27 protein-coding genes and 1 pseudogene (1 of these 28 only partly in view) are annotated in these 47,279 nt (G+C 61.7%); 19 read left to right on the top strand and 9 right to left on the bottom strand.

Annotated elements, in window-relative coordinates; translation table 11 throughout:
• Positions 1 to 1,379: the 3' portion of a trypsin-like peptidase domain-containing protein gene (locus ACYQ2I_RS17695; RefSeq protein ID WP_460168361.1), read on the top strand. Its footprint begins 832 nt before the window's first position; the window shows 1,379 of its 2,211 coding nt (coding positions 833-2,211); its start codon lies off the left edge, out of view; the stop codon is at positions 1,377 to 1,379.
• A 22-nt stretch (positions 1,380 to 1,401) separates the two neighbouring features.
• Here the strand turns inward: ACYQ2I_RS17695 and ACYQ2I_RS17700 are convergent, their stop codons facing one another.
• The gene (locus tag ACYQ2I_RS17700) at positions 1,402 to 2,355 is read right to left on the bottom strand and encodes a YbgA family protein (protein ID WP_460168362.1); all 954 of its coding nucleotides are present in this window, start codon (positions 2,353 to 2,355) and stop codon (positions 1,402 to 1,404) included.
• A 159-nt stretch (positions 2,356 to 2,514) separates the two neighbouring features.
• On the opposite strand from ACYQ2I_RS17700, the gene ACYQ2I_RS17705 reads away from it, so the two are divergent.
• A complete protein-coding gene (locus ACYQ2I_RS17705) occupies positions 2,515 to 3,351 on the top strand; it encodes an SRPBCC family protein (RefSeq protein ID WP_460168363.1) in 837 nt (278 codons plus the stop codon).
• An 89-nt stretch (positions 3,352 to 3,440) separates the two neighbouring features.
• Here ACYQ2I_RS17705 and ACYQ2I_RS17710 read toward each other — a convergent pair whose 3' ends face one another.
• Entirely contained in the window at positions 3,441 to 4,823 is a 1,383-nt protein-coding gene (locus ACYQ2I_RS17710) for a Gfo/Idh/MocA family protein (protein ID WP_460168364.1), read from the bottom strand.
• Between the two features lie 262 nt (positions 4,824 to 5,085).
• Positions 5,086 to 8,061 (bottom strand): glycoside hydrolase family 2 protein, encoded by a 2,976-nt coding sequence (locus tag ACYQ2I_RS17715; protein ID WP_460168365.1) that lies wholly within the window; start codon positions 8,059 to 8,061, stop codon positions 5,086 to 5,088.
• Between the two features lie 615 nt (positions 8,062 to 8,676).
• Here ACYQ2I_RS17715 and ACYQ2I_RS17720 point away from each other — a divergent pair.
• From ACYQ2I_RS17720 to ACYQ2I_RS17745, 6 genes are all read left to right on the top strand, one after another.
• Positions 8,677 to 10,029 carry a hypothetical protein gene (locus tag ACYQ2I_RS17720; RefSeq protein WP_460168366.1) on the top strand — a complete coding sequence of 451 codons (1,353 nt, stop codon included), beginning with the start codon at positions 8,677 to 8,679 and terminating at the stop codon, positions 10,027 to 10,029.
• 484 nt (positions 10,030 to 10,513) lie between these two features.
• Entirely contained in the window at positions 10,514 to 12,574 is a 2,061-nt protein-coding gene (locus ACYQ2I_RS17725) for an efflux RND transporter periplasmic adaptor subunit (RefSeq protein ID WP_460168367.1), read from the top strand.
• A 21-nt stretch (positions 12,575 to 12,595) separates the two neighbouring features.
• Entirely contained in the window at positions 12,596 to 13,564 is a 969-nt protein-coding gene (locus ACYQ2I_RS17730; protein WP_460168368.1) for an efflux RND transporter periplasmic adaptor subunit, read from the top strand.
• A 167-nt stretch (positions 13,565 to 13,731) separates the two neighbouring features.
• Entirely contained in the window at positions 13,732 to 15,978 is a 2,247-nt protein-coding gene (locus ACYQ2I_RS17735) for a biotin/lipoyl-binding protein (protein ID WP_460168369.1), read from the top strand.
• Between the two features lie 693 nt (positions 15,979 to 16,671).
• Complete coding sequence (locus ACYQ2I_RS17740; RefSeq protein ID WP_460168370.1) at positions 16,672 to 18,444, top strand: S41 family peptidase; 1,773 nt, start codon at positions 16,672 to 16,674, stop codon at positions 18,442 to 18,444.
• 284 nt (positions 18,445 to 18,728) lie between these two features.
• A complete protein-coding gene (locus tag ACYQ2I_RS17745) occupies positions 18,729 to 20,879 on the top strand; it encodes a serine/threonine protein kinase (RefSeq protein WP_460168371.1) in 2,151 nt (716 codons plus the stop codon).
• A 50-nt stretch (positions 20,880 to 20,929) separates the two neighbouring features.
• Here the strand turns inward: ACYQ2I_RS17745 and ACYQ2I_RS17750 are convergent, their stop codons facing one another.
• Positions 20,930 to 21,562: a class I SAM-dependent methyltransferase gene (locus tag ACYQ2I_RS17750; protein WP_460168372.1), complete on the bottom strand. Its 633-nt coding sequence runs from the start codon at positions 21,560 to 21,562 to the stop codon at positions 20,930 to 20,932.
• Positions 21,563 to 21,815: 253 nt separating this feature from the next.
• On the opposite strand from ACYQ2I_RS17750, the gene ACYQ2I_RS17755 reads away from it, so the two are divergent.
• Positions 21,816 to 22,481 carry a metallophosphoesterase family protein gene (locus ACYQ2I_RS17755; protein ID WP_460168373.1) on the top strand — a complete coding sequence of 222 codons (666 nt, stop codon included), beginning with the start codon at positions 21,816 to 21,818 and terminating at the stop codon, positions 22,479 to 22,481.
• Positions 22,482 to 22,488: 7 nt separating this feature from the next.
• Here ACYQ2I_RS17755 and ACYQ2I_RS17760 read toward each other — a convergent pair whose 3' ends face one another.
• Entirely contained in the window at positions 22,489 to 23,955 is a 1,467-nt protein-coding gene (locus ACYQ2I_RS17760) for a bifunctional folylpolyglutamate synthase/dihydrofolate synthase (RefSeq protein ID WP_460168374.1), read from the bottom strand.
• A 556-nt stretch (positions 23,956 to 24,511) separates the two neighbouring features.
• Between ACYQ2I_RS17760 and ACYQ2I_RS17765 the strand changes: the two genes are divergently transcribed.
• From ACYQ2I_RS17765 to ACYQ2I_RS17780, 4 genes are all read left to right on the top strand, one after another.
• The gene (locus tag ACYQ2I_RS17765; protein ID WP_460168375.1) at positions 24,512 to 26,452 is read left to right on the top strand and encodes a DUF1592 domain-containing protein; all 1,941 of its coding nucleotides are present in this window, start codon (positions 24,512 to 24,514) and stop codon (positions 26,450 to 26,452) included.
• 65 nt (positions 26,453 to 26,517) lie between these two features.
• Positions 26,518 to 27,840: a DUF1552 domain-containing protein gene (locus ACYQ2I_RS17770; protein WP_460168376.1), complete on the top strand. Its 1,323-nt coding sequence runs from the start codon at positions 26,518 to 26,520 to the stop codon at positions 27,838 to 27,840.
• A gap of 59 nt (positions 27,841 to 27,899) precedes the next feature.
• Positions 27,900 to 31,100 (top strand): PSD1 and planctomycete cytochrome C domain-containing protein, encoded by a 3,201-nt coding sequence (locus tag ACYQ2I_RS17775; RefSeq protein ID WP_460168377.1) that lies wholly within the window; start codon positions 27,900 to 27,902, stop codon positions 31,098 to 31,100.
• Between the two features lie 109 nt (positions 31,101 to 31,209).
• Positions 31,210 to 32,688 (top strand): DUF1501 domain-containing protein, encoded by a 1,479-nt coding sequence (locus tag ACYQ2I_RS17780; RefSeq protein WP_460168378.1) that lies wholly within the window; start codon positions 31,210 to 31,212, stop codon positions 32,686 to 32,688.
• 115 nt (positions 32,689 to 32,803) lie between these two features.
• Here ACYQ2I_RS17780 and ACYQ2I_RS17785 read toward each other — a convergent pair whose 3' ends face one another.
• From ACYQ2I_RS17785 to ACYQ2I_RS17800, 4 genes are all read right to left on the bottom strand, one after another.
• Entirely contained in the window at positions 32,804 to 34,222 is a 1,419-nt protein-coding gene (locus ACYQ2I_RS17785) for a sulfatase family protein (protein WP_460168379.1), read from the bottom strand.
• Positions 34,223 to 34,357: 135 nt separating this feature from the next.
• Positions 34,358 to 35,794, bottom strand: a complete 1,437-nt coding sequence (locus tag ACYQ2I_RS17790) for a DUF1501 domain-containing protein (protein WP_460168380.1) — start codon at positions 35,792 to 35,794, stop codon at positions 34,358 to 34,360.
• 22 nt (positions 35,795 to 35,816) lie between these two features.
• The gene (locus ACYQ2I_RS17795; RefSeq protein WP_460168381.1) at positions 35,817 to 37,697 is read right to left on the bottom strand and encodes a PSD1 and planctomycete cytochrome C domain-containing protein; all 1,881 of its coding nucleotides are present in this window, start codon (positions 37,695 to 37,697) and stop codon (positions 35,817 to 35,819) included.
• Positions 37,698 to 37,935: 238 nt separating this feature from the next.
• Positions 37,936 to 39,822 carry a sulfatase-like hydrolase/transferase gene (locus tag ACYQ2I_RS17800; protein WP_460168382.1) on the bottom strand — a complete coding sequence of 629 codons (1,887 nt, stop codon included), beginning with the start codon at positions 39,820 to 39,822 and terminating at the stop codon, positions 37,936 to 37,938.
• 241 nt (positions 39,823 to 40,063) lie between these two features.
• Between ACYQ2I_RS17800 and ACYQ2I_RS17805 the strand changes: the two genes are divergently transcribed.
• The 6 genes and pseudogenes from ACYQ2I_RS17805 to ACYQ2I_RS17830 all read left to right on the top strand — a co-directional run.
• Complete coding sequence (locus ACYQ2I_RS17805; RefSeq protein WP_460168383.1) at positions 40,064 to 40,972, top strand: hypothetical protein; 909 nt, start codon at positions 40,064 to 40,066, stop codon at positions 40,970 to 40,972.
• Positions 40,973 to 41,157: 185 nt separating this feature from the next.
• On the top strand, positions 41,158 to 42,042 hold the full coding sequence (locus tag ACYQ2I_RS17810) for an MBL fold metallo-hydrolase (protein WP_460168384.1): 885 nt from the start codon (positions 41,158 to 41,160) through the stop codon (positions 42,040 to 42,042).
• Between the two features lie 189 nt (positions 42,043 to 42,231).
• Positions 42,232 to 43,632 (top strand): UTP--glucose-1-phosphate uridylyltransferase, encoded by a 1,401-nt coding sequence (locus ACYQ2I_RS17815; RefSeq protein ID WP_460168385.1) that lies wholly within the window; start codon positions 42,232 to 42,234, stop codon positions 43,630 to 43,632.
• Positions 43,633 to 43,702: 70 nt separating this feature from the next.
• On the top strand, positions 43,703 to 44,797 hold the full coding sequence (locus tag ACYQ2I_RS17820) for a mannose-1-phosphate guanylyltransferase (RefSeq protein ID WP_460168386.1): 1,095 nt from the start codon (positions 43,703 to 43,705) through the stop codon (positions 44,795 to 44,797).
• Between the two features lie 308 nt (positions 44,798 to 45,105).
• Positions 45,106 to 46,923, top strand: a complete 1,818-nt coding sequence (locus ACYQ2I_RS17825) for an arylsulfatase (protein ID WP_460168387.1) — start codon at positions 45,106 to 45,108, stop codon at positions 46,921 to 46,923.
• Between the two features lie 63 nt (positions 46,924 to 46,986).
• A pseudogene (locus ACYQ2I_RS17830) lies at positions 46,987 to 47,279 on the top strand (L-rhamnose/proton symporter RhaT); the annotation flags it as partial.

Below are 47,279 nucleotides of genomic sequence, written 5' to 3' on the forward strand. Positions count from 1 at the left end.
CGCAGAGAGTTCAGCTCGAGTTCGCAAACGGGACGAAAACGGTGGCTTCGCGTTTTCGGGTATCGCTCGGCTGCGATCTTGCGTTACTCAAGCCGGCGCAGATCGACGGGCTTCCCGAAGGTGTGAAACTGGCCGGACGCGAACCGCCTGAGGGTGAAGGATGTTTCATCATCCCCGCCGGCCAAGGCGGATCGCCGATCATCGAATCGGAAATCATGGCCTATCTGCCGATCGAAAACGTGCGCACCTTGTTAGCTCCCTCCGCCGATCAGACCGAGTTGGCGCTTCCGCGCTGGAACGGGAAGACGCGGTGGTTACGGGCGAAGTTGTCGGGCGGTGTGCGCGCGAACGGTGCACCGGTGTTCAACGCCGACGGCGAACTGTTGGGTGTGGTAGTCGATACGACGGGCTTGCTGACCGACAGCGCGTTGGCGATCACGGCCGAAAACATCGAGGAGCAGCTCGAAAACAATCGCCCTTTTACGCCGATGGTGTCGTTTGCGCCGGTGGTTCGGATGGACGTACGGCCCGCCATGGACGCGCAAAACAGCATCGTGCCGGCGTTCATGTCGGTGGATCACGTCCGGTTTCCGACGGTTGCGTTGCCCAACGGGGAACGGATTTCCGCCGATCGCGTCGCACCGCCGGAGAACTGGGCGAGTTCGATCGAGCAAGGATATGAACGGTTGAAGCAATTCTTCGACGCTTTTCGGCAAGGCAGATCCGTGAAGTCGTTTTTCACGGAACGCGGCAAGGCTCCGCCCACATACGTGCGGACCGACCGAGAAGGGACCCGCTATTTCGCCTGCCAGTTTATGCGGACGAGTTTCCACGGAATAGGCGTGCTGTACTACCCCGAGACCAGTCGGCCGATGCTCATCGCCGAGTATCTCGATGGACGGCGGGCGGGCAAGTACCTGGTGTACGACGTGTACGGTCGCCCGGCAATCTATGCCGAATACGGCACCTATCGCGAGCCGATGATCACCGTCTTGTTGGTCGACGGCGTGCCGTGCATGGTCGAAGGTCCGAACCGGTCGTACACGTACTTGATCGACTGGGTGGCCGACGCACCGCGTGTGTATCCGTCGACCGATATCGACGACCCGCGTCTGGAAAAAGAATTGGCGGAATACACCGTTTGGAAGGAAAAATTCTGGAAGGCGGTGCAGACCGATGAAGGCGAGGCCAAACGGGAGTTCGCCTCGTGGTTCCGCGATGTGAACGAGAAGATCTTGCGGCCGGTGATCGCCGCACGCTCGGTTGAGGCGAGAGCCGGCATCATCGACGCGATCAACGCGCGGGGCCATTTCCAGATTTCGGCGCACAACGAGATCCGTGTGCAATACGGTGGTGAGCCCCTCCGTTTGAACCGCTGACACCCGTCGGCGGTAAGCTGCGCTACACGAAACTACGCAGTCCCAGTTCTTTCGGATGCGGCTGGAGGTACACCTGGTCGAGCAGGTAATCGACCTCCAGCCGTTTCGCGTAATGCGCGATCAACGTGACCGGGACGACCAACGGCACGATTCCGGCGCGAAAGTCTTCGACTGCGGCGTGCAACTCGGCACGCACCTCCGGCGGCAAATCCCGCCTGAAATAACCGAGGATGTGTTGCAGCACGTTGACGTTCTTGGCGATCGTCGCCCGGCGCGCCAGGGCAGTCATGAACTCGGCGGTGTACGTATCGCGCAGCGTCGAACGGGGAATGCGTTTGGCCTCGGCAACGAGCTTTCCCAGCGTGCGATAGTGCGACGGCGAATGGGCCATCAACAGAAGTTTGTGCGCGGTGTGGAATCGCACCAAGTCCCCCAACGTCCAACGGCCCCGAAACAGCCGTTGCAATCGGTGATACGCGAATACGCGAGTAATCCAATTGTCGCGAATCCGCGGATCGTGAAGGCGGCCTTCTTCTTCGATCGGCAGGCAAGGGAACGCCTCGCATAGTTCGCGGGCGAAGAATCCCTGCCCTCGCTTGTCGTACTGTGCGCCGTTTTCGCGATACACGCGCACGCGCTCCATGCCGCAACTGGGCGAGTTCTTCTTGAGCACAAACCCCGACAAATCGAGGTCGCGAAGTTCTTTGACCTTTCGCTTGGCATAGCGGATCATGCGGGCGGAAAGGTCGGTGCGGGACTTCGGTTCGACCAAGGCATGAGTGCTTCCCGTCCATTCAATGCGGATGGTCGGCCGCGGCGTGCCCAGGCCCAACTCGACCTCGGGGCAGACGGGAACCCAGGTAAAAAACCGACCGAGCGTTTCGACCAGGTACGGGTCGCGCTTGTGTCCGCCGTCGTAACGCACGGCATTTCCCAATAGGCAGGCCGAGATGCCGACACGAATCGGTTCGTCCATCGAATGACTCCACGATGGGGCGTTCTAACACAGCAATGGACACCGCGGGCGACTTGGCCCCGACTGGTGCCGGTTGGGCCGGATGCCGCATGTCCTGTATGATATACCGGAACGTGGTCGTAAGGGACCGCCGAATCACAAGCTGCAGAGAATCGATTCATGGCCGCTCGACGGAAACGAAAACGAAATCGCCCCCAAGCCGATGCGTTCGCCGAAACCGGCGAGCCGACGGCGGAAAGCGCTTCGTCGTCAGACGGTCCTCCGGAACATGTCCGACCGGAAGACGATGCACGGGAGCCGGAGGAAGACGACGTGGAGGATCCGCACTCGATCGACCGAGAACGGGAAACCTCTCGCGATGCGCCGGACGAGGGGGAAGATGTCTCCGCCGAAGACGCCGACGCCCGCGTACCATCGCACGGCGGAATCCGCATGCGTTCGCTGCGGAGGTTGCTCGCCTGGACCGTGGGGGGCGGACTGGCCGGGATCCTCGTGGTCGGTGCCGTGTTGTGGTGGCTGGGCGGTCGCGAGTATCGCTACACGGTCGCCCGCACGCTCGACGCCGCACCCCAAGACGTCTTCTTTGCCCTTACCGACGATGCAATGCTGTGTCGCTGGATGGAAGGCGTCGTCGCAATCGAGCCGCTGGGCGAGAAGCAGAACGAACCCGGGGCGAAAGCCCGCGTCGTGATCGAAACGGAAGACGGCACGAAATTCATCCTTGAGGACGAGATCCTTCGGTATGAACCGAACGAACTGCTCGAGGTTCGCCTCACCAGTTCGATGTTCACGGTGACGACGTCGTATCGACTCGAACCGCAAGAGGGCGGAAGCACGAAGCTGGAAGAGACGATGACCGCCCGTTATCTCGGCCCTATGCGTTTGTTCGCCCCCTTCGCGGGAAGTTCGATCCGCGCACAACTCGAAGGCGATCTCGAGCGACTGGCGGCGTTGTTGGCGGAAGCATCATCCGAAGACGCCACGGGCGAACCGTGACGGCCGCCCGATACGAAAACGCGGCCCGTTGTCGACTGTCGACAATGGGCCGCGCGAACCATCATGTGACATAGCGGATCATCCGCCGATCAATACTCGCGGTCTTTCTTCAAGCCGGGCATCGGCTTCGGATAGTCGCCCGACTCGTCGGCCTGAAGCGGGGCGGGCGAATCGTAGGTCAGTTTGTCCAACCCCGGCGCCATTTCGTGATCCGAGTTGAGGATCTGATCGTAGGTGACGATTTGGCCCGTGTGCGCCGCCATGCGGCCCATCGACGTGACCAAACTGGCCTGCACGCCGCGCTCGGCTTCGTTGTAAGGCTGATCGGCCAAGATGGCGGCGACCAGGTCATCCCATTCGTTCTGGTACGGATTGCGCTGGTCGGCCGGTATCTCCGATTCCCAGACCTTGCTGTCGTCGCTGGGTTGCTGCGTGGTGTAGATGCTCGAAGGCGGCCCGCAATCGCCGTGCTTCGAGGCAACGGCCGATCCCTTCGCCCCGTGCAGATAGCTCGAGTACAGCGATTCGCAACCGGACATGCACCGGCCGTCGAGGAAGAACTTCGTCCCGTCGCCGAAGGTGTACTCGACGGCGTAAGCGTCGAAGTTCTGGTCGACAAACGGCGTACCGTCGTTGGCCGTCTTGTAATGACGACCGCCCAACGCCTGGGCCTCGATCGGCCAGTCGTTCTTCATCCAGCACAGGTGGTCGATGATGTGAATATAGAAGTCGCTGTAGCAGCCGCCGCTGGCCCAAATGAAGCTGTGGAAACGGCGGATCTGGTACTCCAGCTCGCTCATGCCTTCAGGCTTGGGCGTCGAGGCGAACGAACCGATGGGGCCGCTCATCCGGTAACCGCGCATCGCGATCACCTGGCCGATCTGCCCGTCGTGGACGCGCTTCGCCAGCTCTTGCAGGGCGCGGCTGTGACGCGACATGAGTCCCACGCCCACCTTGAGGTTCTTTTCGACCGATTTCTTCGCCAGGTCGAACATGCGTCGGCTGGTAGGGCCGTCGACGGTCACCGGCTTTTCCATGAACACGTTCAGGTTCTTTTCGATCGCGTAGGTGAAATGCACCCAGCGGAAAGCCGGCGGCGTCGCGAAGATGGCCACATCGCCCGGCCGCAGGCAGTCCATCGCCTTTTTGTACGCGTCGAAGCCGAGGAACTTGCGGTCGTCGGGCACGTCGACTTGCTCGCCGAACCGGTTCTTGAGATTGTTGAAGCTGCTGGTGAGGCGATCTTCAAACACGTCGGCCATCGCCACCAGTTTGACGGGAACCGCCTTGACCGAAAGAGCGTTCGCCGCCGCACCGGTACCGCGTCCGCCGCAACCGACCAGCACCACGCGAAGCGTGTTGTCTTCGGCGGCGTGCACGGCCGGCAAACCGGAAGCCACAGTGGCCATCGCGGCCGCCGCACCCGTCGTTTTCAAAAAGGTGCGCCGTGAAGGGCGAGTCGATTCGTTCATGGGAAAACTCCTCTTGCTGAGAATGCCGGACCTGCCTGCTTGGAACGGGGAAGCCCGCCGCGGATCGTGTAAATGCGCAGCACGTACCGACCGCGGGTGCGGGCTTTGCCGATCCCGCCTATTCTGACCCGTCTCCCCTTGATGTCAACTGAATCGACGCCTTTTCAATTTTTCTCGATTACACGGCGCACACAGGGGGCTCTCTGTTCTGCATGTGCGAAAAGCATGTGCTCCGCAATCGCTTTCGATGCTCAGACCGAATTTACGGGGCCGTTTCGCCGGTGGTCCAACGAATCATGTTGAACAGCAGCCGATCGGCGACCGGATCGCGGCCGAGGTACGGCGTCACGCGCAGGTGCGAGAGAACGCATCGCCCTTTGCCCACCTCGAAAGCTGCGACATCGGCTCCCCACCACGTGTCGCCCGGTCCGTAGTAGTGCCGCTTGCTCAAGTCGTAATCGGGGAACCAATCGAAGGCGACCGTTCCCACGATCGGTTTGCCCGGATGGTCCGGATCCTTGAGCGTGCGATCGGCCCAAACGTGTTCGTAGATCGGCCCCATCATGCACTCGACGGGTAGTCCGTCGAAGATCGGGTGCTTGCGCACGATGTGCGGCATGCAGGTCCACAAACCGATGGACGCCCGCATCTCACCGCGAACGGGGACGTGCGGCGACGACGGCCCTCGCCATGTTCCACCGGAAAGTGCGCCGTCGAGGTACACGACCGTCCCGCCTGCTTCGGCGAAACGTTTCAGTGCATCGAAGACTTCCTTTTGCTGATCGTTGGCTGCGTTACTTTGTGTGACGAACACGGGCACGTCTTTCGGCGTTTGGTCCGAGAACCGCGAGTACGGAACCTCGAGGCGATCCAAGAATCGCGTCACCCGATTCGTGAAGTCGACGACGGCGATCGGTTTGCGCGGCGGCCGCAATCGTGCAGGCGGGAAAACGGCGAATTCGAAGCGGTTTTCGGCGATGAGATCGCCCTTGCGGTCGGTGAGCGATACCGCCAGCACGTAGCGTCCGTCGAGCGACGAGGTGTCGAGTTTTTCTTCCACAAGCGGCGAGATACCGCTTCCCAGTTCGACATCGAGCGTGCGAGTCGAAACGACCGGTCCGGTGTCGTCCTGCGGGTCGCCGTCGAGCAGGTTCGCCTGTTCGTCGATATCGAGAATCGAGATCGTCAATTGCGCCGGAACGGGCGGGCCTTCGTTGACGCCGGTGATCGTCAACGTCGTCCCCTTGGCCTGATAGATGTTCCGTGGATTCAATCGCGCGACGACGATTTGCGGTCGATTGGCCGCCTTTGTTTGTTCGTAGGCCGCCGTTTTCGGGTTGCGGAACAGATCGAGCAACCCGGCCCCGACGATCCAATCGCCGGCGACCAACGCGTGGATGCAGTAACCCCGCACATGCGGATTGCATCGCACCGCCTCGATCATGCGCCGATTGGCCAGCCCGTGCACTTGTTGTTGATCGAGGCAAAAGCGTTCCAGGTCGGGATAGACCTCGTCCAGCCCCGAAGCGGCCAGCGCCTTCTCGTGATCCTCGGCCAACCGCTTCGTATAGCGATACGGCGGCACGATCGGGTTTCCCGACTCGGCGAAGCGGCGATTGTTGTCGACCAAATTCGGCAAGCTGCCGTAGCCGAGTTCCGAGAAGAACGTCATTAAGCCCATGACGACGTTTCGGCCGGGCAGGCGACCGGTAAGCCCCATTGCCCGCATTTCTTCGTGTGTCTTCGTTCCGGTGAGCACCAGCTTGAGGAAGACCTCGTCGTTGATTTGCGGGCCGGGATACTCGTGAATGTCGTTGAATTTGATCGGCTGCGACTGATACGGCAGGTAGATGTTCGCCCCTTGTGCCCATCCGCCCGACTCGTCCAAGATCAACCGCGTAGGATCGAGTTCGCGGGCAAGCAGGGCACTGCGATGCAACAGTTGCTTGAGGACCGGGCGTTTCAGCTCGTTGAACAGCTCCCACTGAACAATGCACGCGCGGTTCCGGTCGCGGAGAATCGTACTGCGAATCTCGTTTTCGACCCAGCCGGGCAGCCGCGCCGTTTCCACCGGGTAGTCCATGCACTCGATCGCCATCGAGCCGACGACCAGCACGCCCATTTCGTCGGCCAGATCGAGCCATTCCGGCGGCGCCGGCTTTCGCCACGGACGGATCATGTTGAAGCCCGCCTGCTTGGCCAACAGGATTTCGCGGCGTGCCATGTCGAGACTGTCGGGCACGGCCAGCTTGTTCGGGTACAGCCCCTCGAAAAAGGTTGCTTTCAAGAAGAACGGTTTGCCGTTGAGATAGAACTGCTTGTCGCGGATCGTGAACTCCCGCATGCCGAAACGGATCGTCCGGCGGTCCGAAACCGTATCGCCGATCTTGAGCGTCAACTCGGCGGTGTACAGGAACGGATCGTCGGGCGACCACGGATGGACGTCGGTCCAACGCAGGCTCTCGTCCAACGTCAATCGCCCGGGAACGACCGTCTGCTGCCGTACGGCCGAGGCAACCGGTTTTGCGTCGGGGGTTTGCGAGGGCCGAATCGCCACGTCGAGCCGCACGGGATGCACGGCTTCCCCTTCGTTCCGCACGACGACATGGAATGCGGCTTCTTTCGCGTCGAGTTTCGGTTCGATGAACACGTCGTCGAGGTAACAATCGCCGGTCGCGATCAACCGAACCGATTGCCAAATACCGCCGGTGATGGCGCCTCGCCATTGGGGCGTCTCCATGGGCCCGTAGCCCTCGATCCGCTGATCGGTCAGCAGGATCGGCCCCATCACGCGAACGATCAGCGTGTTCTCTTCCCCGGGGCGCAACACCGGGTCGACCCGAAGGGAAAACGGTGTGAAACCGCCTTCGTGGCATCCCACAGCCGTGTCGTTCACCCAAACTTCGGCAAGGAAATTGACGGCATCGAACTCCAAGCGAACGATCTTGCCCTTCCACGACTCGGGGACCCGGAACGTCCGCCGATAGAACGCAACGCCCTCGTAATCTTTTTCAATGCGTTCCCAGCACGAAGGCACGTCGATCGTCCGCGCCCGATCGGTCGGAAAGTTCGCATCGTGGAACCAGTCGGCGGCCCGGCCTTCGTTTTCCCGATCGAACACGATCTGCCACGGGCCGTCGAGCGACAGGACCTCGCGTGCCTCGGCCGGCAGCGCGCAAAGCATGGTGAGAAAGCACACAGGTAACACGAAACGCGGTAGAAGCGATCGCAGCGACATGAATCGGGCCCTCGGTTGGAAATGGAAGTACGGAAAGGCGATTCAATCGGTAGCCCGGGGTGGGAAAGGCACGGTTGTCGCATCGCGGTCGATGCGCCACCGGCACGCGGCTGGTAACATAATATTGTATGACTTTTCGATCTTCAAGCATTTTCTCCGGTTCGTAGACCGGACGGCTTTTCACGGGCACGGGCGACGGCAGACGCTAGCGGGTCAAAACGTGACAAAAACTGACAATTGCGCCGGATATGCGGGCAGCGCAAGATTGTCAGGTTGCCGGCGTGGCCGGATCGGCAAGGTGTCGGCCGAACCCTCGAATTTCTTGAAAAAAACCGGGGATTCGCAAGTTGCTTCGGGAAGAGGACTAACGATCCGAATTTCCATTCGTGTGAAACTTTTCCGTTTGCAATTTCGAAAAACGTCCGGCAAATTCAATTAGAGGGTGCGCGTGCCTCGTGCGCGCATGCGCTCGCAATATCGGAGCGAAAAGAGGAACTCGCTTTCGCGGCTGCCGGGATGGAGGCTGCGGGATCGGTTTGGAATCAAGGCGGTTGCTCGGGCGAACGACTTGCCCGGGCACGGATCTCTCGCAGGAAAGCGGAGGAGATCGAAACGATGACGCGCGTGATCGCTGTTGTTGCCGGTATGGCGGTGTGGCTTGCGGCCTGCACCGCGCAGGCCCAGGCGGTGTACGTCGGCTCGGTCGGGCCCGAGTACCGCATCGTCTACCAGACGATCTACGAGCCGTACCAGGTGACGCGCTATAAAGAAGTGTGCGAGACCGCGTACGAAACTCGCAAGGTCGTCACCTACAAGCCCGTCTGGGAAACCTCGTACCAGGAACGCCGGTACAAGGTCGGCCGTTTGGTGGCCGAGACCGCCGAACGCGAGCAGACCTACACCGTCCAAAAACCGGTTTGGGAAACCTCGTATCGGGAAGAGGCCTACAACGTCGTTCGGTACGTGCAAGAGACGACCGAGCGGGAAGAACGCTACACCGTGACCGAACCCGTCTGGGAAACCAGCGAGCGGGAAGAGTGTACGACCGTCCTCAAGCCGGTTGTCCAGACGGTCTACCGCACGCAGTGTCGCACCGTTCAAGAGCCGGTCGTCACGTACAAGACGCAATACGTCGACCAAGGATGTTACGTCGATCAACTGGTGCTCAAGCCGGGGCTGTTTTCCAGCGCGCTCTCGCGCCAAGCCGGACGGCCGATCGTCGATCCGGCGACCGGCATGGTGCAGTGGCAACAGTCGGGCCTGTATTGGGTACCTTCAAACCGAGGACGCTACGAGGTCAAACGCGTGTGGCAGCCGAACCCGGTGCCGGTCCAGGTGCCCGTCACCCAGTACGTCGCGAAAACGATCACCGAGCAGGTTCCCGTCCAGGTGACCACGATGGTGCCCGAAAAGGTGTGCCGGAAGGTGCCCGTGCGAACCTGCCGCTACGTGCAACGGGAAGAAGTCCGCAAGGTACCCGTTACCGTCTGCAAACCGGTCGTCGAGCGGGTGGTCAAGAAAGTGCCGGTTCAAACCTGCCGTCTCGTGACCGAAACGGTGGTCAAGAAGATCCCGGTAACCACGTACAAATGGGTGTATGAAGATCGGGTTGAGCAAATTCCCGTCCGCACGTGCAAAATGGTCGCCGAGGAAAAGGAAATCCAGGTGCCGCGAACCGTTCGCAAATTGGTGCCCGAAACGGTGACATGCTACCGGCCCAAGGTCGTGTGCTATCGTGAGCCGGTCGATCCGTGCGTGGTGCCGATCGATCCCTGTGCGGCACCGACGGTCGACAGCGGGGCATGGAATTCGGTTCCGGCGTCGCCGTCGGCACCGGCTGCCGGAACGAACAGCAGCGATCCTGCCGATCAGCAACCTACGCTGCCGCAGCGACAAGAGACGCAAAAGCCGACGGAACCTCCGCTTCCCGGTCCGGTCTCTGCCGAAGAAGAGGCGAAAACGACTTGATGGGGCCGGGGAAGCGATTGCGAATCGCTCTGCCGACTTCGAAAATTCACACGCCTTTTGGGATGCAGTTGTCCCAAAAGGCGTCGTTTCGTGCGTAGGGCCGGTGCGATTCGGTTTTCTGGAACCACCGGAACGCGTTGCGGTCCTTTTCTGCCGGTAGGCAAAGAATTTCGGTGTCGAGGCGGCACTTGCCGCGTGCTTATCGGCAATGATTACCGGGAGAGTGCGCGCGAGCTGCCGCCGGATGAAAAATCACGCTCGCCGAGGTTTCCTCGCGATCGGACAGACGCGAACAATACGATAGCCCCCCATTCGGCTCCCAAGCTGTAACTCGAAGCCGGCGTTGTACATACGGCCGAAAACCGCTATACCCGCCTAGGGGTGATCGGCGTCGGCGACCTTGGCGCTTGCTTGATGTGGGGCCGGAAAACAACGGTTCGACCGGTAACGGGGCCGACTGGGCTCGGATTGACGACGGAAGAACATGAGCACGGAACAACCACTCGATCCGCATCTGATCGAACAGACCAGGCAGCATATTCGCACGTTGGTCTCCGAGATCGCCCAGCTTGCGCGCTCGGATCTGGCCCCCGAGGAATTCGCAGCCGAGTTCACACCGCGTGTCGTTTCTGCGCTGGCGGCCGTGGGCGGGGCCTTTTGGGTGTTCGAAGGCAACCGCGTTTCGCTCGCCTTCCAGATGAACCTCCACGAGACCGGGCTCGACAATCCCGAGGTACAACAAGCGCACGGACAACTGTTGCAGCACGTCATCCAGGAAGGCGAGAACCGGATCATCGGGCCGAATGCTTCGTTCGGCGATGAACACCGCCAAATCCGCAACCCCGTCAACAGCTTGTTGGTGATGGGGTTGATCCGCACGGAGCTGGAGGTCGTCGGCCTGGTCGAAATCTTTCAGCGGGCCGATGCCGCACCGCAGGCCCAAAAGGGGTACCTGCGGTTCGTCGAACAGATGTGCGAAATCGCCGGCGACTACTTCAAGTCGAAGCAGTTGCGGCATTTCTCCGATCGCCAGGTGATGTGGTCGCGGCTGGAGGAGTTCACTCGCCTGATTCACTCCAGCTTGGATCCGCAGGAAACGGCCTACATCATCGCGAACGAGGCCCGGCGCCTGATCGAATGCGACCGCGTGAGCGTGGCGTTGAAGAAAGGCTGGAATTGTCCGATCGAGGCGATCAGCGGGCAGGACGTCGTCAATAAACGCTCGAATACGGTTCGGATGTTGGGGAATCTGGCCAAGGTCGTCGTGGCCGGAGAAGAAGCCGTATGGTACTGCGGCGATACGACGAACCTGGCACCGCAAGTCGAAGACGCCATCCACGAATACGTCGACGAATCGCATTCGAAGACGGTGATCGTCGTGCCGCTGGTGCCGCCTCCGCCGCCGGTAACCACCGACGAAGAAGAGCAAGACGTCCGCGATGCACCGCCAAAGCCGGTAGGCGCCTTGATCGTCGAGCAGATCGAAGACGACCGCATCACACCGCAGCTTCGCCAGCGGGTCGATACCGTCGTCCGGCACGCCTCGGTGGCCTTGGCGAACGCCGTCGAGCATCACGAGTTGTTCTTGATGCCGTTGTGGCGAGCTTTGGGCAAGTCGAAGGTGATCGTTGCCGCTCGGCATTTGCCCAAGACGTTGTTGGCGGCGGGCGCGGTGATCGCGTTCATCTTGGCGATGATTTTCGTCCCCTGGGATTTCAAGGTGCATTGCAAGGGAACTCTGGAACCGATTCAGCGCCGCGACGTGTTCGCCGGAGTCGAAGGCGTCGTCGACGAGGTTGCCGTTCGCCACGGACAACAGGTTGCCGAAGGGCAACTCTTGGTGCGGTTGCGCAATACCGAATTGAAACAATCGCTCGTCGAAATCGAAGGTCAGATCGCCACGAATCTCAAACAAATCGCCGCCTTGCGCAAAGAGTTGACCGAGTCGCGGATGCTCTCGGCCCAGGAGCGCAATCGCCTGTCGGGGCAATTGGCCGAACTGGAAGCCCGCCAAATCAACCTGACGGCCCAGCGTGAAGTCCTCCGCGAAAAGGAAAAGGAACTCGAAGTCACCAGCCCCATGACCGGCGAGGTCGTCACCTGGGACGTGTACAACCGGCTGATCTACCGCCCCGTGAATCGAGGTCAAGTATTGATGCGGGTGGCCGACACGTCCGACGGTTGGCAACTTGAACTCCAGATGCCCGAATACCGCATCGGCGACGTGACCAAGGCTCGGCAGCGGCTGCGCAACGATGATCCCGACGACGATTTGTCGGTCGAGTTCGTGTTGGCGACCGAACCGGGCAAGACCCACATCGGCAAGATCACCGAAATCCACATGGCCGCCGAGGTGATGGGCGAAGAAGGGAACGTCGTCCTGATCAAGGTGGCCGTCGACGAAGACGAATTCGATCCGAGCGAACTGCGGCCCGGGGCGACCGTGAGTGCGAAAATCCTCTGCGGTAAGAAGCCCCTCGGGTACGTGTGGTTCCACGACGTGATCGCCTTCATCCAAACCCGCATCCTCTTCGGGTTGTGGTGATGAAAACCGAGGAAACACAGGATGTATCGAGACGAAACGGAAACGACGATGCCCTCGAACAAGAGTCAAATCCGGCGGCGAAGCACACACTTGCGTGCGGCGGTTGCGTGGTGCGCAACCGTGGTGCTGTGGACGACCGCGTTGCCCGCCGCAGGCCAATCGCCGCAAGTGCTGCGAGTGTCGAATTGTCTCGTGTCGTTGATCGACGACGTCAACGTTCCGGCGAGGGTCGAAGGGCAATTGATCGAGCTTTCCGTCGAGCCGGGAACGCCGGTGAAGAAGGACGACGTCCTCGGGCGCATCGACGACGCCCAGGTGAACCGGCAGATGGAAATTGCCAAGTACCAGCTCGACGTTGCCAAGGAGCAGGCGGAAAACGACGTCAACGTCCGCTATGCCAAATGGTCCGAGATGGTTGCCAAGGCCGAGTACCAACAGGCCCTCGATGCGAACAAGACGGCCGCCCGCTCGTACACCCAAGCCGAACTGCGCCGCTTGATGCTCGAATGGGGACGCACCCAGTTGGGCATCGAACAGGCCGATCACGATTTGACGATCGCGAAGTTGACGGTCAAAGTCCGCGAGGCCGAACTGGCGGCGGCCACCGAAAACGTGAACATGCACAAGATTCTTGCGCCGTTGGATGGGATCGTGGTCGAGCGATTCCATCAGGCGGGCGAATGGGTCAAGCCGGGTGAACCGGTGTTTCGCGTCGTCCGCATGAACCGCCTGCGGATCGCCACCACGCTCGACGCGACGACCGTGGTGCCCTCGCAGGTCGACGGCAAACCGGTGACGTTCACCGTCATGCTGCCGGACGGCAATCCCCGCTCGTTCCAAGGAAACATCGTGTTCGTCAGTCCGTTGGTCGACGTGGGCATGAAATTCCAAGTGTGGGCGGAGGTCGACAACGTCCTCGACCCCGGCGGCAAGCACTGGTTGTTGCGGCCGGGGCTGTCGGGTGAGTTGGCGATCCAGGTCGGCCCGTGATTTCCGCCTTCTTGCCGGGGGGCCGGGAATGTGCGTCGGCAAAAGTTTCGACGCGTTGCTTTTGAAGAAATGAACTCGGCGGCAAGGCGGTAGGAAAGCGAAAGCATCGACAAGCCGTCGTGCCTCGCACGAGGCGACACGACGAACCCCGGGACGGAAACGATCGTATGGCGACGTTGGCCGACAGCCTGGTTTCCAGTGCCGAGCGGAAACTTCCCATCCGCAAGCGGCCGGACCTCTTTGCGCGCCGCCAACAGTACTTGGGCGAAACGTACTGGGTCGTCAAGGATCCGGTCGGCCTGAACTACTATCGGTTTCAGGAAGAAGAATTCGCGATCCTCAACATGCTCGACGGCAACGTCAGCTTGGAAGAGATCAAGGATCGCTTCGAGGCCGAGTTCCCGCCGCAAAAGATCACCTTGGAAGAACTTCAGCAGTTCTTGGGGATGCTGCATCGCAGCGGATTGGTGATCGCCGCCGTTCCCGACCAGGGCCGCCAACTTCACAAACGCCGCGGCGAGCGAAAGAAACAGGAACTGATTGCGGCAGTCAGCAATATCCTCGCCTTGCGGTTCAAGGGTATCGATCCTGAACGGATCTTGAATGCGCTCTATCCGTGGGTTCGCTGGATGTTTCATCCGGTGGTGCTTTGGGCGGCCGTCATCACATGGATTGCCGCGGCGCTGTTGATCACGGTCGAATTTCAGGTGTTTCGCTCGCGGCTGCCCGAGTTCTACCAGTTCTTCACGCCCACCAACGCCCTGTGGATGGCCGCAGTGCTGGCGGTGACGAAGATCTTGCACGAGTTCGGGCACGGGCTGTCGTGTAAACACTTCGGCGGCGAATGCCATGAGATGGGCGTGATGTTTCTCGTGTTGACGCCCTGCTTGTATTGCAACGTTTCCGATTCGTGGATGTTGCCCAACAAGTGGCATCGGGCGGCGATCGGCGCGGCCGGTATCTTCGTCGAGCTTACGCTCGCCTCGCTGGCCACGTTCGTGTGGTGGTTCAGCGAGCCGGGCGTCGTCAACCACACGGCGCTCAACATCATGTTCGTATGTTCGGTGAGTACCGTGCTGTTCAACGGCAACCCGCTGTTGCGATACGACGGCTACTACGTCCTCGCCGATATTCTCGAGATTCCGAACCTGCGGCAGAAGGCGACGCAAATCCTCAGCCGCACCGCCGGGCAATGGTTTTTGGGCTTGGAACCGCCCGACGATCCGTTCTTGCCGCAGCGGAACAAGGGCCTGTTCATCGCCTACTCGATTGCCGCGGCGATCTACCGTTGGGTGGTCGTGTTGTCGATCTTGTTGTTCTTGTACAAGGTGTTCAAACCCTATCGGTTGCAAATTATCGGCCAGGCGATCGCCCTCGGATCGATCTACGGTTTGGCCGTGCAGCCGCTGTATCAGTTGGGCAAGTTTTTTTACGTGCCCGGGAGGTGGAGCCAGGTGAAGAAACCGCGTCTGTACGCCACCCTGGCCGGCTTGGGATTGTTGGCGGCGTTCATTCTATTCGTGCCGTTGCCCTACCGCGTGATGTGCACCTTGGAGATTCAACCGCAGGACGCCGCGCCGGTGTACGTCGATGTACCCGGCCGGCTGGTCGAGGTGTACGTCCGCCAAGGCGACCGGGTCGAAAAGGGACAGCCGCTGGCCCGCTTGGAAGACGTCGATCTGGATCTCGAATTGGCCAAGCTGCGGGAACTGCGGGACCAGTACGCCGTTCGAGTCGATAGTCTTCAGCGACGGCAGTTCGACGACCCCGAAGCCCGCGATCAACTTCCCGCGGCAATGCAAGCCTTGGAAACCGTCAAAAAACAATTGGCCGAAAAGGAAGAGGACTACAAACGCCTGACCTTGACCGCCCCGTGCGCGGGCGTAGTGTTTCCACCGCCGTGGCGGGAAGAACAGGACGATCCCGAAGGTCCGTTGCCCGGCTGGTCGGCAACCCCCTTGGAATCGCACAACCTCGGTGCGTATCTGCAAGAGAGCGATCTGTTCTGCCTGATCGGCGATCCGACCAAGATGGAAGCCATTCTCATCATCGACCAGGCCGACATCGACTTCGTCGCGCCGGGACAATCGGTCAAGCTGAAGGTCAACGAGCTTCCTTGGTCGACCTATTCCGGTGAGATTGCCGAGATCGCCGAGGTTGAACTCGAGGCGGCTTCTCGCCGTCTGTCGGGGAAGGCCGGCGGCGACTTGCCGACGGTCACCGATCCCCGCACGGGCATCGAACGACCGATCAGCACGTCGTACCAGGCCCGCGTGCCGTTGCCCAACGAAGACGGCCTTTTGCGCAGCGGGCTTCGCGGAAAGGCGAAAATCTACATGGATCGGGCGCACTGGCAGACCATCGGGCAGCGGGTGTGGCGTGCTTTCCGCCGCACATTCAATTTCAAGATTTGACCGTTCTCGGGGCTTACCTCTCAGAAGTCTTTCGCCACAAATTCTCGACCGCGCGGCTGATTCGGCAGTGCCGCAACCTTTTCGGTTGTCGGTAAAGTTTTCCTGTTTGTGCCGTCTGGTGCAACCGCTTCGCGCGGGCATGCGAAGTTTTTGGAAGTCGGCTGCTCGCTACATGTGACGGTGTGCGCAAAAACCATACGACGCCGCCTGCCGGTATAAGGCGACGCTTCCGTTCGGGGTGTACGGGATTCGCGGGAAAAATGGGGGCTGGATTTGCCTTCGATTTTTTGACGCCGCCCGTTTTGTGTTCTATGGTTGTCCGGCTTCTTACGGCAACCAGTATCCCAAGGAGAATCGGGAGGAACACGTACGGAGACGACACGCCCCACGCAATCGGTTACGAGCGCGCAATTGTGGCGATCGTAGCGGATTTGCGGCGGTGTGCCTGGACGGCGGCCGAACACGCATCGCATCGTAGTCGACTCGGTGAAAATGGGAACCGCATGCGATTCGGTACGTAGGGGAAAGACAGGAGACGACCCCCGCCGCCGAAAAGGGACGTTCGGATCGAGCGTCCCGGATGGATCATCGAAGTGAGAAGGGAATCCGCATCGATCACCGGGAACGATCGATCGTCGACGAGCGTGTCGGGGCTTCCGGCCGGATGCCTCCCTCGATGAAGGCACAGCTTCGATGAGACGATCCACGGTGCGGCGAATCGGTCACGTCCTTCTCGGCCAATTTTTGGCGTGGTGCATTGTTTGGTCGCCCTCGCTTACGGCGGCGCAGACGATCCGCATCGTCGAACCGCAAGCGGCCGTAGGGGCTGCACCCGAGCTGTTGCCCGTCGCTCCGAATGCCCCGGCACCGACCGTACTTCCCCATCAGGCAGTCGGTTCCGAGGCCGCCGATCCGGCGATTACCGAGTTGCTCGTACGCGGTGCGGCACTCGAACGGCAAGCCCAGTGGGGCGAAGCCGTCGCGCTTTATGAAGAGGCGTTGCGGGAATATCCCGATCTGCCGATCTTGCAGCAGCGTTTCACCGAAGCCCGCCTGCACTTCGACTTGATTCGTCGTTGCGGCGACCACAGCTACATATCGCTCGTGACGCGAACCGACCGCGACGCCGCGATGGCCTTGTACGACGAAACCTTGGTGAAACTGCAATCGCACTACGTCGATACGCCTCACTGGAGCGAGATCGTCGAACGGGGAACGCACGAGCTGGAAATCGCGCTCGACGAGCCGTTGTTTCGGACAGCCTTCTTGCCGAACGTATCGCTCGACGTGGTCGAAGGGTTCGCCGCGCGATTGCACGAGTACGCCGCTCGGCAGGTGATTCGCACGCGAGCCGATGCCCGCGATACCGTGGCCGTCATTTCGAGACTGGCTTCGCAGCAATTGCGGATTCCCGAGTCGGCGGTCGTGTTCGAGTTCATTTGCGGGGCGGTCAACTCGCTGGATATGTATTCGGCCTTTCTTACGCCCAAACAACTCAACGACATCTATTCGCAAATCGAGGGAAACTTCGTGGGGCTGGGAGTCGAACTGAAGGCTGAGAACGGCGCGCTGACGATCGTCCGCGTGATTCCGGGCAGTCCGGCGGAGGCCGCGGGTATCCGGCCGCAGGATCGTATTGTTTCGGTCGACGGCCGCACGACCGCCGAGGTTTCCACCGACCAAGCCGCCGACATGCTTCAAGGTCCCGAAGGTTCGCGAGTGCAACTGGGCGTCGTCTCGCCGGGTGCCGAACCACGGGTTGTGACTGTGGAACGAAGACGCGTCGAAGTGCCCAGCGTGACCGACGCGAAGATTCTCGATCCGGCGACCGGTACGGCGTACTTGAAAATCACGTCGTTCCAGCGGACGACTGCCCATGACCTGGAAACCGCGTTGTGGGATCTTTATCGGAAGGGGATGCGGTCGTTGATCATCGACCTGCGAGGCAATCCCGGGGGGTTGCTGGTGGCGGGCGTCGAAGCCGCCGACAAATTCATCGAACGCGGTGTCGTCGTGACCACGCAAGGCCGCAACCGGCAGGAGAATTTCACCTATACCGCCAACGAAGCGGGAACGTGGCGCGTGCCGTTGATCGTCATCATCGACCGCGACAGCGCCAGCGCCGCCGAAATCTTCGCCGGGGCGATTCATGACCACGGCCGCGGCACGATCGTGGGAACCCGCAGCTACGGGAAAGGTTCCGTCCAAGGAATCTTTCCGTTGGCCGACGGTAGCAGCGGGCTGCGATTGACGACCGCCAAGTTCTTCTCGCCGAAGGGGCAGCCCTACAGTCACGTAGGCGTAAATCCCGATTTGTTGGTGCGGACGACGGCCCGGCCGATCGATGGATGGCAGCCGGCAGGAAGCACCCCTTCGGAAGCGTCCTCTACTCGCGACGTGATGCTCGAAGCCGCCGTGAACGCGGCGCGGCAATTGACGGCGCAACGCACTACCGACGCCCGCTAGAGACGTTTCGACAAGGCGCCCGGCCACGGCATCCTTACGCCCTCTGTACGCGCACGGCAGCTTGTGTTCGCGGAGGGCATGTCTTCGCGATCTGGTGAAGTGTCCTCGGAATGACCGTGCGCCGAGACGATCCCTCGCACGCCGCGTATCCGACACAGGTAGGGTTTCGGCCCAAAAATGCACCGAATGTTGTCAAAGAACGATACAATGGGATCGGAAAGCCAACACGGCGCACGGGAGCCGAACGGCGGCTCGCGCTTCGAGCGGATCGCAGGACCGACACGATGAAGATCGAACGACTGGGGCCGTATCGACTCGTCCGAAAGCTCGGCCGCGGCGGCATGGGGACGGTGTTCGAGGGCGTCCATGACGAAACCGGCGAGCCGGCCGCGGTGAAGATGCTCTCGTTCAGCCTCGCCGAGGAAGAAGATTTTCGGGTGCGGTTCGAAACCGAGATCGAAACGCTCAAGAAATTGCGGCACCCGAACATCGTTCGCCTGCTCGGGTTCGGCGAGCAGGACGGCATCTTGTTCTATGCCATGGAGCTGGTCGACGGTCCCAGCTTGGAGGACGAGATCCGCCGAGGGCGCGTTTTCCATTGGCGCGAAGTGCTCGACTTCGCGATTCAAATCGGCCAGGCCCTGCGACACGCGCACGATCGCGGTGTGATCCATCGCGACATCAAGCCCGCGAATCTGCTGTTGGCTTCCGACGCGGTGGTCAAGCTGTCGGACTTCGGCATCGCGCGGTTGTTCGGCAACACCCGGCAAACGGCGGCCGGCAGTGTGCTGGGGACGATCGAATACATGTCGCCGGAGCAGGCGGCCGGCGTGCGGGTCGATCCTCGCTCCGATTTGTACAGTCTCGGCGGGGTGATGTATGCGCTGTTGGCGGGCAGACCGCCCTTTCGCTCGAAAGTGTTCGCCGAAATGCTGCGCAAGCATCGAACGGAAACACCCGAGCCCGTTCGCCGCTACGCGCCCGACGTGCCGGCCGAACTCGAGCGCATCATTGCCGAACTTCTGGCCAAGAAACCCGAGGATCGCGTCGCCAACGCCCTGTTGCTGACGCGTCGACTTCAGGCGATGAAGCACGCGCTTTCGCCCGAACGACTGGAAAAGCTGGCCGAAAGCCGACGCGAGGCGATCGAGCACCAGTTGGAAGAAATCGATCCTTCGCAAGGGCCGCTTACCTTCGGCGTACCCGGTGAACGCGATCAGACGAACCCCGGGGCCGAGCCGACCCTCGACGTGCCCGACAAGCCCGAATCGTCGGAAGCGACGCTGGAGACTTCGTTCCTGCGCAAACTGGCCGAAGACGCCGCAGCCGAAGCCGACCGGCCCACCGGCGAGTACACGACCGATGCCGCCGGCGAGTCGCCCGAAGACGCTTCGGCAGCAACGCGCGCCGAGGCGCAACCGGCATCCGACGGCCCATCGACAGACGCGGCCACATCCGCAGTGTCTCCTGGGATATCCGATTCCACGCCGCGCAAGGTTTCCGAGACCGCTGCTTCCGGCGAGAAGGGCAACGCCGAAGCGGCCGATTCCGGCGGCACCAAACGGGCGGGAAGCTCACGGTTCGTCGTCGTCACCGAAGAAGACTTGGATCGTTTCGAGGTCGAGCCGATCGAAAAGACGCCGATCTTTTCGCTTCGCACGGGCGTGCTCGTCGCCGGTCTGGTGGCGATCGCCGGGTTCGTCTGGTACATGCTTCAGCCGGTCGACGCCGATACGCTGTACGATCGAATTCAAGCCAAAGTCGCCGACCGCAGCGAAAGCTCTCTCTTGGAAGCCGAAGACGACATCACCGATTTCTTGAGTCGTTTCCCGGGCGACCGGCGTGCGCCTTTGCTGCGCGAATACGCGTCGGAAATCGAGTTGATCCGTCTCGAACGCCGCCTTCAGTTCCGTCTGCGTCACGAAATGACCAACCAGGTCGTCGTTCCCATCGAGCGGGATTATCTGGACGCCTTGCGGCTGGCCGAAGAACAGCCGGAAGAGGCGATCGAAAAGTTGCGGGCGCTGATCGACTTGTACGGCACACGCGCCGACTCCGAACGTGCCGAATCGAACGGGGACGACCCCCGTCCGCTGCCGAATTCACCTCGCGAGCGGTGCGTTGAACTCGCACGTCGCCGCCTGAGCATGCTGGAGCAACAGCTCGAGCCGGTGTTGGCTTCGCATCGCGAAAGCATCATCAAGCGGCTGGATTACGCCGATTCGATCGCCGCAACGCATCCGATCGAAGCAGCCAAGATTCGTCACGCGGTAATCGAGTTGTACGGCGATCGCTCGTGGGCATCGGACCTCGTCGACCGCGCACGCGCGGCGCTCGGTGAGCAACCTTCTGCCGAAGACGAACTCGCCGAACCGTCGAACGACGAAGCGGCCGCCGACCGCATCGGAAGCGAACCGGCTTCCGACGGCGGCTAGTCGCCGCGTGGAACGAGCGCGGCACGAGCTTTCGCGCGAAGGGGCGCCTTTTACAACGACATCGGTTCGGGGCGACGCATCAAGATCGACCAGCCCAAGAATCCTTCGCGGCGGAAGGGGCTTTCGAACCGGAAGTGCCGGAGATGAACGAACTCGAACAATCGCCCCAGTTCGAAGCGGATTTCTTTCTCGGAAACCTGCGGCGGTCCGCCGGAGGCCTCTTCGCCGGTCGCACCGGCCAGCGACAGATAGTACGAGCCCGGCTTCGTGATTCGCCACAACAGGTCGAGAAACTTTTTGAGATCGTGCTGACGCGCGTGGTGGTAGAATCCCGCGTCGTACACGAAGTCGACCGGTTCACAACGCTTGCAAAACTCGTAAACGTCGTCGAGGACGAAGCGGATGTTGACGTCGTATTGTTCGGCTCGCGTGCGGGCGCGCTCGATGGCCGTGGGCGAGAAATCGATTGCCGTCAGCTCGAACCCCTTGCTCGCGATGTAGATCGCGTCGGCACCGGTACCGCATCCCAGCTCGATCGCCGTTCCCGGCGGAATGATCCCTTCGTCGAGCACGCGGACCAATTCCGTCGCGGGACGCCCCGTTTCCCACGGCGGCGTCTCTTCGCGGTAAATGAGGTCCCACTCGTCTTGCGGGCGACTACCGGTTTCCATTTCTTCGCACATCGGCCACACTCCGATAATTGCTAGGGGCGAATGTCGACAGCGAACCGCCGGACGCCGTCCGGCGGATCTCGATCGACGACGCTTTCCACCCTATAATGTTCCGCGCACTCGGCCTCGAAGCAAGCGGACTTGCTTCGGCCGTGCAAGTTTTCTGTCTTGTTTTCAGGTAGGCGAAAGCCTTTTTGCGTTTCGCCGGGGGCCTCGGCAACGCTTCGGCTGCTGTGTGGACGAATCACCTACGGTATCGAGCCTCATGCGAATTCTGGCGATCGGCGACATCCACAACGGTTTCGACCGGCTGCGGCAGATTGCCGATTCGGTCGGTACGTGCGACGTTGCCTTGCTGGCGGGCGATTTGACCCATTTCGGGTCGGCTTCCGACGCCGCCCGCATCGTCGAAATCGTGCGACCGATCGCCCGCAGCGTGTTCGCCGTAGCCGGCAATTGCGACGACGCCGAGATCCAGCGTGAGCTCGAATCGCTGGACGTTTCTCTCGACGGACGCGGTTGCGAGTTGGACGACGTCGGATTCTTCGGGCTCTCGGGCATTCCAACCTGGCGTTCGGGGATGTATCAGTTCACCGAAGAGGAACTAGCCGAACGTCTCGCCCGAGGATTCGCCGAGGTGGAACACCTCGACGCCCGCATCCTGCTCGCGCACGTTCCTCCCCGCGATACGAACCTCGACCGCACCTTGTTCGGATGCCACGTGGGAAGCAGGGCCGTCCGCGATTTCCTCGTGTCCCACCGCGTCGATTTGTGCGTTTGCGGACACATTCACGAAGCCCGCGGAACGCAGCAATGGCATGAAGCAACGTTGCTCAACTGCGGTCCGGCACGCCGCGGATACTACGCCCTTGTCGACTTCGACCCGCAATCGCACGGCGAGAGCCGCGTGCGCGTCGAACTGGGCGGCTGAAATCGCCTTACCCGTCGCTTCCTTCCCTCGAAGCCGACACCTCGTCGGCCGCCTCCGCCGCCGGTCGGCCCAAAGGCAAGCGTCGCAAAGTCGGGCGAATCTCGGCCGCCAGGAAGAAGGAGCCGGCGACGAACACGATATCGTCGGGCGATGCGAGTTCTGCCGCTGTTTGCCAGGCCTTTTCGGGCGTTGCGGCAAGCAACCGTACCGCACGGGTCGGTTCGGTGGGCCAGGCGGCGGCTAGTTCGCCCAGCGGCACTGCGCGCGGATTCTCGGTGTATTGCGTCAAGATTACCCGATCGGTGCCGGCGGCCAACTCCTGAAGCATGCCTCGGTAGTCTTTACCTTGGGTGGTGCCGAAAACGGCAATCCGCTTGCCGCTGCATTCGGCCCCCTGAAGCGTGTCCAACAAGGCCCGCACCGAGGCCACGTTGTGCGACGCATCGAGAACCGTGAGCGGCCGCATGCCGACGATTTCGATGCGGGCGGGAACGACCGTCGTGGCCAAGGCGCGGCGAACGGCGTCTTCACGGATCGTGAATCCTTTTTCGGAGAGCACCAAGGCCATGGCCAGCGCGACCGAGGCATTCGCCGCCTGATGGGCGCCCGGCGGTGCCAAGACGACGTCCCGAAGTCCCAATTCCGACCGGTCGCGGTGATAGACGAAATCGAAGCGACCGCCCAAGGGTGCGGCGGGGGAAGGTGTCGCCCGGTAACGATAACGATAATGGATTCCCGCCTGGATGACCGGCGCTTCCATCTCGCGGCAAACGCCGTGAATCACCTCCCGCGGAATCGGTGATTCGACGCCGCACACCAGCGGTATGCCGCGTTTGACGATTCCCGCCTTTTCCCACGCGATGCGTTCCAGCGTGTCGCCCAATTGTTGCGTATGATCGTAGCTGATGCTGGTAATCGCCGTCACCACAGGCCGGCATACGTTCGTCGAATCGAGTCTTCCGCCCAGCCCGACTTCGAGGACGATGAAATCAACGTTCGCGCGGGCGAAGTGCAACAAGGCGAGGGCCGTCAAGATTTCGAAGTATGTGGGGCCGAACTCGGTGCCTTCTTCTGCGACGGCCTGCCGATCCATCTCGGCGATGATCGGCATCATCTCGCTGAGCAGTTCGATGAACGTGTCGAAAGAACAGGGGCTTCCGTCGACGGCCAGACGTTCCTCGACCCGCTCCAGGTGTGGCGACGTGAACACGCCGACGCGATATCCGGCCTCCTTGAGCATGTTTCCGATCATCACCGCCGTCGAACCTTTGCCTTTGGTGCCGGCGATGTGCACGATCGGGGCCGCGTCCTGCGGATCGCCCAAACGCTTCAACAACTCGCGCATCCGGGCGAGCTTCAAGGCTTTTGCGGTGTACGGCGGGGTGAGAAACCGCTCGTAGTTCGTGCGGGCGTACAGGAACTCGAGGGCCGCGCGCCGCCGGTCGGTCGTGTTGAACGGATCGTTGCGGGTCATAAAACAAAAAGGTTGATTTCGAACGAGCTTTCGGTGTCCCAATCCGGGGAAATCGCGCGGCAAATGATCGACGGTCCACGGCGACAAACTGCAGAAAACGAAAGAGTCTTCGCCGAGTCGAGGGGACGAATCCAAGTAATTTTCGCACATCCCCCTCGAATCGGCTATCCCGGGAAAAGGAGAATATCGTTCCCGAGATGGCGATCAGAATGCATCTTGTGGGCTGTTTGCATTACCCCCGCCCGTGCTATTTTTGCTTTGTCGGCTTTATCTGTTTTTCCTGGATTTTGCGTCGCGAAAGTTCCTGGGCGAATGAAAGACGCAGTCGGCGGCATCGGAGCGACGATCCCCGACAGGAAAGGGAAAGTAACGCTGACGACTGTCATATGAAACAGGAAAAATTGTTGCAATACGATCGATCCCCGATCTATAATGCCCGCGGCGGCGTCGAGATGTCCCCCCTCCTGTTTTCGGCCCGGCCGATGCCTTCGGCGGGTCGCGTTTCCGTCGGCGGCACCGCGTTCGGTTCCTATCCCTCCGCACCCAGCGGCCGATCATGATTTACTCCCCTCCGGCTTACCGGCTGAACAGCGCCGGGTTTTCCTCGGCGTGGTTTCTTGGTCGCCTTCGTTTGGTCGTCGTCTTGTCGGCGGCCGTTTGGCTGCTCGGTCCGGCGCGTTCGTCTCCCGCGTCCGAAAGCCCGAAAGCTTGGCCTGCCGACTTCGCCCAAGCGACGGTGCGGCCGTTCTTTTCGCAGCATTGTTTCGATTGCCACAGCGGTCCCGATGCGGAAGCCGGGATCGACCTCGCTGCGTTTACCTCGGCGGAGGATATTCCGGCCGATCGCGACCGGTGGCGTCGCGTCGAGCGCATGATCGCGACGGGACAGATGCCGCCGGAGGACATGCCGCGACCCGATCCCGATCAGGCGGCCGAGGTTGCCGCGTGGATCGCCGAATACGTCGAGCAGCTCGATTGCTCGGGGCCGGTCGATCCGGGGAGGACGACCATTCGGCGTCTCAACCGGCGGCAATACGTGAATACCGTTCGCGACTTGTTGGGCGTCGAGGTCGCGGCCGATGCGCTTCCGCCCGACGACGTCGGTTACGGCTTCGACAGTATCGCCGACGTGCTCTCGCTTCCGCCGATGCTGATGGATAAATACTTGGCGCTGGCGGAGGACGTCGCGCGGCAAGTCGAAGTTCCGCCGCTGCCCGAGAGCGATCCCGTCGCGTACGCGAAGGCCGAATTGCGCACGTTGATGACGCGGGCCTACCGGCGTCCGGTGCAGGACGACGAATTCGAACGCCTTTGGCGCATGGTCGAGTCGGCGTATCAAGACGGCGAAACCCCGGAGACGTGCCGGCGGTTGGCGGTCGAGGCGTTGTTGATCTCGCCTCACTTCCTGTTTCGGATCGAGCGTGATCCGCCCGAACTGCCCGACGGCGCCGTGCGACCGCTCGACGATTTCGAGCTGGCTGTTCGGTTGTCGTATTTCTTGACCGTCTCGATGCCCGACGAACCGTTGTTCGTGAAGGCTTCGGCGGGGGATCTCCAACGCCTGGATGAACTCGAAGCGGAGGCGAATCGCCTGTTGGACAGTCCGCGTTCCCGCGATTTCGTCACCGACTTCACCGAGCAATGGTTGCAACTGCGGAATCTGGACGACCTCGAACCCGATCCGACGCTCTTCCCCGTGTTCGATGCCAAGTTGCGGAGCAGCCTGCGTGAGGAGGCGATCCGCTTGGTCGAGGCGTTTGTGCGGGAAGATCGTCCGATCGTGGAGTTGCTCGATTGCGATTTCACTTTTGTCGATCGGCGGCTGGCGGCGTATTACGGCCTGGAGGGTGAGTTCGACGAAGGTTTTCGGCGTGTCTCGCTCGAGGGAACGCATCGGGGCGGCTTGATCACGCTGGGGGCCGTGTTGGCCGTGACGGGGAACCCGACGCGGACGTCGCCGGTCAAACGCGGCAAATGGATTATGGAAAACATCCTGGGCACGTCGCCGCCCGATCCGCCGCCGAACGTGCCGATGCTGCCCGACGACGGCGGCGGACCCGTCACCGGCTCGCTTCGGCAACGCATGGAAAAACACCGCAGCGACCCGACTTGTGCCGTTTGCCACAAGCAGATGGATCCGTTGGGTTTCGCGCTGGAAAACTTCGACGCGATCGGACGCTGGCGAACGAGCGACGGGGGGCAACCGATCGACGCGGCCGACGTGCTGCCCGACGGACGCCGTTTCGACGGGCCCGACACCTTCCGCCGCATGCTCCGCGAAACGTCGCAGCGCGAGTTCGTCGAATGCGTCGTCCGCAAGCTGATGATCTACGCCTTGGGCCGCGGGCTGGAAGAGTCCGACGCCTGCACGGTACGGGCGATCGTCGATGAGATACTCGAAACCGACGGCAGCCTGCGCGATGCGATTTTGGCCGTCGTCCGCAGCGACACCTTCCGCAAGGTGCGGGTGTCGCACGCAACGGAAGACGAAACGTGATCCCACACGTACCACGAAGGCTGGAACGAGAACGAAGGCGGTCGCACGAGGAAAGTCGGTGCAAGATGAAACGAAAACACCTATCACGACGAACCGTGCTGCGCGGTCTGGGGACGGCGTTGTTCTTGCCGTGGCTCGACGCGATGCGTCCCGCGCTCGGAATCGAGTCGAAGCCGCCGATGCGGCTGGTCTACTTTTACGTGCCCAACGGGATCCACATGCCCGCCTGGCGTCCGAAGGAAGCCGGGCCGCTGGGCACGCTGCCGCCGTCGTTGGAACCGCTTACCGAATTCAAGGACTACCTCACGATTCTGAGCGAATTGACGCTCAACGGGGCTCGCTCGTTGGGTGACGGACCGGGCGATCATGCACGTTCGGCCGCGGCTTTCTTGACCGGGGCTCATCCGCACAAGACCGACGGTGCCGACATTCGCAACGGCATCTCGGTGGATCAGCAGGCGGCGCAGGTGTTGGGAAAGGAAACGCGGTTTCCATCACTGGAAGTCGGGTTGGATCCGAGCGCCCAGGCCGGCCGATGCGACTCGGGGTACAGTTGTGCCTACGTGTCGACGATCTCGTGGCGTTCGCCGACGTCGCCGGTCGCCAAAGAAACCAATCCGCGGGCGATCTTCGAACGACTGTTCGGTGATGCGAAAACGTCGGTCGGACGAACGGATCGGCAGGCGATGTATCGCAAGAGCGTTCTCGACTTCGCCGCCGAGGAGGCGGCTTCGTTGCGGGCGCAGCTCGGCCCGGGCGACCGGCGGAAGCTGGACGAATACCTCTACGCCGTGCGGCAGATCGAGCGGCGCTTGGAGCGAATCGAGGCAGAGGACGCGATGCAGGCGGCTGCACGCAAGGCTCCGCCCGCCCAACCGCCGCGCGCATTCGTCGAACGATTGCGACTGTTGATGGACATGATGATCCTGGCCCTACAAACCGATGCGACACGCGTCGTCACGTGCATGGTGTGCAACGCCGGTAGCAACCGCACGTATCCCGAGGTGGGGGCGAAGGAAGGGCATCACAGCCTGTCGCACCACCAAAACGATCCCCGCAAGCTCGACTTGCTGGCCAAGATCAATCGTCATCACATCGAGCAGTTCGGATACTTCCTGAAACAAGCGGCCGAAGTCGCTTTCGACGGTGCATCGTTGCTCGACTCGGCGTTGATCATGTACGGCAGCGGCATCAGCGACGGAAATCGGCACAATCACGACGACCTGCCCATCATCCTGCTGGGCAAAGGAAACGGAGCGGTCCGTCCGGGACGGCACCTGGTGTACGAAAAGAACACGCCGCTGGCAAACTTGTACCTGAAAATGTTGCACGAGATCGGCATGGACATCGACCGGTTCGCCGACAGCACCGCTCCGCTGGTCATGTAGCCCGAGCACACCACAACACCCCTGTTGCTCGATCCGTGAGGCACTCGAAAGGACGGCACATGCGAATCGACACGCAAGCGAACCTGTTCATCGCGCCGACTGCCGGGCGACGTTCATCCCGTCGAACACTGTTTTTCGGTGCGATCACCGGATTGTTCTTGGCAGGCGCCGTTGCAACCGTCGGAGTCGCCGGCGACGCGATGCCTTCCGCCGAAGATCGGCCCGTGCAGTTCGACAGCCAGATTCGGCCGATCCTTTCGGATAATTGCTTTTTCTGTCACGGTCCCGATCCCGAAACGCGGGAAGCGGACTTGCGTCTCGATCAACCCGAAGGGGCCCTGGGCACGGAAGACGAACCCGGGGTCGTCGTTCCCGGAAGTCGGGACGAAAGCGAACTGTTCTACCGCATCAGCTCGACAGACGAATACGAACAGATGCCGCCGCCCGAGTCGGGCAAGAAGTTGACTCCCGACCAAATCGAACTCATCGGCCGTTGGATCGACGAAGGCGCCCCGTGGGAATCGCACTGGGCGTTCGTGCCCCCGCAACGACCGGCACTGCCCGAAGTGCAAAACGAATCGTGGTGTCGCAATCCGATCGATCGCTTCATTCTGGCGCGGTTGGAAAGCGAGGGATTGAAGCCTTCACCCGAGGCCGAGAAAACGCGCCTGCTCCGCCGCGTGACCTACGACTTGACCGGCCTTCCGCCGACGCCCGAAGAGGTCGATGCGTTTCTGGCCGACGATTCGCCCGATGCCTACGAAAAAGTGGTCGACCGGTTGTTGGCCTCGCCGCATTACGGCGAACACATGGCGCGGTACTGGCTCGACGTGGCCCGTTACGGCGACACGCACGGCCTGCACCTGGACAATTACCGCTCGATGTGGCCCTATCGCGACTGGGTCGTGAAGGCGTTCAACGAGAATCTGCCGTTCGATCAATTCACGGTGAAGCAGCTCGCCGGCGACCTGTTGCCCGATGCGTCGCTGGACGACAAGATCGCATCGGGCTTCAACCGCTGCAACATCACGACCAGCGAAGGCGGGGCGATTGCCGAGGAATTCCTCGTGCGTTACGCGGTCGACCGCACGAAAACGATGGGGACGGCCTGGATGGGGCTGACCGTCGGCTGCGCCGTCTGTCACGACCACAAGTACGATCCGATCAGTCAGAAGGAGTTCTACCAGCTTTACGCCTTCTTTTACAGCATGGCCGATCCGGCGATGGACGGAAACGCCGAGCTGACTCCGCCGTTCGTGAAAGTGCCCTCGCCCGAGCAGGCCGAAATGAAAGCTGCACTCGTCGAACGTATCGCCGAAATCGACCGTTCGATCGAGGCCGAGTTGACGAAACTCGAAAGCGAATACGCCGATCCTCTGGACGATGCCGAGGTGCCCTCCGTTTCCGAACCGCAGGATTACTTGTGGGTCGACGACGACGTTCCGCAAGGCGCGAAGCTTTCGGCCGACGGGCAACCGTGGGAATTCGTCGCCGGAGGGAAGGACGGCGTTCCGCCGGCCGTTGCAGGCGAAAAGGTCATGCGCCGCGCCGCCGAGGGCCTGGCGCAGCACTATTTCGTCAATGCCGTCCCGCTGGAGATCGGTAAAGGAGACGTCTTTTTCGTGAGCGTGTATCTCGATCCCGAGAACCCGCCGCAGGAAATCATGCTGCAATGGAACGACGGCTCGTGGGAACATCGCGCTTACTGGGGCGACGGATTGATTCCGTACGGCGGCGACAAGGACTCGCCCGCCCATCGGCGATTGGGCGATTTGCCCGCGGCAGGCGAATGGGTGCGGCTCGAAGTGCCGGTCGACGAAGTCGGCTTCCAACCCGGCGCCAAGGTGCAAGGCTGGGCCTTCACACAGCACGGCGGCACGGTGTACTGGGATGCCGCCGGGCTACGCACCAAAACACCGCAGGCGGGCACGTCGTTTCGGTCTTTTCGACGGTGGGAGGTGTTCGTCCGCGACGCCCAAGGAGCCGGGCTTCCGAAACCGTTGGCCGATATTGCCAAGCTTTCGCCCGAAAAACGAAACGAAAACCAGACGAAACAACTCTTCCGCCACTTCCTGCGGCACGTGTGTGCCGAGTACCGCGAACGTTTTGCGCCGTGGAACGAGAAACGAGACAAGCTGCAAAAGGAACTGGACGAGCTCGAAAAGCAGATCCCCGGGACGTTGGTTTCGGCCGATTTGCCCAAGCCGCGTCAAGCACACCGCTTGGACCGGGGTGAATACGACAAGCCGAAAGAAGCCGTTGAACCGGATGTGCTCGCCGTCCTCCCCCCGATGCCGAACGATGCACCTCACAACCGCTTGGGGCTGGCCCGGTGGCTGGTCGCACCCGAGCATCCGTTGACGGCACGGGTCACGGTAAACCGGTTTTGGCAACAGGTCTTTGGGACGGGCATTGTGAAAACGGCCGAAGACTTCGGCTCGCAGGGCGAGCGTCCCAGCCATCCCCGATTGCTCGATTGGTTGGCCGTCGAGTTCCGAGAAAGCGGCTGGGACGTCAAACACATGATGCGGCTGATGGTGACTTCGGCGACCTACCGGCAGTCGGCGAAGACGACGCCGGAACTTCTGGCGATCGATCCCGACAACCGACTGCTCGCGCGCGGTCCGCGGTACCGCATGGACGGCGAGATGATCCGCGACACCGCATTGTTCGTCTCTGGGCTTCTGGTCGATCGACTCGGCGGTAAAGGCGTCAAGCCGTATCAGCCGTCCGGATTGTGGGAAGCGGTCGGATACGAGAGCAGCAACACGGCCCGTTACGTGCAAGACCACGGTGAAGCACTGTATCGGCGCAGTTTGTACCTGTTCTGGAAGCGGACATCGCCCCCGCCGGTGATGATCCTGTTCGACGCTCCCAGCCGCGAAGAGTGCGTCGCCCGTCGTCCTCGCACGAACACGCCGTTGCAAGCGCTGGCGTTGATGAACGAAACCGCGCAGGTCGAAGCGGCCCGCAAACTGGCCGAACGATTGATGCACGAAGGCGGCGACACGGCCGAGGCGAAAGCCGCGTTCGGTTTCCGCCTGGTGACGGCACGCTTCCCCGACGAGATCGAACTTGCCGTGTTGCTGGATCAATACCGCAACCAGCGAGCCTACTTCCAGTCGCGTCCCGAAGCGGCCGAGCAACTGCTGGGCGTCGGCGAATCGCCGCGCGACGAATCGCTTCCGCCGGTCGACCTGGCCGCGTGGACGATGACCGCCAACGTGCTGTTGAATATCGACGAAACGATCTGCAAATAGCCGTCGGGCCGTGGTAGGAGGACGATTGCCCTGCTGCGCAGGCTGCGGTCCCGAAGACGTTCGATCCGAATATGAATTTCTAGTTGAACGATTGAAAGCGGAGTCGACCATGGATCCCCGCGAAGAAAATGCCCTGCTGGAAACCCGGCGTCAGTTCTTCGGCCGCGCCGCACGGGGGCTCGGCCCGATCGCTTTGGCGGCCCTGTTGAATCCGCGTCTGTTTGCCGGTTCGTCCGCGGGCGACGACCCGCTGCGAAATCCGGGAGCAGGCGGCGTGTTGCAACGGCTGCACGTGAAGCCGCGGGCGAAACGCGTCATCTACCTGGTCATGAACGGGGCGCCGTCGCAAATCGACCTGTTCGATTACAAGCCGAAGATGCAGGAGATGTTCGACGTCGACCTGCCCGACTCGGTACGGATGGGGCAGCGGCTGACGACGATGACCTCCGGCCAAAAGCGGTTCCCCATCGCACCGTCGATCTACAAGTTCAAGCAATACGGCCCCTCGGGCGCGTGGATCAGCGAATTGCTGCCGAACATCGCCGACGTGGCGGGCGAAATCGCCATCGTCAAAAGCATGTACACCGAGGCGATCAATCACGATCCGGCGATTACGTACTTGTTCACCGGCGCGCAGGTGCCGGGCCGGCCGTGCATGGGCGCATGGCTTTCGTACGGGTTGGGATCGATGAACGCCGATCTGCCGACGTTCGTGGTTCTCCACTCGACGTGGAGCTCCAAACGCGACGCCCAGGCCATCTACGCGCGGTTGTGGGGATCGGGGTTCTTGCCGTCGAAATATCAGGGGGTGAGTTTTCGCTCGCAAGGCGATCCGGTGCTGTACCTGTCGAATCCGCCGGGCGTCGACGAAAAATCCCGCCGCATGATGATCGACGGTGTGGTCGCGTTGAACAAGAAGCTGTACGACGAACTGGGCGATCCCGAGATCCAAACACGCATCGCCCAGTACGAAATGGCGTATCGCATGCAATTCTCGGTGCCCGAGTTGACCGATATCAGCAAGGAACCGGAAGAGACCTTCGCCCTGTACGGGGAAGATGCCCGCACGCCCGGTACGTTCGCGGCCAATTGCTTGTTGGCCCGGCGGTTGGTCGAGCGCGACGTGCGATTCGTACAGATTTTCCATCGCGGATGGGATCAGCACGGGCAGTTGCCGCGGGACTTGCCGTTGCAATGCAAAGACATCGACCGCGCGTGTCGCGGATTGATTCTCGATCTCAAACGCCGTGGTCTGCTGGAAGATACGCTGATCGTCTGGGGCGGTGAGTTCGGACGCACGATCTACTGCCAAGGCACACTCACGAAAGACAACTACGGCCGCGATCACCATCCGCGTTGCTACACCATGTGGTTGGCCGGCGGCGGCATCAAGCCGGGAATCGTCTACGGCGAGACGGACGACTTCAGCTACAACATCACCGAGAACCCGGTGCACATCCACGACTTGAACGCCACGATCCTGCATTGCCTGGGCATCGACCACAAGCGACTCACGTACAAGTACCAAGGACGCGACTTCCGCTTGACCGACGTCCACGGCAACGTCGTCGAAGATTTGCTCGCCTGATACCGCAAGCGGCACCGAGCAGCCGTCGCGGAAGGCATCATCCGGAGCGACGGATGTTCGCTCGACGCCCGACGAAGCGGGGATCGTTCGCGTGGGATGAGGACTTGCGATCCGACTAGCGGGCGTCATCCCAAAGCGCATCACCGGCGGGGCGGGCGGTCTTGCGCATCTCTTCCTGGAACAGGATGGCCATGCCGCGCAACTTGCGCGCGATTCGGCCGTTCGAAACCGGATGCTGTTCACCGGGATCGGCCGACAGGTCGTACAACGTGAGCGTGGGATTCAAGTAGAGTTTCCATTGTCGCCAGCGGACGGCGGCCAACGCCCCTTGGCTGCCGTGATAGAAAAAGGCTTCGTCGTACTCGTCGCGGGTGATCAACTCGGCCCACTCGCGAGGCGGATCCCACCAGCGGCGCAGCGGTATGTCGGCATTCAACGACCCGCCGGTTCCCGCTGCGGGCACGGTCGAAGTCTTTCCCTGAAGCAGCGGCGCGAGATCGCGGCCGTCGATGACGACGCCGTCGGGCACACGGATGCCTGCCAGCGTCGCCAGCGTCGGATACCAATCCATGGCCCGCACGACCTCGCGACAGACGACGCCGCTTTGAATGCCCGATCCCGGCCCCCAGGCGATCGCAGGTACGCGGATACCGCCTTCGAACGTGGAGAGCTTGTGTCCGCGGATCGGCTGTTGCGGGTTCCTGCCCGGCCCGCGGCCGTTGTCGGAAAGGTACAGCACGATCGTGCGGTCGGCGATGTCGAGTCGTTCGAGGGTGTCCATCAGCCGGCCGACGTGATAGTCCAACTCTTGAATCGCGTCGCCGTATTCGCCCCAGTTCGAGCTGCCTTGGAACTCGGGGCTCACCCCCAGCGGATTGTGCAACATCGTGTGCGGCAGATAAAGGAAAAACGGATGATCCTTGTTCGCTTCGATGAAGCGGATGGCTTCGTCGGTGTAAAGGCGGGTCAACTCGGCGGGATCGACGGGCCGTTTGACGACCGTGCCGTTGCGAAGCAGCGGCACGCCGCCCTCATCCTCGAAGTAGACGGTCTCCACCGGGTCGAGGTTGTGCAGCAGGCCGAAATATTCGTCGAAGCCCTGATTCCACGGCAGGAACGGTTCTCGGAAACCGAGATGCCATTTGCCGATGCACGCGGTCGCATAGCCTTGCGAATGGAACAGTTCGGCCAAGGTCAATTCGTCGGGATGGATGCCCGACTTCGAATCGGCGCGGTGGACCCAAATGTGGTTTCCTACGCGCCTCGGATAGCAGCCGGTAAGCAACCCTGCCCGCGACGGACTGCAAATCGGCGCGGCCGCGTAGTAGTCGGTGAAACGGATTCCCCCCGCAGCGATCGCGTCGATGCGAGGCGTTTTCACCTCGGTCGCCCCGTAGCACCCTAGATCGTAATAGCCCTGATCGTCGACGAAGATCAGCAGCACATTCGGTCGTACTGTTTCGGCCGCCGGCACCAGCGGCGCCAGGCACGCGGCAAGCAGAAAAGCAGCGACGAAGCGAGAAGTGCGAAACATGATCGGTCCTCGGTTCGGCAACACCCCTGTTGCAAGCACGCACTTCCCCCGCGTGCGACAAGGCGATCGCCCGTCGCCGAAGTCGAATCTAGTCACCGGTTTCGCAGAACGCAAACGACTCGCGTGATTCGCGGTTTACGCGAAGAGTGCCTCGACCGGTTTGCCCTCACCGTTTTCGGTGGCGTAGAAGGGGCGTTTCTCGATTTCAAACGACGTTCGCGGAGAAATACCCAGCGCCGTGTAGATGGTGGCGTGCAGGTCGGAGATCGAGACCGGGTCACGAGTCACGAGGAAGGGACGTTCCTCGGCCGTTTCGCCGTGCAGGTATCCGCGTTTGATGCCGCCGCCGAACATCAGGACCGAGCTCGATCCCGTGAAATGGCGGTGCAGGCCGTATTGTTTGAGTTCCGACATCTTGTCGGCCTTCGCCCGCGATTGGTCCCGGGCCGTGCTCCCCGGCACCCCTTCCACCATCATGTCGCGGCTGAATTCGCTGGCCAGCACGACCAGCGTGCGGTCGAGCAGGCCGCGTTCTTCGAGATCCAGGATCAACTGCGCCACGGGTCTGTCGATCATTTGCTTCATCGCGGCGGCGCGGGTGTGGCCGTTTTCGTGGGTGTCCCAGCCTTCGAAAGGGACGTACTCGGTCGTGACTTCGATGAAGCGGGCACCGGCTTCGACCAGCCGACGAGCCAACAGGCACCCCAGCCCGAACCGTCCCGTATTGTAGGTGTCGTAGACGGCCTTCGGCTCTTCCGAAAGGTCGAACGCCTTGCGTTTGGGGGAAACCAAAAGACGATGCGCGTTTTCGACCGAACGCAGCATCGCTTCACGGTGCTCGGCCGAGGCGTGATGATACGCCGGATTCTTCTCGACCAAGCGGCGGTAGAACTGGTGTCGGGCTTCGAACCGCGTGGGGGTCATTCCCTCGGGCGGTCGGACGGCCCGGATCGCATCGTCGGGATACGGCAACAGAAACGGGCCGAACTCGGTGCCGAAAAAACCGGCCTGATGGAACGCCTTCAGCTCTTCCTTCTCGCCGACGCCTTCCAGTCGCTGGCCGATGTCGATGAAGGCGGGAATCGCCGGATCACGCGGCCCGAGCAACTTGGCGATCCATGCGCCCATGTGCGGTGCCGCCACGGTTTGCGGCGGAACATATCCGGTGTGCCAATGATACTGATGCCGAGAATGAAGGATATGCCCCAGATCGGCCAGCACGTGTGAACGGATCAGCGTGCCGCGATCCATGATCGACGCAATCCGGTCGAGATGCTGTGAAATCTTGATGTCGTCGACGACGGTATCGATCGCGGGAAAGGTGCTCAGGATTTTTTCGGCAGGCAGTCCGATTTCGAACGGTTCGTACCGCTTGGGATCGAACGTGTCGGGGGCCGCCATGCCGCCTGCCATCCACAACAAGATGCACGCATCGGCCTTCGGAGCCGGGGGAACGGTTTCGGCAGACAGCTTCGGAATCGGGCCTGCCAGGGCCGCGAGCACAGCCGCGGTGGTCGACTTCAAGAACGCTCGTCGACTGTGATTTTCTCGATCGAATACGTCGGATCGCATGGACCGTTCCTCGCCCTCGAAATCAATGAACAAAAAAGAATTCGGGCTGCATCAAGATCACCCAAAGCAGATCGGCCACGTGCTCGGCCTGCGGCGTGTCGCCCAAGAACGCCGTCGCTTCGGCGAGTTCGTCGGCGCTCGGTTCGCGACATAGCGTCGCGAGGTACACATGACGAACGAGCTCTCTCGTTGAAGGATGGTCGGCCGTCAGGCGGGTTCCGGCCCGGGCCGCCAGCGCGGCAAACGTGGGGCCGTTGGTCAGCTCCAATGCTTGCAGCGTGTCGAGGTCGCTCGGTCGTGTCGAGACGACCTGTTCCCGATTGGGACGCCCCAGCGCCCGTTGCATGGCGTCGGCACGCACCAACGACGCGCGGACGAACCGTGCCGGCGGCGCTTCGGGCGGTAACGCCGCCTCGGGCTTCGCCGGAGCGGCGTCGGCAAGCGACCACACGGCGTCGGTGAACTGTTCGGCAGTCAATCGTTTGGGAATCGGGCCGCGGAAATCGTCGCGTGCCTCGGCCGGTCGGGTGTCGCACGTCGCGCGATACGCCTGTGATGTGGCGATGTGGAACAGCAGCTCTTTCAAGTCGTAATCGTGCGCGACCAGGTAGCCGGCCAGGTAATCGAGAATGTCCTCATCGAATGCCGGGTTTTGCATCATGTCGACCGGCTCGACCAGCCCGCGGCCGAACAAACGATGCCACAGTCGGTTCACGATCGTGCGGGAAAAACGGCCGTTCGCAGGCGAGGTGGTCAATGCCGCGAATTGGGCAAGGCGTTCTTCACGCGGCGCGTGAGGGTCGATGTCGCCCAGCTCGGGGAACAAGTAATGGGCCTGCGCGGTTCGCCCGGTGGGCTTGTCGCAGCGGAAGATTTCCAGCGGCTCATCGGCAGTGATCGCCGCCAGCCCATAGGCGTCGTCGAGCGTCCAGCGGTCGATGAAACTGTCATGGCACGAGGCGCACTTCATGTTGATGCCGAGAAAGACCTGGCTGGTCGTCTGCGCGAACTGAAGTTCGGTCGATTGGCTCGCGTTCACGTTTCCCCGCCAACGAATGCCGCGGATGAAGCCTTCGGCTTCGGGCTTTGGAGCGAGCAGTTCCCGCACGAATTCGTCGAACGGTTTGTTCTCCAGCAGCGATCGATACAACCAGCCGGTGATCTGCTTGCGCCCTCCGTCGATGTAGCCTGTGCCCGCGTAATCGTTGCGCAAGAGATCGTTCCAATAGGTCAACCAATGATCGGCATACGCGCGGCGATCGTCGAGAAGCCGTCGAACGAGCCGCGCATCGCGATCGGGGCGGGTGTCGTTCACGAATGCGTCGCGTTCTTCCGGCGTCGGTAGAAGGCCCGTCAGGTCCAACGAAGCCCGACGCAGGAACACGGCATCGTCACACGGTTCGGGCGCGGCGATGCCGTTTCGCGCGTAGTACGCATGCAGCAGGGCGTCGAGCGGATGTGCGTGCGTCTTCGGGACGGCGACCTCGCGCAGCGCCGGCGGTCGCGTGAACGTGTCGGCTGTTGCGAACGTGAAGCCCGGTTCCCAGGGAACCTCTTGGGCGATCCAATGTTTCAAGACGTCGATTTCGTCGGCCGACAGCGGATCGCCTTCCGGCGGCATGCGATAGTCGGGATCGCTGCTGGTGACGCGGTCGATCAGCTCGCTGCCTTCGGGCCGCCCCGGCACGACGACCAGGCTTCGTAACAGGGCACGGCGATCGTCGAACGAAACGCCGCCTTCGTAGACGCCGTCGGCGTGGCAACCGATACAGCGGTTTTCAAGGATGGGGACGACCTCGTGCACGAAATCGACCGGCTTCGAGTCGGCCGAGCGCCCCACCGTCGCGTTTGCGAAAACGAGCCCCCACACCCCCACCACGACGAGCAACGACCGACCACGCATGAGCACCGCCCTACAAGAATAATGTCAACTGACGCCGACATTATTTCGCAAAAATGCGCCGCGGCAATGAATTCGGACGGCGGCTTTGGTGATGCAGAGGTCGCCAATCGGCCTATTCGATCGAAATCGGCCTATGCGCGGACAATGGGGGCGCGGGCCGACGGCGCGGCCGGGCATCGGTCGGTGCGCGGATGACGCGATTTTTCCTCGGACACCGCCTGCACACGCAGGTAAGCGGTTACTGCTTGTCGGCGTTCGCTTCGAGCCGGGCGGGAACGTAGCGGGTCATCTGGTTGAGATATCCCCCCACGTGACCGGCGTTTTTCATCGATGCCCGCTTCATCGCCTCCACGGCGGGAAGGGCGTCTTCCCCCATGCGATCGAGCACGTTGATCGCCCGCAATCGAACCAGCGGCGAGGGCGATTCGAGCAATTCGGTCAGTACGTCGAGGGCTGTTTGGACGTCGCCCAGCTTGTAGAGAACCTCGGCGGCGACGGCCCGGTTGTAACCCGGCTCGGAGGGGGTTCCGGCAATTTGCTTTGCGACCGATCGGGCCGGCGCGGCCTGTTCGCCCAAGGCGACAAGCCCCGTCACCCCCCAGTAGCGAAACACAGGGTCGCCGTGCCCCGCCAACGCGACGAGATCCTCCAGACACTTCGGATCGCGCCGGCTTGCGATTTCGGCGGCGTCGAGCAGTTCGGCGACCGGGTTCGCCTTTCTGTCGAAGGCGACATCGTAGGGCGTTCTTCCTTCGGCGCGGTCGAGCATTGCTTGTTCGGGTAAGAGCCCCAAGTCGCCCGTCGCGATCATCCAACGGCGGCACTCGGCGCGCATTTCGGCGAGCACGTCGGCATACTGCGGGTCATCGGCCAGATTGTGCACCTGATACGGATCGGCGGCGGTGTCGTACAATTCTTCGACCGGCTTGGGCTGGAAGTAGCGATCCTGGACGGGATTCAACTTGCCCTCTTCGTGCAGGCGGCGCCAGACCTTCATCGTGGGCATCTGTTCGGTGTATTCGACATATTGCGACCAAGGCAAGTGCGGATAGAAGTTGCGGTTGTATTGGAATCGGGCGCTGCGGACCACGCGAACCATGTCGAACCGTTCAGCCATGCGGTCGCGGATCGCGTAGACATATTTCCGCGGCGGTCCGGCCTGCGGTCCCAAAAACGGTACACCTTGCATCGCTTTGGGGATGGACACGCCGGCCAGGCTCAACACCGTGGGCGCGAAATCGACGAAGCTGACCAGGCGGTCGGTCGTGCCGCCCGGCGGTGTCGGAGCCCATTGGGCGTACTTCTTGGGAAAGCGGACGAGAAACGGAACCTTCAGGCCCGGGCCCCAAACCCATTTCTTGACGCCCGGCATTCCGGCTCCGTGGTCGGAAAAGAAAAACACGATCGTGTCGTCGGCCAGGCCGTCTTCCTCCAATTGCTTCAAGATGTCGCCCGCCTGATAGTCCATCGCGGTGATGTTGTCGTGATAGCGGGCCCAGTCTCTGCGCGACTGGGGGGTGTCGGGATGAAACGGCGGAACGACGACTTCGTTCGGGTCGTGGAATTCCTCAGGTTTCAGCCGGGCCGTATTCCGGCGATAGGCGGCCTCGGGCACGCGAATTTGGCTCTCATGCGTAACGGTGAAATTGAATACGGCGAAAAACGGTTGTCCCGGCTTGCGATTCCGCCAGTGCGCCGCGCGACTCGATTCGTCCCACGCTTCGGGCGGCACGGCGAAGTTGTAGTCGGTCTTCACGTTGTTCGTGCAGTAATAGCCCGCGCGACGCAGATATTCCGGAAAGCACTTTACCGCCTCGGGCAACCAGGTGGTACTGCGCATGCCGTGACTGCCGAGCGTCGAGGGGTATACGCCGGTGATCAGGCAACTACGGTTCGGCGAGCAAACGCCGGTAATGCCGTATGCATTCGTATAACGCGTCCCCTCGGCGGCCAGCCGATCGAGATTCGGCGTATGTGCATTCGGAGTGCCGTAACAGCCCAAGTCGGGACTGATATCTTCACACGTGATCCACAGGATGTTGGGACTCTCGGCGGCCGCGGCTTTTGCCGTTGCCGATACCGTAAGACACACCGTCGCAACACCATACAGAAAAGCCCGCAACATACGCCTTCCTCCTGCAACATCGTTCGGTTGCGGTTGGGGGACTATACTGTCGCTTTCGCTGTACGGTAATTGCCGCAGCGAAGCGAGACAACCGCTGCGTGTCGGATTCATTGATGCGAGGTATCTGAAACACGAGGCGAGCGGCAATCCCGCATCGCTTTCTCTTGCCGTCCACACTGAAAATTGCTACCGTGCGCCGCTTCCCTCGGCAAAACGACTCGACGATCAGCAGAAGAAAAGCATGTTCGGTCGAACGGCATTTGGAATTACGGTCGTGGGCGTCCTTGCGGCGCACCTTCTCGCGCGTGCGCCGAACGTTTCGGGCGGCATCGTCGAGAGCATACTGGCCGAGGCTGCCGGACGGAACGCGCCGTCGAAGGCTTCATCGGGGGCGGGCGATCGCACCCGCAAAACGCACGTTTCGCGACACGATTGCAACGATGTCGACTGCGAGACCTGCGACGGCGAGACGTCGTTTTGGTTGTACGTGGGGGAAGAATTGGTGTGGCCGGTCGTCGCCTCGCCCGTCTGGGTACCGATGGCCGTATTGGAAGACGAGCACGACCATGTCACCCGCTTCGTCGACTATCCGTATCAAGAGCCCGACTGCGGATGTCTGTACCGTGATCCGGCGAATGCGGCAAGTTGGTCGTTGGAGCAGGCCCTTTGGGGCCGGGCCTCGATCGACTTTGCGACGCCCGTCGACGACCTGTATCGTGTCGGCGGCAGTTTGTTTCTCTCCGGGGCGAACCGCTTCGGAGTCGACGCGCAGGCGCATTGGTTCGAAGAACGTCTCGGGGACGGCTCGTACGATCACATGACACTCGGCGATGCCGACATCCACTACCGCTTCGCCGAGTCGGAACGCGGCTACTTCTACATCGGGGTCGGCTTCAACTGGCTCGAGGGCGAAGGGCAATTCGACGCCGGTGTGAACACGACCTACGGCTTCGACCTCTTCTTCGCGCGTCCGTTCGTCTCGTCGACCCAAATCGACTTGGGGACGCTCGGCGACACCTCGCTGTTTCGGTTCCGCACGACGATCGGGGCTGCCGCGGGACGCTTCGAACCCTTTATCGGGTACGAATACCTCGACGTGGGAACGACCGAGCTCAACCAACTCGTCTCGGGAATCACCTTTTCGTTCTGAAAGCCGAATCTGAAGAGCGTTCCCCCGTGTAGAGGGAGACGAGGCCGGGGATATCGCACGTCCCCTTTCGGCAAGCGGGGCTATTCCCGAGAATAGATGTTTTTGCGGCGTGCGCCGGGAGACGCTGCCTTCACACCGCTTGCGGTAATCATCACGACACGACTTTTGCCGAAAAGGGCCCTCCCGTGCCCAAAGAACTGCTCAACGAATCGATTCGGGGGGAACTCGTCTTCTTGGGGACGGGAACCTCGCACGGGGTACCGCTGATCGGTTGCGGATGCCGCGTCTGCCGAAGCAACGATCCGCGCAACCGCCGTACCCGTTGCGCCGTCGTCTTCGGCCTGCCGTTCGGCAATCTCTTGATCGATACCCCGCCGGAGTTGCGGTTGCAACTGACGCGGGAGCGAATCGGCGTCATTCACGCGGTCGCGTTCACCCACGGTCATGCCGACCACCTGTTCGGGCTGGACGATCTGCGGATCATGAACAAGTACCTGGGCGGCGGAGTGCCCCTTTTTTGCGAAGAGCAGGTAGAAAACCGCATCCGGCGGGCGTTCGATTACGCCTTTTCGGAGGCGGCGCGTCGCCTTCCCCACGGAGGGATCCCAGAGCTGCAAATCCATCGGATCGGTCCCGAGCCGTTCGACTTGCTGGGGGCCGAAATCGTTCCCGTGCGATTGGCCCACGGTAGCTGGGACATCTTGGGCTTCCGCATCGGCAAGACGGCCTACTGTACCGATGTGAAAACGATTCCCGAGCCGTCGAAGGCGCAGTTGTACGACCTCGATTGTTTGATCCTGGACTGTTTGCGAAAAGAGCCTCATCCGACGCACATGTCGCTCGACGAGGCCTTGGTCGCTGTGGAAGAACTTCGTCCCAAGCGGTGCTATTTCACGCACATGTGTCATCGGCTCGATCACGCCGAACTCGAAGCGAGCCTGCCGGAGAACGTCCGACCGGCCTACGACGGGCTGCGGATCCCACTGGCGGGGATCGAGTTTCCCCCGCTTTCCGAGGAACGCGAAGTCCGGTGTTCGTCGCCGCCGGGCAGCGCTCCACAGTCGAGCTGAGAGCGAACTCAAGATACAAATCACGATTCCCATCCCCCCCAACGAGCGCTCCCTCGTCGAGCCGGTTCCGCGAGGTGAACGCCGATCGCAATGGACGCCCCCGCCTGACGGGGGCCGCAAGATCGGCCGGAGCGCGGCAACATTGCGGATTGGGAACCGAGCGTCCGAGCAACAAACTCAGGTGTACGAATGGGCAACACTGATAAACAGCAGCTTTTAGGAAAGCTGGAAAAACATGGGCAAGAGCACCTGTTGGCGTTCTGGGATCAGTTGGACGTGCAACAGCGTGACTCGTTGGCGGCGCAGATCGCCGAGGTCGACTTCGATTTGATCGCCCGGTTGTACGCGAACCGTGATGCGGTGGTCGATGTGGCGGGGTTGCTGGCCCAAGCGACTTCGCCCCGGGCGGTGCGGCTGGGGCGACCCTCGGAGTACTCGCCCGAAGAAGCACGCCGTCGAGGAGAACAGGCCCTGGCCGCAGGCGAAGTGGCCGCGCTCTTGGTCGCCGGAGGCCAAGGAACACGGCTGGGATTTCCGCATCCGAAAGGGATGTTCGAAATCGGGCCGGTATCGAATCGCACCTTGTTCCAGATTCACGTCGAGAAGATACGCGCCCGTTCGCGACGTTACGGAAAGCCCATCCCGTTGGCGTTGATGACCAGCCCGGCGACGAACGACGAAACGATCGCCTTCTTCGCCGAACACGAGCGGTTCGGCTTGCCCGTGGACGACTTGTTGGTGTTTTGCCAAGGGACGATGCCCGCGGTCGACGCGCAAACCGGCAAGTTGTTGCTGGCGGCGCCCGACCGGTTGGCCGTCAGTCCCGACGGGCATGGGGGGATGCTTGCGGCGTTGGTGAAAAGCGGCACGATGGAGAAGCTGCGGTCGCGGGGCATCCGCTATTTGTTCTACTTCCAGGTCGACAATCCGCTGGTCGATATCGCCGCGCCCGAGGTGATCGGATACCACTTGCTCTCCGGTTCCGAGATGACGACCGAGGTGGTCGCGAAGAAAACGCCGCTGGACCGGGTGGGTAATGTCGTCCAGGTCGGTGATCGGCTTCACGTGATCGAGTACAGCGACCTGCCCGACGAACTGGCCCGTCGCACCGCAGAAGACGGTTCGTTGCTCTTGTGGGCGGGCAGCATCGGCGTGCACGTGATCAATCTCGATTTCCTCGCCCGCATGAGTGATCTGGCCGAGGCGTTGCCGTTCCACATCGCCCGCAAGAAAGTGCCCTACGTCGATTTGCAGGGCCAAGCCCATAAGCCGGAAAGCCCGAACGCGATCAAGTTCGAGCGGTTCATCTTCGATTTGATTCCGCAGGCCGAAAACGCGATCGTCGTCGAGGTCGACGCTGCGGAACACTTCGCCCCCTTGAAGAATGCCCCGGGGGCCGCCGAGGACACGCCCGAGGCGGTCCGCGAGGCGATCGTCGCTTTCTATCGCAAATGGTTGGAAGCGGCCGGAGCCGAAGTCGCCGACGGCGTAGCGGTGGAGGTTTCGCCGTTGTTTGCGCTCGATGTCGATGAGCTGCGCACGAAGCTGCCCGCCGGGACGAAGGTCGTCGAGCCGACGTACTTCGCCTGACGGTTTACGCGGCCCCGGTCGTGCGAAAGTCGTCACACACGAGGGAACATCATCAAACGGAGGTCCGACGATGTTGCACGCAGTGATCATGGCCGGAGGCTCAGGCACCCGCTTGTGGCCCGAGAGTCGCGCCGACCGTCCGAAACAACTGCTCAAGATCACGGACGACCGGACGATGATTCGCGCGACGGTCGATCGCTTGGGTGAGTTGGTTCCGCGGGAAAACGTGCTCATTGCGACCACGCAGGCACTCGCTCCGCGGATCGGTGAAGAGCTTTCGTTTCTTCCGCCCGAGGCGATCCTGGCCGAGCCGTGTCCGCGGAACACGGCGCCGTGTATTGCGTTGGCGGCACTGTTCGTCGTCCGCAAGGATCCGGAAGGAACGATGGCCGTGATGCCTGCCGATCATGTCATCTTTCCGCCCGAGCGATTCCAGGCGGCCTTGCAACTGGCGTCCGACCTGGTCGAGGAGGATCCCTCACGGCTGATCACCTTCGGCATCAAGCCGACGTATCCGTCGCCGTCGTTCGGCTACATCGAGCGAGGCGAGGCGTTGCAGTCGCCGAAGGTCGACGGCTCGATCCCCGTGCACGAAGTGGCGCGCTTCCGTGAAAAGCCGAGCGTCGAGGTCGCCCGCGAGTATCTCGCGGCAGGCACGTTTTCGTGGAATGCCGGGATCTTCGTGTGGAAAGCGAAGACGATCCTCGAAGCCCTGCGGCGATACGAACCGGAAATCACAACCCGTCTGGACGCGATCGACAAGGCGATCGGCACGCCCGACTACGAACGCGTGTTGGCCGAAGAATTCGCGGCAATGCCCAAGATCTCGATCGACTACGCCGTGATGGAAAAGGCCGATCGGGTGATCGTGATCGAAGCGCCGTTCGAGTGGGACGACGTGGGCGGCTGGCGTTCTCTGGAACGTCTCAAAGACAAAGACGCAAACGGAAACGTGATCGATGCCGCCCGTGCGGTGGCGATCGACACGAAGGATTCGATCATCCGCTGCGGCGATGCAGCGCGCGTGGTCGCGACCTTGGGCGTCGAGAACCTGATCGTCGTCGTAACCCCCGATGCCGTGTTGGTCGCCGACAAGAACCGCGAGGAGGACGTCCGCAAGATCATCGAGCAATTGCAAGCCGGCGGCGCGAACGACGTGTTGTGATTCCCGCGTTTTCGACAGGCGCGAATGTCGAACGAATGATTTCTGCCGGCGGCGAGGCGATCAGGTCGTCTCGCCGTCTTTGTTTTGGGACCGCTGGAGGGCCGCGAGCGCACGCGGCTGCACCGGGTTCTGCGGCGGCGAGGTGCCGATTTGCAGAAAAGGTTGAACCAAAACCTTGAAAACGATTGTCGATTGTATACAATCGACACGTATGGTTGATGTGATCAACGGGCGCGAAATCACGGGCAGGACCGGAAGGTCGCCCCACGATACTCGCCTCTGTTCGGTTCTCGCGTCGAGGCGGCATCATGTTCCAGCTACTCGCACACCGCCGGGCAATCGTCTGCCACGCGATCCTGTGCGCGTTCTTCGCGGCAACCTGCTCCGCGGAAACCGTTCGGCGGCCCAACGTCGTCCTCATCATGACCGACGACCAAGGGTATGCCGATATGTCGTGTCACGGCAATCCGTATCTGAAGACGCCGAATATCGATGCCTTGCACGACGAGGCCGTCCGCTTCACCGATTTCCACGTCGACCCTACATGCTCCCCCACGCGCGCCGCGCTGATGACCGGGCGCTATTCGAGTCGCGTAGGCGTCTGGCTGACGTATGCGGGCAGGCACCGACCGTGGCCCGACGAACTTACCGCCGGTGATATTTTCTCGGCCAATGGGTATCGGACGGCCGTCTTCGGCAAGTGGCACCTGGGCGATAATTACCCGTACCGGCCCGTCGACCGCGGCTTCCAAGAATCGCTCGTGCACGGCGGGGGCGTCGTCGGCGAAGCGCCCGACTTCTGGGGAAACGACAACTACAACGATATCTACGTGCGCAACGGATGCCGTGAAGCAGTTCGCGGCTACTGCACCGACGTCTGGTTCGAGGAAGCGATCCGCTTCATCGAATCGACGCGCGATCGGCCGTTTTTCATCTACTTGCCCACGAACGCCGCGCATGGGCCCCATCATGTTCCCTGGAAATACGCCGAGCCTTATGCCGAATTGGGCGACCGCACGGCGCGGTTTTTCGGCATGATCGCGAACATCGACGAAAACCTCGGCCGGTTCCGCCGCAAACTCGACGAACTGGGGCTTGCCGAGAACACGATCCTTGTTTTCTTGACCGACAACGGCGGCACCGCCGGCGTGCAGGTATACAACGCGGGAATGCGAGGCTCGAAAGCGACGGCATACGAGGGCGGCCACCGCGCGGCTTGCTTTATATACTGGCCCGCGGGCGGTCTTTACGGGGGACGCGACGTCGACCGCCTGGCCGCCCATTTTGATCTCTTGCCCACGTTGATCGAGCTCTGCCGATTGAAACTGCCGCGCCCGGTCGATTTCGACGGAAAGAGCCTTGCGCCGCTGTTGAAAGACCCGAACGCCCCTTGGCCGGAACGCACCTTGTTCGTCCATCACCAAGGCCGTTTCAACCAGCCGCTGGTCGACGATCGCCCCATCAAGTACAAGGACTTTTCCGTCCTCACCGAGACGTGGCGGCTGGTCGGCGACGGTCCGGAGAAACGTGAATTGTACGCGATCGAAGACGACCCGGGGCAAAAGCACGACCTGGCCGGGGAACATCCCGAAGTGGTCGCCCGTTTGATGCAGGCCTACGAGGCATGGTGGGCTCACATTTCGACACGCTTCGACGATTACGCCCGCGTCGTCGTCGGCAGCGAGGCACAACCGAAAACCGTCCTCACTTGTCAGCAATGGCACGGGGAGCATATCCCCTACAGCCAGCAGATGGTTCGGCAGGCGATGGATGCCGAGGGCTTCTGGGATTTGAAGGTCGCTCGAAAAGGACGTTATCGCATCGCTCTGCGGCGTTGGCCCGAGGAACTCGACGTCGCGATCCGCGATGTCGTGCCGCCCCCTCAACTCGATCCGCAAAAGCATGCGATTTCGAAGGGGTATCGTGCTCCAACCGGTCGCATCGACGCCGTGCGGGCACGGCTGGCGATCGGTGACTTCGACGAAGTACGGCCGGTCGGTCCCGACGATCGTGAAGTCGTCTTCGATGTCGAACTGCCCGAAGGTCCGGTGGATTTGCACGCGTGGTTCTACGATACCTCGGGCAAGCGGTGGGGAGTGTACTACGTCGTCATCGAACGACTGTAACGTGTAAAGGCGGTCGCAGCGAGAGAAACCCGTTCCAGCGTATTCCGAACAGGAGATGACGTCATGTTGGTGGGAGTCATGTGGGCGATCGTCGCCGGGATCATGTTGGGATTGTATGCCCTTCCCGGCAAGTTCACCAAGGATTTCAAGTTCGAAAACACCTGGGGGCTGTTCTTTTTGCTGACGATGTTCGTCGTCCCCATCGCCGCTACGGCGATCTTGATGAAGGGGATCGGCGGCGTCTACTCGGACTTCCCGCAATGGAAGCTGGCGGTGATGTGCGTGGCCAGTTTGGCCTGGGGGTTGGGCGTGATGATGTGGGGTAAGGCGATCACCCACATCGGCATGTCGTTGGG

This window comes from Thermostilla marina, from assembly GCF_054657455.1.

Bases quoted from the DNA above. Each gene is read 5' to 3' on its own strand.
- ACYQ2I_RS17815 (WP_460168385.1), top strand. From the start codon at position 42,232: ATGGGCAACACTGATAAACAGCAGCTTTTAGGAAAGCTGGAAAAACAT.
- ACYQ2I_RS17740 (WP_460168370.1), top strand. From the start codon at position 16,672: ATGAGACGATCCACGGTGCGGCGAATCGGTCACGTCCTTCTCGGCCAA.
- ACYQ2I_RS17795 (WP_460168381.1), bottom strand. From the start codon at position 37,697: ATGCGTGGTCGGTCGTTGCTCGTCGTGGTGGGGGTGTGGGGGCTCGTT.
- ACYQ2I_RS17750 (WP_460168372.1), bottom strand. From the start codon at position 21,562: ATGTGCGAAGAAATGGAAACCGGTAGTCGCCCGCAAGACGAGTGGGAC.
- ACYQ2I_RS17785 (WP_460168379.1), bottom strand. From the start codon at position 34,222: ATGTTTCGCACTTCTCGCTTCGTCGCTGCTTTTCTGCTTGCCGCGTGC.
- ACYQ2I_RS17765 (WP_460168375.1), top strand. From the start codon at position 24,512: ATGATTTACTCCCCTCCGGCTTACCGGCTGAACAGCGCCGGGTTTTCC.
- ACYQ2I_RS17820 (WP_460168386.1), top strand. From the start codon at position 43,703: ATGTTGCACGCAGTGATCATGGCCGGAGGCTCAGGCACCCGCTTGTGG.
- ACYQ2I_RS17720 (WP_460168366.1), top strand. From the start codon at position 8,677: ATGACGCGCGTGATCGCTGTTGTTGCCGGTATGGCGGTGTGGCTTGCG.
- ACYQ2I_RS17730 (WP_460168368.1), top strand. From the start codon at position 12,596: ATGTATCGAGACGAAACGGAAACGACGATGCCCTCGAACAAGAGTCAA.
- ACYQ2I_RS17725 (WP_460168367.1), top strand. From the start codon at position 10,514: ATGAGCACGGAACAACCACTCGATCCGCATCTGATCGAACAGACCAGG.
- ACYQ2I_RS17735 (WP_460168369.1), top strand. From the start codon at position 13,732: ATGGCGACGTTGGCCGACAGCCTGGTTTCCAGTGCCGAGCGGAAACTT.
- ACYQ2I_RS17760 (WP_460168374.1), bottom strand. From the start codon at position 23,955: ATGACCCGCAACGATCCGTTCAACACGACCGACCGGCGGCGCGCGGCC.
- ACYQ2I_RS17805 (WP_460168383.1), top strand. From the start codon at position 40,064: ATGTTCGGTCGAACGGCATTTGGAATTACGGTCGTGGGCGTCCTTGCG.
- ACYQ2I_RS17770 (WP_460168376.1), top strand. From the start codon at position 26,518: ATGAAACGAAAACACCTATCACGACGAACCGTGCTGCGCGGTCTGGGG.
- ACYQ2I_RS17700 (WP_460168362.1), bottom strand. From the start codon at position 2,355: ATGGACGAACCGATTCGTGTCGGCATCTCGGCCTGCCTATTGGGAAAT.
- ACYQ2I_RS17780 (WP_460168378.1), top strand. From the start codon at position 31,210: ATGGATCCCCGCGAAGAAAATGCCCTGCTGGAAACCCGGCGTCAGTTC.
- ACYQ2I_RS17790 (WP_460168380.1), bottom strand. From the start codon at position 35,794: ATGCGATCCGACGTATTCGATCGAGAAAATCACAGTCGACGAGCGTTC.
- ACYQ2I_RS17745 (WP_460168371.1), top strand. From the start codon at position 18,729: ATGAAGATCGAACGACTGGGGCCGTATCGACTCGTCCGAAAGCTCGGC.
- ACYQ2I_RS17755 (WP_460168373.1), top strand. From the start codon at position 21,816: ATGCGAATTCTGGCGATCGGCGACATCCACAACGGTTTCGACCGGCTG.
- ACYQ2I_RS17715 (WP_460168365.1), bottom strand. From the start codon at position 8,061: ATGTCGCTGCGATCGCTTCTACCGCGTTTCGTGTTACCTGTGTGCTTT.
- ACYQ2I_RS17775 (WP_460168377.1), top strand. From the start codon at position 27,900: ATGCGAATCGACACGCAAGCGAACCTGTTCATCGCGCCGACTGCCGGG.
- ACYQ2I_RS17800 (WP_460168382.1), bottom strand. From the start codon at position 39,822: ATGTTGCGGGCTTTTCTGTATGGTGTTGCGACGGTGTGTCTTACGGTA.
- ACYQ2I_RS17825 (WP_460168387.1), top strand. From the start codon at position 45,106: ATGTTCCAGCTACTCGCACACCGCCGGGCAATCGTCTGCCACGCGATC.
- ACYQ2I_RS17710 (WP_460168364.1), bottom strand. From the start codon at position 4,823: ATGAACGAATCGACTCGCCCTTCACGGCGCACCTTTTTGAAAACGACG.
- ACYQ2I_RS17705 (WP_460168363.1), top strand. From the start codon at position 2,515: ATGGCCGCTCGACGGAAACGAAAACGAAATCGCCCCCAAGCCGATGCG.